At 36.9% G+C, this 57,671-nt stretch carries 49 protein-coding genes (1 of these 49 running past the window's edge); 23 read left to right on the forward strand and 26 right to left on the reverse strand.

The genetic code is table 11. The features are described 5' to 3' along the window. Nucleotides 1-65: 65 nt before the first annotated feature. The 3 genes from ORQ98_RS20645 (at nt 66) to ORQ98_RS20655 (ending at nt 3,191) form a co-directional block, all read left to right on the forward strand. On the forward strand, nt 66-218 hold the full coding sequence (locus ORQ98_RS20645; protein ID WP_274690715.1) for a hypothetical protein: 153 nt from the start codon (nt 66-68) through the stop codon (nt 216-218). 400 nt (nt 219-618) lie between these two features. Then, the gene (locus ORQ98_RS20650; protein ID WP_274690716.1) at nt 619-1,446 is read left to right on the forward strand and encodes a hypothetical protein; all 828 of its coding nucleotides are present in this window, start codon (nt 619-621) and stop codon (nt 1,444-1,446) included. Between the two features lie 239 nt (nt 1,447-1,685). Then, a complete protein-coding gene (locus ORQ98_RS20655) occupies nt 1,686-3,191 on the forward strand; it encodes a DUF4153 domain-containing protein (protein ID WP_274690717.1) in 1,506 nt (501 codons plus the stop codon). A 58-nt stretch (nt 3,192-3,249) separates the two neighbouring features. Here ORQ98_RS20655 and ltaE read toward each other — a convergent pair whose 3' ends face one another. After that, complete coding sequence (gene ltaE / locus ORQ98_RS20660; RefSeq protein ID WP_274690718.1) at nt 3,250-4,272, reverse strand: low-specificity L-threonine aldolase; 1,023 nt, start codon at nt 4,270-4,272, stop codon at nt 3,250-3,252. A 190-nt stretch (nt 4,273-4,462) separates the two neighbouring features. Here ltaE and ORQ98_RS20665 point away from each other — a divergent pair, with 190 nt between their 5' ends. Further along, complete coding sequence (locus ORQ98_RS20665) at nt 4,463-5,887, forward strand: aminotransferase-like domain-containing protein (protein WP_274690719.1); 1,425 nt, start codon at nt 4,463-4,465, stop codon at nt 5,885-5,887. Between the two features lie 4 nt (nt 5,888-5,891). Here the strand turns inward: ORQ98_RS20665 and ORQ98_RS20670 are convergent, their stop codons facing one another. Beyond that, nucleotides 5,892-7,172, reverse strand: a complete 1,281-nt coding sequence (locus tag ORQ98_RS20670; RefSeq protein WP_274690720.1) for an AAA family ATPase — start codon at nt 7,170-7,172, stop codon at nt 5,892-5,894. 2 nt (nt 7,173-7,174) lie between these two features. Continuing rightward, entirely contained in the window at nt 7,175-7,828 is a 654-nt protein-coding gene (locus tag ORQ98_RS20675; protein ID WP_274690721.1) for an RNA ligase family protein, read from the reverse strand. A gap of 378 nt (nt 7,829-8,206) precedes the next feature. On the opposite strand from ORQ98_RS20675, the gene ORQ98_RS20680 reads away from it, so the two are divergent. Beyond that, a complete protein-coding gene (locus ORQ98_RS20680) occupies nt 8,207-8,953 on the forward strand; it encodes a substrate-binding periplasmic protein (RefSeq protein WP_274690722.1) in 747 nt (248 codons plus the stop codon). Nucleotides 8,954-9,297: 344 nt separating this feature from the next. On the opposite strand, the gene ORQ98_RS20685 is transcribed toward ORQ98_RS20680, so the two are convergent. From ORQ98_RS20685 to ORQ98_RS20705, 5 genes are all read right to left on the reverse strand, one after another. Then, a complete protein-coding gene (locus tag ORQ98_RS20685) occupies nt 9,298-9,996 on the reverse strand; it encodes a 4'-phosphopantetheinyl transferase family protein (protein WP_274690723.1) in 699 nt (232 codons plus the stop codon). Nucleotides 9,997-10,169: 173 nt separating this feature from the next. After that, complete coding sequence (locus tag ORQ98_RS20690) at nt 10,170-10,898, reverse strand: pyridoxine 5'-phosphate synthase (protein WP_274690724.1); 729 nt, start codon at nt 10,896-10,898, stop codon at nt 10,170-10,172. Nucleotides 10,899-11,103: 205 nt separating this feature from the next. Beyond that, nucleotides 11,104-11,502 carry an acyl-CoA thioesterase gene (locus ORQ98_RS20695; RefSeq protein ID WP_274690725.1) on the reverse strand — a complete coding sequence of 133 codons (399 nt, stop codon included), beginning with the start codon at nt 11,500-11,502 and terminating at the stop codon, nt 11,104-11,106. A 116-nt stretch (nt 11,503-11,618) separates the two neighbouring features. Next, on the reverse strand, nt 11,619-12,434 hold the full coding sequence (locus ORQ98_RS20700; RefSeq protein ID WP_274690726.1) for a substrate-binding periplasmic protein: 816 nt from the start codon (nt 12,432-12,434) through the stop codon (nt 11,619-11,621). A 168-nt stretch (nt 12,435-12,602) separates the two neighbouring features. Next, nucleotides 12,603-13,085, reverse strand: coding sequence for a hypothetical protein (locus ORQ98_RS20705; RefSeq protein WP_274690727.1), 483 nt, complete (start codon nt 13,083-13,085; stop codon nt 12,603-12,605). Between the two features lie 184 nt (nt 13,086-13,269). Here ORQ98_RS20705 and ORQ98_RS20710 point away from each other — a divergent pair, with 184 nt between their 5' ends. Beyond that, complete coding sequence (locus ORQ98_RS20710) at nt 13,270-14,430, forward strand: efflux RND transporter periplasmic adaptor subunit (RefSeq protein WP_274690728.1); 1,161 nt, start codon at nt 13,270-13,272, stop codon at nt 14,428-14,430. 18 nt (nt 14,431-14,448) lie between these two features. Beyond that, complete coding sequence (locus ORQ98_RS20715; RefSeq protein ID WP_274690729.1) at nt 14,449-17,607, forward strand: efflux RND transporter permease subunit; 3,159 nt, start codon at nt 14,449-14,451, stop codon at nt 17,605-17,607. A 50-nt stretch (nt 17,608-17,657) separates the two neighbouring features. Here ORQ98_RS20715 and gltS read toward each other — a convergent pair whose 3' ends face one another. From gltS to ORQ98_RS20740, 5 genes are all read right to left on the reverse strand, one after another. Further along, nucleotides 17,658-18,881: a sodium/glutamate symporter gene (gltS, locus tag ORQ98_RS20720; protein WP_274690730.1), complete on the reverse strand. Its 1,224-nt coding sequence runs from the start codon at nt 18,879-18,881 to the stop codon at nt 17,658-17,660. A 595-nt stretch (nt 18,882-19,476) separates the two neighbouring features. Then, a complete protein-coding gene (locus ORQ98_RS20725) occupies nt 19,477-22,575 on the reverse strand; it encodes an efflux RND transporter permease subunit (protein ID WP_274690731.1) in 3,099 nt (1,032 codons plus the stop codon). Further along, entirely contained in the window at nt 22,572-23,939 is a 1,368-nt protein-coding gene (locus tag ORQ98_RS20730) for an efflux RND transporter periplasmic adaptor subunit (RefSeq protein ID WP_274690732.1), read from the reverse strand. Before ORQ98_RS20730 ends, ORQ98_RS20725 begins: the two co-directional genes overlap by 4 nt. A gap of 325 nt (nt 23,940-24,264) precedes the next feature. Beyond that, nucleotides 24,265-25,791: a multicopper oxidase domain-containing protein gene (locus tag ORQ98_RS20735; RefSeq protein ID WP_274690733.1), complete on the reverse strand. Its 1,527-nt coding sequence runs from the start codon at nt 25,789-25,791 to the stop codon at nt 24,265-24,267. 58 nt (nt 25,792-25,849) lie between these two features. Next, nucleotides 25,850-27,424, reverse strand: a complete 1,575-nt coding sequence (locus ORQ98_RS20740) for a multicopper oxidase family protein (RefSeq protein WP_274690734.1) — start codon at nt 27,422-27,424, stop codon at nt 25,850-25,852. 614 nt (nt 27,425-28,038) lie between these two features. Between ORQ98_RS20740 and ORQ98_RS20745 the strand changes: the two genes are divergently transcribed. The 4 genes from ORQ98_RS20745 (at nt 28,039) to ORQ98_RS20760 (ending at nt 31,090) form a co-directional block, all read left to right on the forward strand. Then, nucleotides 28,039-29,028 (forward strand): YHYH protein, encoded by a 990-nt coding sequence (locus ORQ98_RS20745; protein ID WP_274690735.1) that lies wholly within the window; start codon nt 28,039-28,041, stop codon nt 29,026-29,028. A 45-nt stretch (nt 29,029-29,073) separates the two neighbouring features. Continuing rightward, entirely contained in the window at nt 29,074-29,424 is a 351-nt protein-coding gene (locus tag ORQ98_RS20750; protein ID WP_274690736.1) for a hypothetical protein, read from the forward strand. Nucleotides 29,425-29,470: 46 nt separating this feature from the next. Next, nucleotides 29,471-30,049 carry a HupE/UreJ family protein gene (locus tag ORQ98_RS20755; RefSeq protein ID WP_274690737.1) on the forward strand — a complete coding sequence of 193 codons (579 nt, stop codon included), beginning with the start codon at nt 29,471-29,473 and terminating at the stop codon, nt 30,047-30,049. Nucleotides 30,050-30,121: 72 nt separating this feature from the next. After that, the gene (locus tag ORQ98_RS20760; RefSeq protein WP_274690738.1) at nt 30,122-31,090 is read left to right on the forward strand and encodes a YHYH protein; all 969 of its coding nucleotides are present in this window, start codon (nt 30,122-30,124) and stop codon (nt 31,088-31,090) included. Nucleotides 31,091-31,163: 73 nt separating this feature from the next. On the opposite strand, the gene ORQ98_RS20765 is transcribed toward ORQ98_RS20760, so the two are convergent. Together ORQ98_RS20765 and ORQ98_RS20770 are read right to left on the reverse strand one after the other, a co-directional pair. Next, nucleotides 31,164-31,733, reverse strand: a complete 570-nt coding sequence (locus ORQ98_RS20765) for an FG-GAP repeat domain-containing protein (RefSeq protein ID WP_274690739.1) — start codon at nt 31,731-31,733, stop codon at nt 31,164-31,166. Nucleotides 31,734-31,856: 123 nt separating this feature from the next. Next, nucleotides 31,857-33,143 (reverse strand): hypothetical protein, encoded by a 1,287-nt coding sequence (locus ORQ98_RS20770; protein ID WP_274690740.1) that lies wholly within the window; start codon nt 33,141-33,143, stop codon nt 31,857-31,859. Between the two features lie 541 nt (nt 33,144-33,684). On the opposite strand from ORQ98_RS20770, the gene ORQ98_RS20775 reads away from it, so the two are divergent. Both ORQ98_RS20775 and ORQ98_RS20780 read left to right on the forward strand, forming a co-directional pair. Continuing rightward, the gene (locus tag ORQ98_RS20775; RefSeq protein WP_274690741.1) at nt 33,685-34,113 is read left to right on the forward strand and encodes a hypothetical protein; all 429 of its coding nucleotides are present in this window, start codon (nt 33,685-33,687) and stop codon (nt 34,111-34,113) included. Between the two features lie 179 nt (nt 34,114-34,292). Next, nucleotides 34,293-35,030 carry a GGDEF domain-containing protein gene (locus ORQ98_RS20780; RefSeq protein ID WP_274690742.1) on the forward strand — a complete coding sequence of 246 codons (738 nt, stop codon included), beginning with the start codon at nt 34,293-34,295 and terminating at the stop codon, nt 35,028-35,030. 58 nt (nt 35,031-35,088) lie between these two features. Here the strand turns inward: ORQ98_RS20780 and ORQ98_RS20785 are convergent, their stop codons facing one another. Further along, a complete protein-coding gene (locus ORQ98_RS20785) occupies nt 35,089-35,319 on the reverse strand; it encodes a DUF2442 domain-containing protein (protein WP_274690743.1) in 231 nt (76 codons plus the stop codon). A gap of 166 nt (nt 35,320-35,485) precedes the next feature. Here ORQ98_RS20785 and ORQ98_RS20790 point away from each other — a divergent pair, with 166 nt between their 5' ends. Beyond that, nucleotides 35,486-36,103: a rhomboid family intramembrane serine protease gene (locus ORQ98_RS20790; protein ID WP_274690744.1), complete on the forward strand. Its 618-nt coding sequence runs from the start codon at nt 35,486-35,488 to the stop codon at nt 36,101-36,103. Here ORQ98_RS20790 and ORQ98_RS20795 read toward each other — a convergent pair. The 3 genes from ORQ98_RS20795 to ORQ98_RS20805 form a co-directional block, all read right to left on the reverse strand. After that, nucleotides 36,092-37,537, reverse strand: a complete 1,446-nt coding sequence (locus ORQ98_RS20795; protein WP_274690745.1) for an outer membrane protein assembly factor BamB family protein — start codon at nt 37,535-37,537, stop codon at nt 36,092-36,094. The two genes, ORQ98_RS20790 and ORQ98_RS20795, sit on opposite strands and share 12 nt — an antisense overlap. Beyond that, entirely contained in the window at nt 37,524-39,866 is a 2,343-nt protein-coding gene (locus ORQ98_RS20800; protein WP_274690746.1) for a PEP/pyruvate-binding domain-containing protein, read from the reverse strand. The genes ORQ98_RS20795 and ORQ98_RS20800 overlap by 14 nt, the downstream gene beginning before the upstream one ends. Nucleotides 39,867-40,056: 190 nt before the next feature. Further along, a complete protein-coding gene (locus ORQ98_RS20805) occupies nt 40,057-40,602 on the reverse strand; it encodes an Hsp20/alpha crystallin family protein (protein ID WP_274690747.1) in 546 nt (181 codons plus the stop codon). Between the two features lie 467 nt (nt 40,603-41,069). Here ORQ98_RS20805 and ORQ98_RS20810 point away from each other — a divergent pair, with 467 nt between their 5' ends. Both ORQ98_RS20810 and ORQ98_RS20815 read left to right on the forward strand, forming a co-directional pair. Next, entirely contained in the window at nt 41,070-41,840 is a 771-nt protein-coding gene (locus tag ORQ98_RS20810) for a hypothetical protein (RefSeq protein WP_274690748.1), read from the forward strand. After that, nucleotides 41,833-43,080: a UDP-N-acetylmuramoyl-tripeptide--D-alanyl-D-alanine ligase gene (locus ORQ98_RS20815; RefSeq protein WP_274690749.1), complete on the forward strand. Its 1,248-nt coding sequence runs from the start codon at nt 41,833-41,835 to the stop codon at nt 43,078-43,080. Before ORQ98_RS20810 ends, ORQ98_RS20815 begins: the two co-directional genes overlap by 8 nt. A 174-nt stretch (nt 43,081-43,254) precedes the next feature. Here the strand turns inward: ORQ98_RS20815 and ORQ98_RS20820 are convergent, their stop codons facing one another. Further along, complete coding sequence (locus ORQ98_RS20820; protein WP_274690750.1) at nt 43,255-45,048, reverse strand: DEAD/DEAH box helicase; 1,794 nt, start codon at nt 45,046-45,048, stop codon at nt 43,255-43,257. Nucleotides 45,049-45,084: 36 nt separating this feature from the next. Between ORQ98_RS20820 and ORQ98_RS20825 the strand changes: the two genes are divergently transcribed. The 4 genes from ORQ98_RS20825 to ORQ98_RS20840 all read left to right on the forward strand — a co-directional run bounded on the left by ORQ98_RS20825 (nt 45,085) and on the right by ORQ98_RS20840 (nt 48,717). Beyond that, entirely contained in the window at nt 45,085-46,014 is a 930-nt protein-coding gene (locus ORQ98_RS20825; RefSeq protein ID WP_274690751.1) for a transporter substrate-binding domain-containing protein, read from the forward strand. 116 nt (nt 46,015-46,130) lie between these two features. Then, entirely contained in the window at nt 46,131-46,427 is a 297-nt protein-coding gene (locus ORQ98_RS20830; protein ID WP_274690752.1) for a hypothetical protein, read from the forward strand. 272 nt (nt 46,428-46,699) lie between these two features. After that, nucleotides 46,700-47,272 (forward strand): MiaE family protein, encoded by a 573-nt coding sequence (locus tag ORQ98_RS20835; RefSeq protein ID WP_274690753.1) that lies wholly within the window; start codon nt 46,700-46,702, stop codon nt 47,270-47,272. Between the two features lie 23 nt (nt 47,273-47,295). Then, nucleotides 47,296-48,717: a hypothetical protein gene (locus ORQ98_RS20840; RefSeq protein ID WP_274690754.1), complete on the forward strand. Its 1,422-nt coding sequence runs from the start codon at nt 47,296-47,298 to the stop codon at nt 48,715-48,717. Here the strand turns inward: ORQ98_RS20840 and ORQ98_RS20845 are convergent. The 3 genes from ORQ98_RS20845 to ORQ98_RS20855 form a co-directional block, all read right to left on the reverse strand. After that, complete coding sequence (locus tag ORQ98_RS20845) at nt 48,685-50,835, reverse strand: ATP-binding protein (protein WP_274690755.1); 2,151 nt, start codon at nt 50,833-50,835, stop codon at nt 48,685-48,687. The two genes, ORQ98_RS20840 and ORQ98_RS20845, sit on opposite strands and share 33 nt — an antisense overlap. A 12-nt stretch (nt 50,836-50,847) precedes the next feature. Beyond that, nucleotides 50,848-51,540 (reverse strand): proteobacterial dedicated sortase system response regulator, encoded by a 693-nt coding sequence (gene pdsR, locus ORQ98_RS20850; protein ID WP_274690756.1) that lies wholly within the window; start codon nt 51,538-51,540, stop codon nt 50,848-50,850. Nucleotides 51,541-51,841: 301 nt separating this feature from the next. Further along, nucleotides 51,842-52,609 (reverse strand): substrate-binding periplasmic protein, encoded by a 768-nt coding sequence (locus ORQ98_RS20855; protein WP_274690757.1) that lies wholly within the window; start codon nt 52,607-52,609, stop codon nt 51,842-51,844. A gap of 599 nt (nt 52,610-53,208) precedes the next feature. Here ORQ98_RS20855 and ORQ98_RS20860 point away from each other — a divergent pair. Continuing rightward, a complete protein-coding gene (locus tag ORQ98_RS20860; RefSeq protein ID WP_274690758.1) occupies nt 53,209-54,897 on the forward strand; it encodes a S8 family peptidase in 1,689 nt (562 codons plus the stop codon). Between the two features lie 61 nt (nt 54,898-54,958). Here ORQ98_RS20860 and ORQ98_RS20865 read toward each other — a convergent pair whose 3' ends face one another. The 3 genes from ORQ98_RS20865 to ORQ98_RS20875 form a co-directional block, all read right to left on the reverse strand. Continuing rightward, nucleotides 54,959-55,375 (reverse strand): hypothetical protein, encoded by a 417-nt coding sequence (locus tag ORQ98_RS20865; RefSeq protein ID WP_274690759.1) that lies wholly within the window; start codon nt 55,373-55,375, stop codon nt 54,959-54,961. Between the two features lie 124 nt (nt 55,376-55,499). After that, nucleotides 55,500-55,730 (reverse strand): DUF2789 domain-containing protein, encoded by a 231-nt coding sequence (locus tag ORQ98_RS20870; RefSeq protein ID WP_274690760.1) that lies wholly within the window; start codon nt 55,728-55,730, stop codon nt 55,500-55,502. Nucleotides 55,731-55,891: 161 nt separating this feature from the next. Then, nucleotides 55,892-56,404 (reverse strand): hypothetical protein, encoded by a 513-nt coding sequence (locus ORQ98_RS20875; RefSeq protein ID WP_274690761.1) that lies wholly within the window; start codon nt 56,402-56,404, stop codon nt 55,892-55,894. 83 nt (nt 56,405-56,487) lie between these two features. On the opposite strand from ORQ98_RS20875, the gene ORQ98_RS20880 reads away from it, so the two are divergent. Then, nucleotides 56,488-57,159 carry a DUF2459 domain-containing protein gene (locus ORQ98_RS20880; protein WP_274690762.1) on the forward strand — a complete coding sequence of 224 codons (672 nt, stop codon included), beginning with the start codon at nt 56,488-56,490 and terminating at the stop codon, nt 57,157-57,159. Between the two features lie 423 nt (nt 57,160-57,582). Then, on the forward strand, nt 57,583-57,671 hold the beginning of the coding sequence (locus tag ORQ98_RS20885; protein WP_274690763.1) for a DUF3103 family protein. 988 nt of this gene lie beyond the right edge of the window; only the first 89 of its 1,077 coding nucleotides appear in the window; its start codon is at nt 57,583-57,585; the stop codon falls past the right edge of the window.

Below are 57,671 nucleotides of genomic sequence, written 5' to 3' on the forward strand. Positions count from 1 at the left end.
AAAAGCGATAAGAAAACAGCATCGCTGTGATGATATAGACAAGTTATTTATACAGCATCTTCAATATGCCACTTTATGATTTTCTAGCTATAACAGGCCCTGACCCCATCTTTGATTCCCATGAGCCATTTATTTTTTGGCACGTCGAGTGGATTGGACAAGTAACACCATCATTAAAATTAGAAAGTAAAACTACAACAGCTAACCAGGATGAGTAATTTTCAAAAACGCCAGTCAAGAATCGACCTTGTTAAATTTCGTCTCGATATTTTATTTATCAGCGCATTAGATATCAGTTAATTTAAAAAACATATTAACAAAAAATATATTTAGCTTATTACATTTTGTGTCCGACACAACCCTAGGCAATGTTCATGTAGTTTATTTAATATTTACCATATAGTGTGAACCAATTCTTATGTCTATCCCTTACCCAGAAAGATAATTGTCAAAGTCGACAAATACATTTATTTACCTGATTACTGAAATTAAATTTATACATAACATTAGTTAGTAATATTTCTAATTATATAAAAATAGAAATATCAAAAATAAAACCATATCAACATAAAAGACGATATATTTTTGACAGTCTGAATTTAAGATAATGGTGTAAGTATGCCTATTAATATGAACTTAGAATCCACAAATCAAACGTCACTCTCAACAAATGCAGCAGATGGGATTCGACCACCAACCGAGGGGACAAATCAAGTTGTCGATAAAGGCAGAGAATGGATTGGTCGTATGACCTGGCAGGCCGGCACTGCAGCAAATGAGACTGACTCTCATTTTGAATCCAAGTTAAATAATACATACGCTTTTCACTCACCGGAAGAAAGCAGTCGAATGAACTGTAAAGAGGCAACCATACTTATTGGTTTGAGTGCATATGCTGATAGCAGCCAAGTCAACGAATTCGAAAGAGAGCTAGATGAAGCAAAAAGTGACGAAATTAATTATAACAAGACCATGAATAAAATATTGTCCTTCCACAATGCTGAGGCAAAAGTTACACCCTCTTCTGGAGACGTTCTTTTTATGTTTGGGGATGCTCATGTAGCCTTGGCGACCGATGAAAATAATGCGCTAAGTCTTTGGCATGGGCCTAGTGACAATAACCATCTGCAGGAGGTTAGCTCAGATCAGTTATTTGACCTGACCAGAAGTGATGCTGTCCAATATGCTAATGCATTAAAGAGCTGGCTTTATAATTCAGAGACAACATTAAGTAGTGATCAATTTCATGAGTTGAGTAATGATCTTTATGACTTTATTGATGATGTTACTGATGAACGTATAGAGCTAACTGGGCCTATACATCATGAATATATTCAGAAGTTTGATGATAAATTACGTAGTTTTGGTGTTAATCCTTTAGATAAAGAGGTGTTTATAAGAGTTGCTAAGCAACCCTTTGAACCTTTGGCGGAAAAATCGGAATAAAAATATTCATATCGCCTCTGCCAGCACCTAAACCAATACCACAAACAGGGCCTAATGATGTTCTGCATTCAATGAGATCTGAAATGATGCATTAAAAATCTAACAGAATCTTGCTAACATTGCTCAACCAATGCCAGTGATTTCCGTCTAATTTGCACCAAATCTGCACATCTGCACCACTGGATTTGCATTTTGGCTTGCCATAATCAACAACACTATCTAATGCAGGGTTGTTGATTATGTTCAAGCAAAAGGTTCAACCAGTGGTGCTGGTGGCTAGCCTTGCTACAGCAGGGTTAGCGTTAATATTAGAAGGTACTCTTGGCTTCGCTCTATTCATCTGCACCTTATTGATCATTTTAGTTGTCACTCGTCGTTCATTTAATGACCATAACAACAAGCTGATCAAAACCCAATGGTGGCTCATTGGCACGGCTTGTTTGCTCACTTTATTGCCCGTTTTTAGGGCATCTCCGGTGCTAAATGCATTGAGCTATTTAGGCTTAGCTATTATTGCCCTGCTTGCTTTGGCCATCGCTTACTCGGAAAAAAATCCGGTTAAGATTGCAATTGCAACCCTATTAAGTTGTCCATTTAAAGTGCTAGGTTATCTGGTATCCACTTTACCAGGCTTTACCATTCAAGCTGCAGCGCCTTTTGTTGCAATTAATAGCACTAAGCGTCACTACCTTCGTTCAATTATATTTGGACTGTTATGGGCAACACCTTTGTTATTGTTATTTGGTGGTTTATTGATCGCCTCTGACCCCAGATTCCAACATTTTGCAGAAAGTATTTTTAGCTTTAACGCCGAACAAATCATGTTAACTGGTGTAGAGTTTGGCTGTTACTGGTTTATTACCCTGATTTTTTTCTATTTAACTCTAGCGCCAGGGGTGGGCCAAGCAAAGTCTAGCAATGAAATATTACAGCAAACGACTAAGGCATCTATTAGTGTTGATAGCATCCAAGTACTAACCGTGTTAGCAAGTATTAATCTGTTATTCTTTGCTTATATTGGTGTGCAATTAACCTACTTTTTTGGTGGTGATAAACTGGTACTTAATACTGACAACCTAAGCTACGCCACCTATGCCAAACAGGGGTTTTGGGAGCTAGTGTTTGTAGCCATGTTAGTTATTCCTGTTTTATTAGTTGTCGATGCATTACAAACTAATAAACCTTCTAACATCAAAAAATGGTGTTTACGACTTTCTATTTTAACAATTGTTGCTACAGCCATTATCGAATTATCTGCCTTACATCGAATGGCACTTTACTTGAAAAATTACAGCTTAACTGAGTTGAGATTTTATTCTACTGCCTTTTTATTCTTTATAATGAGTATCTTTATTTGCTACGCAGTTACTGTGCTCAGACAAAAGAGAGGGGCCTTTGTACTCTGGTCAAGCAGTACCGCTTTAAGCTTTATTCTCATCCTTAACATCATTAACCCCGATGCATTAATTGCTAAAGCCAACCTGGAAAACAAGTTTTCCAATATAAAACCAGATACCTCTTATTTATCAAGTTTAAGTGAAGATGCCTACCCAGTAATTGCAGATTATATCCAGGAAAATCCAACAAAAAACTGGTGTAATTTATTAGTGCAATTTAACTATCGTCTGCAAGGTTATAACAATGCCAGCTGGCAGCAGTGGAACTGGTCAATAGATCAAGCGCAACAAGTCGTTGCTTCTCTTACTGAAAAGCAAGATTGCAAAATAATGACTTATCTTCAATGAGAAAAGTATTTCAGTGCTGGCAATAGATCCCAGCACTGAAATTACACTTAATAGTAAATCACTTCTTATTATAGAAAAACCCCTTAATTAGTCCTATTGCCGTTTCAATATCATTTTGATTAACATCTTTATGAGTGACAAATCGAATAGTGTTGGAGGGGCTGATCAAAATGCCATTGCTTTCTAAGTGGCTTGCTAACTCTGCTGGGGTTGAGCTTTTTAACTCAGCAAAAACCATATTGGTTTGTACTTTCGCCATATCAACCGTCAGTTCCTCTATATTAGCCAACTTATGAGCGAGAATCAGCGCATTCTCATGGTCTTCTGCCAGTCTTTCTACTTGCTCATTTAATGCAACAATACCTGCTGCAGCTAAAATACCAGCCTGGCGCATTCCACCACCAAGCACTTTTTTCCAACGACGTGCTTTATTAATCAGCTCGTGAGTACCACATAATAAAGAACCCACGGGGGCTGCAAGCCCTTTTGATAAGCAAATAGAGACTGAGTCAAAGTGCTGGGTAATCTGTTTTACATCAATATTCTGTTTAACCACAGCATTAAATAACCGAGCGCCATCCAAATGACAGGCTAACCCGACAGATTTAGCATAGCTGGTCGCTTCTTCGATATAATCAAGCGATTGCACTCTACCAGAATGAGTATTTTCTAAACACAGTAATCGAGTTCTAGCAAAATGTGGATCAATAGGTTTTATGGCTGCCTTGATATCGTCTAATGGTAAGCAACCGTTTTCACCTTCTAATATCGGTTGTGGTTGAATACTCCCTAAAACAGCGGCCCCACCCCCTTCAAATTTATAGGTATGCGCTTGCTGCCCTACCAAGTACTCATCCCCCCGATCACAATGCGCCATTAATGCAATTAAATTAGTTTGAGTACCACTAGCTGCAAAAATAGCATCCTCATACCCCAGTTTTTCTGCCGCTATTACTTGCAACTCATTAACCGTTGGATCATCACCATAAACATCATCACCCACGACAGCATTAGCCATCACCTGACGCATTTTTTGTGTTGGGCGTGTTACTGTATCACTACGAAAATCTATAGCTTGCATAAATGACCCCTTAACCTTTTTAATCATAATTTCACACTTAATTAAGGTAAATCTTAGGGGAATGACAGATTCAATAACAGATACAGATTGATTAGCTTTCAACCATAACAGATAATTAAGGCTGAACTAGCAGCAGAACACTATGCTTATAATGGTTCACTAAATCCTTTAATATCAAGTAGTTAGCACTATGAAGCAGCCAATCTACCAACAACTTGCAGAACAGCTTGCTGAGCAAATCAAAACAGGTGTTTATCAGGCCGGACAAAAGCTACCCTCCGTAAGAGGCCTGGCTAAACAAATGAATATTAGCATCACCAGTGTAATGGCTGCTTACAACTGCCTAGAAGCCCAAGAAGTGATTGAGGCACGCTACAAATCGGGATTTTATGTAAAACCCCAAGTGCATTTTGCCGCCCCCCAAGCAGGAGATTGTACTACTTTACCAACACCTGAATCGGTTACCAGTTCCCAGCTTATTATCGACTTGGTGGCCAGTGCTGCCGATGGTAAATACCACCAGTTTAGTGTAGCTAACCCTGCAGCCGACTTACCTGCCAATGAACCATTAAGAAAAAGCTTTACTAAACTAATTCGTCAGCGTTACTCCGTTATGCAGCGTAATACCGATTTACAAGGTACGATTAAGTTGCGCCAACAACTTACTCGTATTTTGGCAGATGCTGGGATTATGACAACACCGGACAATATTATCATTACCACTGGATGCCAAAGCGCTATGATGCTGTGTTTAAGAGCATTAGCTAAGCCTGGGGATATTATTGCAATCAGCTCACCTGCCTACTATCGTATATTGCAATTACTGGAAGCGCTGGAACTGAAGGTGCTTGAAATTCCCAGCCACCCTAAAACAGGTATTGATTTAACGGTACTTGAAAATATGCTAAGCCAGTGGCCAGTAAAAGCGCTGATCACTTGTCCTAATTTTGCTAACCCTTTAGGCGACAGTATGCCTATCGATCATCAACAGCAATTAATGGAAATTGCTGTTAAGTATCATACGATGATTATTGAAGATGATGTTTTTGGTGAGCTAGGCTATCAAAAAGAGCGGCCTAAAGCATTAAAAGCGCTGGATAAAAGCGGTCAGGTGTTGTATTGCTCATCTGCCTCCAAATCAATTTCCCCCCAATTAAAAACCGGCTGGCTGGTGGTAGATGAGCATAAGCAAACGATTCTTTATCAACAATTATTAATGGGGCTGGCCCCACCAATGATAAACCAACTTTCCCTGGCAGATTACTTAATGTATGGCAATTATCACCAGCACTTAAGTCGGGCACGACAGCACTATCAACAACGTTATTATCAAGCTCTGAGTCTCCTACAGAAATACTTCCCTGCCAATATTCGCCTTTCCAGCCCCACAGGTGGTTTCGTGTTATGGGTCGAATTGCCCAAATCCTGCGATACCACTCAATTGTATTTCGCCGCCAAAGAAAAAGGAATTTTAATTGCTCCTGGAGAATTGTTTTCAGTTAATCCTGAAAAATATAAGCATTGCTTCAGGATTAACTTTTCTCAGCCATGGGAACAATCACGGATTGACGCAATTAAAACACTAGGCAGTATTATTAAACAACAGCATTCTTAGTTTTTTAGTAACTCAAACCAACAAAATCCAACTGATGCGTCTCTAATGGCAATGGAAACTCAAACCGCGCTTGTTGCTCTAAAATTACTTGATCTGGCAAACCATTAACCCGTTTTTGATTTTGCTTAATACATACATCCACAGGATTTACCATCATCACTAATTGCATAAGACCATCATAGTTGCTAATTATCGTGAATAGCTGCGATCTAAAGTCACGCCTGATATTAGTCGCGTCCCACACCACAGATTGCCTGTTCCTTAAACAGTCTTTTAATCGTTCTTTCGCAATTGTTACCACTTGTTTATTCTGGCGTTGATCTGCCTGATTGCCGGTTAGCTCTTGCCGAATATTATCTAAGCTAATAATGGGTAAATCAGCATGATGTCGCTCAATCCAGGTGGATTTACCACTACCACTCAACCCACAAGTCACTATAATTTGAGGAGTTATCTTGTTCCGATAGTGGTACGTTTTGCCCAGTGCATCCGCAGGGTCATGAATTATCCCCTGCTCCCGCAGATAAACAGCGTCCGACTTTATTAACGCCTGTGTGGTTTCTGGTAAACAATTAATATCTTGTTCAATGACTTTTAACCAGTCTTGATAAGGCGGTTGTTGCCAAAGGTTATACTGCTGGCACTGTATTTTAAACAATTCCAGCAACTCCAGCTGCCACTGCTTATCTTCACACTCTCTACCTTGCATATCAGCTAGTGCTAGAAAATAACTTAATTCCAAATTCACTTTTCTAGCCAACTGCAAATAGTCAGCAATTGGCTTATCTTTTATCACTAGCCACTTTGGTACCTGATGCTCTCCAACCAAATGGAGAACAGTCAGCCAAACCGCTTTTGGCAGTTCAAAAGGTAACAAGCGGAATAACAAATAATCACGCCCGATGGTCTCATGCTTAGGAGACACCCATCGAAAGTGACCTCGCACCTGGCGCCGAACAGTAGTGACTGGCTTAGCTATATCATGCAATAAAGCCCCTAAGATTAAGCTGGCTCGTCGCCAGCCAGTAATATGCGCAGCTTCGTTATCTAACAATCGGTAAAGTGCCATTAACACCATGTCAGTATGAGTAGCCACATCCCCTTCTGCATGCCACAGCGGTTCCTGTTGAGTATGTTGAAACTCTCTTAATAAAGGAAAGTGATCACCTAAGACTGACAGGCATTCAGCAAAACCTGGCGTTGCATTATTGGTTAGCCCTTCCAACCAATTTTTTACTTGATTTATTTTTCTACCCTTAGTCTCAGGTCTAATTTTGCTTTTCATCACTATGCCCTCTCACTACTATCCATTAACGTACTGGGCGCTAATTTATTGGGTATAATGGGTTTATGCATCCAATGTTCATCACTGGTAACATGGCCAGCCCGCACCCATTTGGCAACAGCCTGGCTAAACTCATCATAGTGAAATGATGCAGCCAACCTGACGACATAACCTTCTGATTGCAGGGTGTTAATTTTCAAATCCCTCACCAGTTTTTCATTCCATTCACCTAGATACAACACATGTGGTGTGGCTAGTCCCCACTGGTTAGCTTGCTCTAATGTTTGCTGCCAATTAAGACAACGATTATTGTCATCCCAAATCGAAAACAGATAAAAATAACTGATTAGGTTGTTGTAAATAATAGAATGCTGAGCATAGACATTTTCCCCACACAGCCGCCAACCTTCAGGAATAAGATTACGTATCTCACCATGTAAACGTTTTACCCAGTTGCGAGAAGGATGTTGCCGGCTATCCACTGAACGCGCATGAATATTATCTCGATACATGGTGGTATTTTCGCCATCTAATTTTTCAGTGATCACTACCTCTTTACCTGTAAAACTGTCACAGTGGTCCATAGCAATATCATCATCCGAATAGCCAGGTGACCAGGGCAAATGCAAAGTGCGGGGATATTTGTAATAGTTCATATACATACCTCACAAACCAACTACTACTATTGTGCCCTTCATATAAGTTTTGAAAGACACAATACAGCAAGCCTATTAAAACTTAAGCCGTTAGTAGTCGTTGATTAATTAAAAGAATAGAAACCAATCTGTCGATCTAACGACAGAAACTCCGTTTGGTGTGATAGTTTGAGGTATTACATGGTTCTTCTGAGTTCTACTCAGCCTTTATCTTGGTGTTCTAAATTGAAAGGCGGGATTTAACCATAGTTAATGGCTATTTACAAGTCAAAGGAGTTGACGTATTAGGGCCTGTTAACACTGCCTAACAACAAAGTAAAACTGAACTACACTAGAAAGAGTATTAATAGTTGTTGCTATCATGGTTATAAGTTAACTATGAAAAATCTCTTTTTAACCTTCTTTTTATGCTTGCTTTCTACTGCATCCAGTGCAATAGACAAAGACTTCGATTATTTGTTCGCTACTGACTCATGGCCACCTTACTTAGGCCCAGAGCTAAAGAATGGTGGCTTCTTCTCTGAGATAGTAAAAGAAGCCTTTCGATTAAAAGGTAAAAAGGTTTCTATTTTATACACTTCATGGAAACGAGCATTTGAACTTACTAAAAAAGGTAAATATGAAGCCTTACTTGGAGTTTATTACCTACCTGAAAGAGAAAAATTTTTTAAGTACTCATCAGTTATATCTCATAGTAGACAGTACTTATACAGCAAAAAATCCAGGAACATTACCTTTAACTCCCTTCGGGAGCTTAGCCCCTATAGGATAGGCGTTGTAAGAGGTTATCATTACTCAAAAGAGTTTAATGATGCAAATTATTTAGATCGACATGAAGAAGTTAATACCAAAAAAATTGTCAAACTGCTATTGATCGACAGGTTAGACCTTATTGCAGCTGAACAGCGAGTATTGAAATATCATATTGATACTGCTTTTCCTGAATTAAGAAACCAATATCAACAACATCCTCTACAACTACAAAATAAAAATTTACATTTAGTAATTTCTAAAAAATTACCAAACTTCATGCAAATTTATGAAGAGTTTGAAGCTGGATTTACATTGATGAAAGAGGAAGGAATTGATAAAGCCATTATGCATGAACACGGCTTTGACCTCTAATACATCAAGTCACCACTTATGATATACCTGCAGTCAAATATAATAGCTCATGCTGAGATACCACGGAGCTGCGCTATAATAGCAAGGATTTCCCAAAGCAAAACAACTTAGTGTGGTCAATCCCAACAATATTTTTCATAACACCCTCGTTGCAAATAATTACTTTAAAAATCAAGTGCAATAAGTTTACTATTGCACTCACTCTCAGCCTTCCGATGGTACCACTCAGTATTCTTTAATATATCAACTGTGGCGCTTATAAGTCAGGTGAAATTATAAACAAATTTATTTATCAAACGGATAATGATGACAATTTTATGACTATTACTCATAAACTTTATTCATTAGAGAGCACATTGGTAAACACTAACATACTTGCATTCTCCCTCACACGCAAATGCCATGTGATTATTGCCTAGCAACCCAACATAATGAACATAAAAGCTATTGCTTTCATATTCATAGGGAGAAGCGAGTTTAATACTTTTAAAATTAAGTGACATTCCTTTACCAATAGCTTTGGTTAACGCTTCTTTTTTTGTCCAGGTTTTATAAAAAATATCTTCTCTTAATCCCTGCTCTTTCCAAGTATCATACTCATCAGGGTGCATAAAATATTCGGCCACTCCCTGTCGGTCATTCATCGCTTTAGGCATTTCAATATCAATACCACAAGCAGCTTGATGACAAACCATTACAGCAACCGCACTATCGGTATGGGACAAATTAAATTGACAGTCAGGCTGATCAATAAGGAATGGTTTACCGTATTTATCACTGAAAAAGCTTAATGTATTTGGCTGACATTCAGAAAACTTAGCCAGAATTATTCTTTTAAAATAGTGAGACAGTTCGAATTTTAATCTTAATTGTTCAGTTACAAAACGTTGTCCACGCTGTTGTTCTTCTGCACTTAATATACTGACATCAAGATAGGGCTTTACATTATCGAATTCTGCATAAAAAACATTAACTTTGTTATTTGTTAATTGATCAGCCTTTAAAAGGCTAGAAAAATCTAAAATAGTGTGTTCAATATTCATGAAGAAAAAATACTTAAAAAATTTTATTCCAAATCAAACTCCTTCTCTACCGTGCAAAAGTTGGGAAATAGGGAGAGAAGGTTAGGATGTGGGGACTAAAAAACTAATACCACCCGCCTGTAAAAGTGAATAAACTGGCTTTGATAATGTTGAGCGAGAAAAAACCACTACAGTTATCGAACAATCTGCATGTATTGCTTAATAACATTAGTAAACCCTTGGTCAATAGATTCAACTATCAACGCATGGCCAATAGATACTTCTTTAATATTAGGAATGGTTAAAAAAGCAGCCAGGTTTTGTAGATCCAAATCATGACCTGCATTGACGTCTAACCCAATAGATGTCGCATACTCAGCAGCTTGCTTATACTGTTCTAATACTGATGTATAATTATTTGACTGAAATGCACTAGCATAGGCTTCTGTATACAGTTCTATCCGATCTGCTCCAACCTGCTTTGCAAGCTCAATTTGCTCGATAACCGGGTCCATAAACAAACTGACCCGAATCCCTGCTGCCTTAAGCTGCTCAACAATAGGCGCAACTTGTTTACTTTGAGTGATTAAATCCCAGCCATGATCAGACGTTAATTGATCAGGCTGATCTGGCACCAAAGTACACTGATCAGGTTTATTTTTCAGCACAACATCTAAAAAGTCTGAAACTGGGTTGCCTTCTATATTAAGCTCTTTACCTGAGAATTCCTCAACAACAGCCTTAAGAGAAGTCACATCTTGATAGGTAGCATGACGCTGATCTGGGCGAGGGTGAATCGTTACCCCCCCAGCATCTGCCAGAAGGCACTCCCGCGCATAATGCTCAACTTGCGGATAGTTACGCCCTCTTGAATTTCTTAACAGAGCAATCTTATTTAAATTAACACTTAACACTGTTGCCATTAGACTATCCCTCAAGGCCATGCACTTAGAAGCACTCGAATACTAACTTGAAGTTTTACCCTGATTTTATTGTAAAGCCCCACATAAAACGGCTATACCTGCACTTTACACCTTACCAGACAGCTACTTTAGTTAAAAATCAAGCTATTTCATTAGATGATTTTGAATGGCTAATACCATAAATAGAGTATAAGCTGTTTAACAATCAATCATCTGTAAACACATGTTCAAGCAGCTGAGATCGGATATTATCATCAATTAGCACTGAACGCTTAGTTTGGTAGTCATACTGCACTAAGGTCGTATTTCCTTGTGCGACTCGTTGCTGGCGTTGATATGCACGTTGAGCAACAACAAAAGAAGAATTGCCTACTTTATGTACTCCAGTATAAATTTCAACCTCCTCACCATATGTAATTTCGGCTAAAAATTGCACATCAAAGCCAGCTAGTATTAAACGCCACTTGGTTGGATCCAAATCAGGGGTAAAAAGCTTGAACAGCGGTTCCCTAGCCTTTTCGAACCACATAGGCACCACTGTATTATTAATATGCCCAAGCGCGTCCGTTTCATAAAAGCCTGGTGTAATTATTTGTTTAAACATAAAATGACAACCTTTGGTACATACAACCTTTCTATCTATTAAAGAACAACACTAATAGTGTTTTTATAATACAAGCAGGCTATCCTGATCAAGCACTTAAAGACTGTGCTCCCTAATCATGGTGTGTTGTGTTGCTTATAATAGTCCATTGCTTCATCAACCCATTGTTTTACCAATCTAGTATTTCTAACCTTTATTATTTCTTGGTTAATTTGGGGTAGTAATGATACATAAGGCGATTTTTTTGAAATAGTTATATAGAACTTCTCATTAACCACATTTTTTTTAAGCTTGACAATTTTTCCATGGTAACCATGCTTATGAATTTCTATTAAACCAGGATATAAACCATATAAAAAATAGTCCACTCTGCCATGCTCTAGTTTCCTAAAGTGATTTATATATTTATACTCACGATCAACAGTAAGATTTTCTTTTATATATTGGTCAAATTTTTCACCATAACTTTCCCCCAAATGCGTGGTACCATGCTTACCTATTAAATCACTCCATTTATCATACTTAAACTGTTTATCATGCCATACAAATAAAGCTACAGGGTCTTCCATAAACCACTCACTATATAATAAATAGCTTTGCCGTTCATCATTTAAGTAAGCAGCTGCAATAATATCTATATTTCCGTTCATAGCATTCTTATGCACCCTTTTCCAGGGCCCTACATGAATCGCGTCATGCGCCACCCCTATTTTTTTAAAGACATAATCCACTACTTTAAAAGCAACACCAACCATTTTGTCATCTTGTAACCACATGATAGGAGGGTAGGAAGGATGAGCAGAAACTTTAACAACATCATTGTCTGCAGCAAAAGTAAAATTGCAATAACAACCAACTATGCAACCAAAGATATAAACAGCACGATAAAGTATCAGACCTTTTAGTCGATTTTTTAAATAATTTTTACCCACTATAAAGCTAGATATCAACATTCAATGAAACGGAAAATCCAGTTAACAGATACCAAGTATTATAGTTAATATCTAAAAAAACAACGAAACGTATTTTTAAGATCAAATTATACTAACAAGTACAGAGGTCAAATCAATAGTCTTCGTATTATGTATAAAATATGTCAATTATGCTGCTTCAGCATGAAGAATTGATGTTGCTTGAAAGAAATGTTTTAGTAAGCGTGGCTTCTTAGAACCATTTTCATAATATGTCTGCCATAACTGTGCCAAATTAAGCTTAGTTGCCTGTTCCGGCAGCACTAGGCCTTCGAAACAATAGATACTCCAGGCTATTGCACTGGCGTAACGGATGTTTACGACTAGCTCCTGATGCGGTGCCTCAAGAAAAGATCGCTGTGATGCCATCCCTCTAATGGTGCTAGCCTGCTCGGGTAAAAAAGCTAAACATTGATCCCATACAGCCTGATGAATTGTTGGTGAAATTTGAAAGACCCCTAGCTGCCCTTCTGCAAACTTTTGCTTTCCTGCACGCAAGCCCTCGGTCTTAGCTGTGCCTAACAATAGCTGACAAGCCACGTTGGAAGTTTCACCTAGCTTTTCTAGGGCTTCACTGATAACAGCTGTCAGTAGATTATCGGTGAACCACATTTTCAACACCTCTACTGAATTAGACCATAAGTTTTTTACTTATCGTTCATATTTATTTATATCGACCAATCCGTTTGCTTGTTTATATTTAAATGCCGAAAACTCAAGTATTCAGTTATACTGTTTTCTAACATAACAACTTTACCTTATTATCATTTACTCTTATAGGTAATAGGAACGACCTATGCTGATAAAAAAGCTAAGTCAAGGATGGCTTGCGCTAAGTCTTTATTTACTTGCTGCTATTTTGTTACTGACTGCATGTTCTGATGAATCTCAGCCTAAAGCTACCCAAGCACCACCCTCTGTAAAAACAGTCATTATAGAGCCACAAGCAATTCATCCCAGCGCAGAGGTAGTGGGCCGCACCGAACCTACTGAAGATGTAAAAATTCGCTCTAGGGTATCTGGAAACTTGTTGGCTCGGCATTTTCAAGAAGGACAAGAAGTACAACAGGGTGATCTGTTATTTGAGATTGATTCAGGACCTTACGAGTCAGAAGTTAACCGCTTAAAAGCAGAAATGGCCAGCACCATAGCAGCAAAGGAAGTAGCAGAACTTAATTATCAACGAGGTAAACAGTTAGTCACTAAAGGTACTATCAGTCAATCACAAATGGATGAGCTAACCAGTAAAAATTTACAAGCTGAGGCAGCAGTTACTGCCAGTGAAGCGGCTCTTAAAACAGCAGAATTAAACCTTAGTTACACAAAAATAACAGCCCCTGTCAGTGGCCGCATTGGGCAGTCAGAAAAAAGTATTGGGGACTTAATTAGTCCGTCTCAAGATACATTAGCAAATGTAGTCACGTTAGACCCAATGTATGTTCACTTTCAAGCGAATGAAAAAGATGTACTTAACTTCAAACAAGAAGCAAGAAAATTACCACAAAATAACAAAGCACAATTAGTTACTGTACAACTTAGGCTGGCTAATAAGACGACTTATAATCAAACAGGTAAAATAGACTTTTTAGATAATCGCATTGATGAAGCAACTGGCACACTAAAAGTAAGAGCCATATTTCCTAACCCAGATAAACTGCTTATTCCCGGCCAGTTTGTAACTGTTATTTTGAAACGCACTATAGCCAAGCAGGCTGTTCTCGTTCCACAAGTTGCTGTACAAGAGGATCAAGCAGGTAAATTTGTCATTGTAATTAATGAGCAACAACAGGCTATTACACAACATATTACTATTGGAGCAAAGCTAGGAGATAGCTGGGAAGTAAAAGAAGGCTTAACAGCAGGTCAACAAATTGTAATTGATGGGCTACAAAAGATAAAAATAGGACAACCGGTTAAAGCGACACTCGCTGAAAGCACCACTACTCAATCCAGCTAATCAATAACGAGCCAAATTATGTTTAGCCAATTCTTTATCAGCCGCCCCAAGTTTGCATTTGTTATCTCTATCATTATCACTTTGGCAGGTTTGCTTTCCATTCCTCTACTACCTGTTGCTCAATATCCAGAAATAACGCCACCAGTAATTGAGGTATCTGCTTCATATCCAGGCTCTAGTGCTGATATTGTTAAAGAAACTATCGCAAACCCTATTGAAGCTGAAGTCAATGGGGTTGAAGATATGATTTATATGTCGTCTAAAAGTGCTAATGATGGCAGCTACAAATTAGCTGTCACCTTTGCTGTAGGCACCGACTCAGACCTGGCGCAAATCAATGTACAAAACCGAGTGGCATTAGCTAATCCTAAGTTACCAGAAGAAGCTATTAGACAAGGTATTTCAGTAAAGAAAAAGTCGAGTAATATGCTACTGGTAGTAAACCTCACCTCGCCTAATAAAAGTTATGATGCATTATTTCTATCTAATTATGCCAGCATCAATATTCGAGATACACTTGCCAGAACTCCTGGTGTCAGTGATGCACAAATTTTAGGTGGTACTGACTATGGTATGAGAATTTGGCTAAATCCCGACCGAATGGCAAGTTTAGGGATTACGACATTAGATATTGCCAGCGCTTTACAAGAACAAAACCTTCAGGTGCCCGCCGGACAACTGGGAGCTGCCCCCACCCCACCAGATCAGCAATTTCAATACACTTTGCAAACTAAAGGTCGACTGAATGAACCTGCTGATTTTGAAAAAGTAGTGCTTAAAGCAACTTCAGATGGCTCAATCGTTTATTTAAGAGATGTTGCCAAAGTAGAGCTTGGTGCAGCTAACTATAGTTGGTTTGGAGAACTGAATAATCAGCCCAGTGTCATTATGGCTGTTTATCAGTCTCCTGATGCTAATGCGTTAGCTATTGCAGAAGCAATTTATAAAAAAATGGAGGAACTAGAAAAACAATTTCCTGAAGATGTACAATATGAAATACTCTATGATTCAACTCGTTTTATTGATGAGTCAATTGCTGAAGTTGTTGAAACTCTTTTTATTGCCGTTGTTTTAGTAATTTTAGTTGTATTTATTTTTCTCCAAGACTGGCGTTCAACGCTTATACCTGCAATCGCCATTCCTGTATCATTAATTGGTACTTTTGCTATATTACTTGGATTAGGCTTTTCAGTTAACACTATTTCATTATTTGCAGTCATTTTAGCCATTGGAATAGTGGTAGATGACGCCATAGTCGTAATTGAAAATGTCCAGCGTTTAATGGCAGAAGGCCATGACCCTGTCAGTGCTACCCGCCAATCCATGACTGAAGTGTCTGGTCCTATTGTTGCCACAACTTTAGTATTATTAGCCGTGTTCGTACCTGTCGGATTAATGCCTGGTATTACCGGCAAACTATATCAGCAATTTGCTGTTACAATTTCTATTGCTGTAATAATTTCTTCAATTAATGCACTCACATTAAGCCCTGCATTATGTGCCAGCTTATTAAAAAAAGAACAGTCTACTCCTATATATCCATTACGTATATTTAATAAGTTCTTTGACTGGCTCACCCATCATTACTCTCATTGGGTAAGTTTATTGGTAAAACGACTAGGCTTGGTCAGTTGCTTATTTTTAGTAATGATCGGTCTTATCTGGTTATTTGCAAAGCAGTTGCCTTCTGGTTTTATACCAACCGAAGACACAGGTTATTTCATGGTTGATATACAACTACCCGATGGCGCTTCATTAAATCGGACTAGTAAAGTAACGAAAAAAGTGAGTAGTATAATTAAACAACAACCTGGAGTTGCTGATGTAATGACCGTAACAGGCAACAGTTTACTAAGTGGTGCTGTTTCTTCTAATGCAGCTTTAGGAATCGTTGTATTAAAACCCTGGCATAACAGAGATAAACCAGAATTATTTCAACAACAAATTGTACAGCAGGTACAAGCTAAACTAAACCAATTAACAGAAGCAACAGTAATGGCATTTAGCACCCCAGCCATACCTGGTTTAGGTACTACTGGTGGGTTTGAATTTGTGCTAACTGATCAAATGGGCAGAACAAGCGAAGAAATAGCGGGCGTTATGCGGGCCTTAATTCTACAAGCGAACCAGGCTGCAGATATTGGTGTTGCCTATAGTACTTATCGTGCTAATGTGCCGCAGATTTATCTGAATGTTGATCGACTCAAAGCAAAGAACCTAGGGATACCATTAAGTGATATATTTTCAACTCTGCAAACCCAGCTGGGATCTTATTATGTTAATGATTTTAATAAGTTTGGGCAAACCTATCGGGTAATGTTACAAGCAGAAGCAGACTACCGTGATGAAGAAAAAGACATCAACCGTTTTTACGTAAGAAGCAAAGAAGGTAAAATGGTGCCTTTAGGTACACTTATCAATACCAACACTCTAGTAGGACCAGATATTGCCACCCGATATAACCTGTTTAATTCAATCAGCATCAACGGACAACCTGCTAATGGCGCCAGCTCTGGTGATGCCATTACAGCCATGGAAACAGTAGCTAAAAAAGTATTACCTGCAGGGTATAGCTTTGAATGGACAGGCATGACATATCAAGAGTTAGCAGCAGGTAATCTAGCACCTATATTATTCAGCCTGGCATTGGTATTTGTTTATCTATTTCTTGTTGCACAATATGAAAGCTGGTCAATTCCCTGGGCCGTGATTCTTGCAGTACCTATCGCAATACTAGGTGCATTTGTTTATGTATGGCTAATGAGCTCTGATATTAATCTATATACTCAAATTGGCCTAGTGCTATTAATTGGCTTGGCCACCAAAAATGCTATTTTAATAATAGAATTTGCTAAAGTTCAACGAGAAGAGCACCATCTCAGTATTACCGCAGCTGCAATACAAGCTGCTAAATTACGGTTTAGAGCAGTATTAATGACCGCCTTCTCTTTTATCCTCGGCGTTTTACCCTTAGTCATAGCCACTGGAGCTGGTGCAGCCAGCCGCCGATCAATTGGCTATAGCGTATTTGGGGGAATGTTAGCAGCAGGCATTGTTGGAACCATACTAGTACCTGTGTTTTATGTCATTGTCCAGTCACTTCGTGAAAGACTTAATACAAAAAAAGACAACACAGTTAGCCAAACCACCAGTGATACTATAGTGAGTACAGATTAGTTTATAGCTTTTTAATAGGGCCTAAAAAGCCAGATTATCTAACTGTACATTTACTTTAAAAATGGCAAACTCATAAACCCTTGCAAAATCAATGCATTAACAACATCAATAAAAAAAGCACCAAGCAAGGGAATAACAAGAAAAGCTTTGGCTGAGTTACCATACTTTTCAGAAACAGCACGCATATTTGCCATACCTACAGGCGTCGCACCTAGCCCTAATCCAGCAAAGCCAGAGCTGATTACAGCAGCATCATAATCTCGTCCCATAATGCGAAAAACGATAATATAAGAAAATAGAGACATAACAATAACCTGAAACACTAATACTAGCATTAAAGGACGAAGCGCTTGGGATAATACAAGAAGTTGCATACTCATTAAGCTCATAGCCAAAAATAAAGTAAGACTTACATCACTCCACAAGCTAATTGCATTACTAAATTGACTGGTTTTTTTAATTTTCAACAAATCACCAATGTTAGTGATTAAAATTCCCACAAACAACCCAGGAAGATACAATGGCATAACAATATCATTATTTTTAAGCCAAAGATGTATAAATTCGCCACAACCAATACAAAGAACAATAAGAAAAGTGGCATTAATAATTGCATTCATAGAGGTTAGTTTACCAGAGTTATTATTTTTAACATCTAGCGATTTAGACTGTTCATTACTATTACTAGGTGACAACTTATTTTTATTTATTAGCTTTTCAGCTAAGGGCCCACCTACCAAGCCGCCTACAATTAGCCCTAAAGTGGCACATGCAATAGCAATCTCTTCAGTAGCAGGTAATTGATATTGCTCTGTAAAAAGTTTACCATAAGTAATTGCTGTACCATGACCACCAGCAAATGAAACACTACCGGTTAGCAATCCGTAAGCAAAATGTCCTTCAAATAAAGATGCAACAAATAACCCTACCAGGTTTTGAACAACTAAAAATACTGATGCTGCAATTAACAAAATAAATAAACATTTCCCTCCATTGACTAATAACTTTATATTTGCCGTTAAGCCAATCGTACTAAAGAATATCAACAACAATATATCTCTCATCCACAAGTTAAAAGTAATTTGGTAGCCATATAAAATGGCAACAAATGCTACTAATACACTACAAATCAATCCTCCAGTTACTGCTGCTGGTATATTATAAGATTTGAGCCATTTGGCTTTTTTTGTTAGGTAGATTCCAAGCCATAATACTATAATGCTAATTAGCAGCGTTCTTCTTGGGCTAACCTCGATAATTTCAAAGCCTTCCATGTTATTTTTTCCCAGCACTCTCACTCTAAATAAAATTTCATACAGCATAAACACTAAGATGAAATAGAATAGCTACAGCTACTAAAAAAAATATTACAATAGTAGAAACATACCTAATATTACTTTTTACAGCCAGCACAGAAAATTTTAATTTCAATATTATAAAGTTATTTATTACATATCATTGACATAGAACATTAATTTAGGTGTCATGCGTGGTTATGTGTATGGACCCACTCAAAAAGCTATTAATGAGAAAAAATTTATGAGCATCACAACCGTAGACTGATATAAACAAGCTCTGCATATGCTGCTTAGGTCACGATTCGATATCTTTGTAGGGGATCGTCTTGTAGTGGCTTACAATGCTAAGCTTATCCGTGTACGCGGTCAAATAGAAACTATCAAAGTAAATAAAAACGTTTTTTTAGTCACCAGTTGACCAGTCCATCTTGCTTTTTCAAAAAACGGGTAAAGACCCTGCTTATATTAATAAAGTAACTCAGGTCATTATTGATATTAAGCAGGATGGAACCTATAAGCGTATTATTAATAAATATTCCGAATAACTATGCTGTTTTCTCCACATTTATTATTAGTCAGCCACTTCAATTCTAGTTACCCCAAAATCTTCAAGGATTGAATACAAAGCAGGTAACACAATCAACACCAACACTGTTGAAGCAATAAGGCCAAAAGTGATGCTAGCAACCAGTGGTATTAAAATTTTAGCTTGAAAACTAGTTTCAAACAGTAATGGCAACATCCCCATCACTGTTGTTAATGAGGTGAGAAAAATTGCCCTGAATCGATCTCGTGTAGCCTGGCTTGCTGCATCATGAACAGTCATCCCTTCCCTCACTCGTAGTTTAACAAATTCCACTAATAAAATGGAGTTATTGATAACAATACCAGCTAAAGAAACAAACCCCATTATACTTGGCATAGTCAGATCGAGACCTAAAAAATAATGCCCCCAAATAACGCCTATTAATGAAAGTGGAATTGCCACCAGTACAATAATGGGTTCAATATAGTTTCTAAATTGCAAACTTAATAAAAAGAAAATACCTGCAATCCCTACTAAGAAAGCTTTGGCAAATGAATCTCCTGTTGTTTTATTGTTTTTGCTTTCCCCCTCAATCATCAGTTTAACTTCTGGATATTGTTTTGCTAATTTAGGGAAAAGCTTTCGCTGAGTATCCATAATCACTTCAGCAACATTAGCCACATCTGGCTCAATTTCACCATACACAGTTACAGTGCGTATGTTATTCAACCGATTGATTCTCGCATAAGAGCGGGTTTGCTCAATATTAGCGATAGCAGCTAAAGGTATTGCTTGCTTGGTTTGTGGGTGAATAATTGTCATATAATCAAAGTCAGTTAAAGTATTTTTTGACTCATCAGCAAGCATGACTTTTATTTCATAGGTTTCATTCTGGTACTGTATTTCATCTACCTTTATTCCTTGATAAGCTGCTCGTAACTGTTGTGATAAGTCTTGAGCATTAATCCCTATTCCTAGCACTCCTTCCTGTAAGTTAACTGAAAATTCTGGCTTACCTGGCCTTAAATCATCTGCAACATCAACAACACCAGGATATCCTCGTAACCAGTGTTGTAATGCATTAGATACTATCGATAACTCTTCCAGACTATCGCCTTGGAGACGGATTTTTATTGGTCGCCCTGCTGGGCCACGAGAAGGCTCTTTATACTGCAGTGATATAATATCAGGTATATTTCCTACTTTTTCTCGCCATGTACGGGCAAACGTGGTGATATTGGTATTTCGTATTTCAGCAGATAATAGATCGACACTGACTGTGGCTATATGTGTACCCGACTCATACGCTTCTGAGTTTTTATTAAAATCAACTCTCACATTACGTACCAATGATTCATTTTCGTTAGCACTTAACTCAATGCTTGTTGCTTTCAGTCCCTTGATTACCTGCTCTACAACATTTTCCGTTTTTGCAAGAGGTGTTCCCTGAGGTAATAAAATAAGTGCCTGAATCATGTCTCCATCAATGTCAGGAAATCCTTTAAACTTAACTACACCTGCTGGTATCAAACTAATGGTTAAAAATAAAATAGCAAAAGCTAAACCAACAAATGCATAACGAAACTTAACCGATAAATCTGCTAGCTGCCCAACTTTTTCTCGAAGCTTTTCAAATATATCAGCAAACTTCTGGCGCCACCCTAAAGTATCTTTTTGGTTATTTTGTTGTCTATCTAATGACTGTTTTAGATGATGGGGTAAAATTAAAAAAGCTTCAATCAAACTAACAGTAAGAACCGAAATCAATACTATAGGCAATACCTTGAGAACCTGTCCAATATCCCCCTTTAAAAACAGTAGCCCACCAAAAATAAGGATAGTAGTAACAAACGATGACAAGATACCCTTTGCAACCCGACCTACACCTGCAACTGCAGCATCTAATGGAGATAAACCTTTTTTATACTCCGTAGCAATACTTTCTGAGATAACAATAGCATCATCCATTAATATACCAATGGCAATTAACATGCCTACCATCGAAATCATATTAATAGACACACCAAATGCAGATATCACCATAAAGCTAGCCATGAATGAAACTGGTAGCCCCATGGCAACCCAAAAGGTATAACGAACACTAAAAAATAAAAATAATGCCAATATAACTAAGATAATACCTTGCCAGCTATTGGTAATGAGTAGCTGTAAGCGATCTTTAACAATAGAGGTAGAGTCTTCAGTAAGATACAACTGAACACCTTCTGGTAACTTAGCATTTTCTGTTTCAACAAACTGAGTAACTGCATCTAGTATTTTCAGGCTATCATCAGCCTTATTTTTACTTATCTTAATAATCGCAGCAGGCTTGCCATTAAAAATAATTTTATCTTCTTTATTTTCAAATGTATCCGTGACTTTAGCAATATCTCCCAGTCTAACTTCCCCACCCTGTTCACCTGAAATAATTACTAGTTCTTCTAGCTGATCTGGCGTTCTTCTTAGATCCACAAATTTTATTTGATGGCTACCATATTCCGTTTTCAGCTCACCCGTTGGTAAGTCAAGCGCTTGAGATTTGATGATATCTGCCAGGTTATTTACACTTAAGCCATACTTTTGCAAGTTATAATCTTCAACTTCTACTTTTAACAACCTGTCAGAGAAGCCTTGAATATCGACAATAGGAATATTAGGCTGTTGCAGTAACTTATTTTTATAATATTCAGCAAGATACTTAAGCTCTGTACTAGAGACCTCTGCACTAACAGCAATACTAATCACTTGACTCGTTAAATTTAACTCTTGAACAACTGGGTCTTCTGCATCCTCTGGAAAGCTGTCAATACCATCAACTGCTCGATTAATATCATCAATAAACTGGAGCATATCTCCCTGCTCCTGCATTTTTAAAGTCATTATCCCCGTGCTGTTTTTTGCCTCGCAGCTTTTTTCTTCCATATAATTGATGCCATCGGTTGCATCTTCCAACGGTTGGCATATGCCTTCTTCCACATCACTCGCACTGGCTCCAGGATATGCTACTGATACTTCAACTTGATACTTCTCAATTACTGGAAACGTTTCTTTTTTCATACTGGGTATCGCCACCATACCAAGCAATAAAAACACCCACATCAATACATTAGCTGCGGTAGGATGGCTAGCAAAATACCGTATCATTTAAAGTCTCCTTTACCACTTGCTAATAACTTAATGGTCTCTTGGAGCTTTTCATTATGTGCCAAATTCAGCTGCATTCCCGCCACTGCTGGAATCACATCACTTGTTACCAACCTATCACCTGGTTTCACCCCTTCGGCAATCGCCACTAGTTCACCTTGAAAAAATTCAATTTTTACCGGCTTTATTTGCAAAGTGTTATCTTTACTAGCAATATAAGCTTTCCCTTGGTGAATAGCTTGCCGGGGTATCACTATTCGCTGTTGCGCCGCTGACTGAAACTCAACCTCTGTATACATTCCTTTTAACAACGGTGGTCGCTCACCTGGAATCCCTTTTTCATAACTACTATCTATTGCCACAATAAAAGATACTGTACGACTGGTTTGATCTATCTCTTCACCAAGGCGTACTGCCTTTGCTTTCCAACTGGCTTTTTTTAAAGTACCAACCAGTCGTACTGTGACATCAAGATTAAGAGCTTGTAAAAGCTTTTGGGGAGACGGAGGCTCCCTGGTTAGAATTGAGCGATCTACACCAAGCACTAATGCCCTGGCGTGTTTCATGGGTAATTGGGCATGAATTTCAACACGACCAATATTACTAGCATCAAACAACTTTGCTCCAGCATTAACATATTCATCTAAGTCAATATGAACTTCCCCAATGCGCCCTTTAAATGGCATTGTAATTGTTGTACGCTCCAGGTTTTTTTGCTGTTCTTTCAATTGTGCGCTAGCCTGCATAATTTGAGCTTCAATCACAGCTCGGCGGCTGGGCAAAGTAGTTAAGGTGTTTTGTAAGCTTTGGAACTGCTCTTGTAATGCGAGGACCTTTTGCTCTTCCATGTCTACCGTTGACTGGGACACTGATTGCTGTTTATGCAGCTGCTTTTTACGCTCAAGTTCACTTTTACCTATTTCATAGTTACGCTTGGCAATTTCAAGCAGGATTTGGGTATTTTGCTTCTCAACTTCCAGCTCTTTTAAATTAGCTTGATAGACAGCCAGGTTTGCCTGTGCCTGGCTGATTGCTAGTTCATAGTCAGTAGTATCAATCTGAAGTACTTTTACCCCTTTATTGATACTACCTCCTTTCTTTAAATCAGGATGGACATATACAACTTTACCTGCTACTTGAGCATTAGCTGCTAACGTAGTTTCTGGTTGAACAGTACCATAGCCTATTGCTCTTGCTTTAAGCGGTACCTCCTGAACATCAATATACCAAACCTTACGAGTTACTTTTGCTTGCTCAGCACGGGCAATTTCAGTCTTTTGCTTAATAGCCAAAGCTGCCAAGATAAATCCAGCAATAGCAATAAGAGGCAAGCTAAACCTGCTCTCCAACCATTTAGTCAGCATTTACTTACTCCAATAAATTCATTCCATATCCAATGGAAAAAGCACCTGCAACGTAATATAGTTAATACTTCATGAAAACCCTAGGGGAACTTATCCACATACTGGTAACATGAGTTAAAATTTTCTTACAGATAGAATATGAAATGAAAAAAGCCCATTCACTAAATATAGATCGCAGCCGATCAGTGAATGGGCTAAGGGACTCAAGAAACGAAACTTCACTAAACCTCACAAGTAAGTGATTATGTTAGTTAAAATAATACAGTTTCAATCGAATTTACGTAAAATTTACATTCATTTAATCAGTAAAGTGTATATGTAAATATCAAGCTTTATCTGTCACAGAAAACTGGCCTATTTTACTGACACCGCTTTGTTCTAAAGAGTGACAATAATACAAATAGGGAACATGGTGCTTTAAGCTCATGGGATAAATTCGCGCCTGAAAACGATTAACACCTTGACGATAAGTGTAAAAATAAAACTTGATCAGTATTTTTATTTTTTTAATATGGGTTTTGCTGTCTAAACTCCCACCAAAAGTCAGTGTGTCTCGCCACCCACTATAGTCAGCTCCAGGCTCTTGTCCATTAATACTAATTATTAAAAATGACCCACCATATACATGAAAAGAGTAAACGCCTGACAATGATATTTCCCAAATTTCGTCTTCTTCTCGTATTGAATTGTCTTCAATTTTCTCAGCAGCGAATAGCGTATTATTTTTAAGTTGCTCACTATCTAGACTATTTGATTGTATAGTTATCTGCTTCTTAATTGGAAGTAAGTTAGCTAATGCATAATTAACTGCTAGTTTACTTGATCTTAGCTGATTTGGTAGCACAGTTTCAGTACATGCAATATCTTCAACTGTTATTTTAAGAGCAACCATTGAAAAACTAGTGTCTACTTTATCCATGGCCAGCATAGCAATATTACTTTGCTTTTCTTTCAAAAAAACCATAATTTCACAACGTTCTTCAGGAGCAAGTGTTACCGTTGTCATTGCTATAGGTTTATTTAATAGTCCTCCATCAGAAGCAATTTTATAAAATATCGTTTTCTCAGAAAATGAGAGCTCAAAGATACGGCTATTAGATGCATTTAATAATCTAAGTCGAACCCAACCAGGAGCAACTGATATATAAGGACTTACTGTTCCATTTACTACTAATGTATTTCCCTGAAACGACTTATTAGATGAACGATTGTAGACTAGTTGGCCATTAGCATTGAAACTTTTGTCTTGAAAAATAAGCGGTATATCATCAAGGCCATAAGTGGTTGGCAAATTTAAGGTATTGCTATTATCATCTTCGATAATAATCATACCCGCATATCCTGAGTAAAGTTGTTTTGATCCTACACCATAATTTAGAGGATGGTACCAACAAGTTGCCGCTTCTTGCTGAATATGCATGGTAACCTGCCAACTTTCTCCTGGCTCTATTAGTTGATGTGGACTGCCATCAACATGGCTGGGAATATGTAGACCATGCCAGTGGTTCATGGTAGCTTCATTAGTTTGGTTCTTGACAGTGATACCAGCAACATCACCTCGTTTAAACTTAATCGTAGGGCCTAAATAACTAACTACTTGCTCACTAGTTGACAGCCCAATTGCTTTTGAAGCTTGATTAGAAAAAAAATGATGAAAAGTATTCTTAATTAATATATCTGGAAACTGATAAAAATCAGTCAATGGTTCATATAGTAATGGTGGAATAAATAGTAAGTTATCATTACTCGTAATTTCATATTGATCATCTCTATTTTTTTGTCGACTACACGCGTAGAAAGCACTTAATAACCCTATACTTGAAGCAACAGTGAAAAACTGCCGTCGATCCATTTCACTTCCTCATACAGTGCTTGTTTTTATTTTTCTTACAAAAGCAAGCACGATTATTTCATTTATCATGATAAACTGTAAACTGCCCCATCATTCCCTTATCCTCATGCTCTAAAAAATGACAATGGTACATATAAGGCATATGATTAGCTAATATCTTAGCAGCCTCTTTACCCTTAACAGGATTCTTAGGATTACGGTATGTTGGGTAACTAAATTTTATCAAAATTTTTGCAGAGAATACCTGGCCAGGGTCTGGTGGTGTACCTGGTGATAAATCCGGTGGAGTATGATGTACTACATCTTTCCAACTGCGATATTCCATACCAGGAGGCTTACCATTAATCGATAAAATTAAAAATGAGCAGCCATGAACATGAAACGGGTGAGGACCACTAGTAGAAGTAATTTCCCAAACCTCATAAGTATCGATGGGAATTGCATGGTTAATGACTCGCATATCAAATAGCTTATCATTAATGTAATGCTCAGACATATCTGCACTTGCACTCAAATTAAACTTCCTGGTTACCGCTGGAGCATTAGCTGCAGCTGTTTCCCAATCAATGAGTTCACTCCTTAACTGTTCCGGTAAAGTTGTAGGTGGGCCAGGTATAGTACTTGTTACCAGACACAAAAGTTCAAACTCTTCTTCATATTGTAAATCAATGATTGTCTTAGCATAAAAGTTACTGATTATACCTGGCTCATCAGTAAAATTAACCATAATTTCAAATCGTTCTCCAGGAGCTATTAGTAAACTCTCTTTTTTAACTGGCTGATTTAAAAACCCTCCATCTGAAGCGATAATCCAAAATGGACGCTCATCTAAAAAGAAAATTTCAAAATCTCTACCGTTTGAGGCATTAAGAATTCGGAGCCTTACCCATCCAGGAGGTACGATACTATACGCATTCATTGTACCATTGACTAAATACTTATCACCGAGGAACACTGGCTTCCCTCTTGTGTCATATATTTGCTGACCAGTATCATCAATTATTTTATCCTGAAAGATAATAGGAATATCATTAACTCCATAAATATCTGGCAAGCCAAGTGATTTTGCATGCTCATCTTCAATAATAAACATACCAGCGTGCCCCATGTATACTTGTTCAGCTGTTTTTTCACAAGTATGTGAATGATACCAGCTTGTCGACGCCTCTTGATTTATATGCATCGTTGTGTTCAATTTTTCACCTGCATTAATGACTTGATGAGGCCCTCCATCAATATAACCCGGTATATGCAGGCCATGCCAGTGATTGGTCACTTCCTCTTGACGGAGGTTATACATTTCAAAATCAACAACATCACCTCTTTTTACCTTTATAGTTGGGCCTAAATAGGAGCTCTGACTGTATAATGTAGAAATACCTACAGCACTTGAAGGTTTACCAGAATAAAACTCATATAGTGTATCCTGTACATACATAGGAGGAACTTTATAACGTCTAGCATATGGGTTTTCAAGCAATGGAGGAATATTCAGTCGATTATAATCACTTATCGCTTTTAATTGGTTTGCTTTGAGAGACTCAGCTGGGCTAAATAGATTTACAGCAGCAACTCCTGCTGATGCAGCAGTCAATCCAAAACTTAGTCCTTTGACAAAAGTACGGCGTCTCATTTTTGTTGTCCTTAATAGTTTTTATATACATTATTTTTACTCTAAAGATTGTTTTTAGAGATATCCAATAAGCTAACTTTCTCAATACTTATATAAGGAAAATACACTAATAGCAGGAATACAATAGCCCAGTTTAAAAACTAATATTTCTATAATTGTGAGACGTAAGGTAATGACCTACTATTCCGTTATTATCTAATTGCCTTAATACAAGCTCTATGCCTTATAAAAGCAGCTTACTGATAAAACAAATAAATTTGAGTATTATTTTACACCTTATATTTATATTACTAGATATCAAACTACCACCAACTTAAAATTAATAGCAAATTAACCAGCCACCATCAACAGGCTTTACATTCACTCAATATTACCAATATATTACAAGCATTTTACAGATAATAAACGGCTATTATAGTCAACTTTTTAGCACTATTTTGCTTTTATTCGTGAGCCCAACCAACAAGCTAGTGTAAATCTTACGTAAAGATATTTGACTGATTTACACCCTCTTGTTATCAACTACACAATAAAACAGAAGATTTATATAGTATATTATCATGCAAAAAATCAAGCATACTTTAAATATATAAAGTGGATAGAAGGAAATTCGCATGAACAACTTTTACAAGCTTCTAAGCATAGTTTTTATATCTAGCGGATTAACTGGCATTAGCAATGCTAAGCCTATAGCAAACACTTATACACCTCAATCAGTAGTTCTCAATCCCGCTTATTTCAATACAGAGCACTTCTTAAAAAATATCTCTTTAGTTAAGTGTACACTTGAAAATAATCAGGAAGCATTGTGCTTTGAACTTGCTGTGAAAAGTAACCCTATAAAAGATGGCCCTTATTGTCCCAAAACACTCAATGATATAGGGGGCATTTATATTTATGATGGTAAAACTAACCCTGGTCTAAGAGTATTGAAAAGAGATCTTTTTGAAGATATGGAAAAAGATGGTTATGACATTGTTGATGACCAAGGCAATATCCGATTTGCATTAGCAATACCTGGGCAACCCCCAAGTAATCCTGAGTATGCTTACTGTATTGAAGCAGAGCATGACTACAACTTAAAATTAACTTATTATATCCCAGCATACCCAAGCTATGCTGCAGAGCCAACCCCAATGAGTAGTGCATCAAATATAGTTGGACTCTCATTGATTGGGCTACCCATTAATGGCTTACCCCCTTCGGTTGTAACAGGTCCTGATGGCCAGCGTGGTGGAAGTATTCCAGCATTAGATCCATGTGGTGGACACATAAACGAAGGTTTCTATCACTCACATATATTTCCAGAAACAATCAATAACATATTTATAAAAAATCATATTTATGATGCTCAATGTCAAGGAGTTTATCAAAAGTTTGACTCTGAATTAATTGGTTACGCGATGGATGGTTTTCCTATTTATGGTAGTTTTGAGTTTACCGGCATGCCTCCTACTGACCTTGATGAGTGTAACGGACATGTCAGCCCTACTTTACACTATCCTTGGGGGGAGTATCATTATCATGCAGATATCGACTCTCCAGTAAACATACCAACCTGCCTAAAAGGTAATCTTGCTAAAGATCAATTGGTTATTGAATAATTTATACAACAGCAAAAACTATTGAAAACTAAAAGGAATTTAATAATGTCAAAAAAAACAACTTACATAACACTACTGTTTGCTTTATTATCAGCACACTCTTTAATAACAAATGCTTCCGGGAAAATTACAGGTATAAGTTTTTCCGGACCTGATGACGATATTCATTCTAATCTTGTTCAGATACAAATTGAAGGTGGCTATAACTCACCAAATTGTGATACTACTCGTGCTGCCATACGCAATACAGAAGATAGACAGCATCTAATTAAATTCGCTTTAACAGCTTTTAAAAATGAAACGCCTGTTGATATTGTACTAATGGAAGAAGATAAGTACTTTAGAGAACGATGCACTATTAAACGGATATCTACCGTAAGACCACAAGCAAAGTAATAAAAGTTTTTCAACAAACTCATTTTATATTTATAGTAACTTTCGTATGAAAAGAATCATTATAGTATTATTAAGTAGTTTAATTTTTCTTCCTAATATAGGTTATAGTCACGAAATAGGCTTTGGTGGTGGTTTTGGTTCTGGCTTAACGCACCCAGTTCTTGGCTTTGATCATTTGTTAGCTATGTTGAGTGTAGGTATTTTAAGCGCTCAAATAGGAGGAACAGCTATTTGGGTAATTCCTTTAGCTTTTGTTAGCTTTATGCTCACTGGAGGAGTACTTGGTATAAAAGAGGTACCATTAATCTCTGTAGAGTTAGGCATAGCGTTTTCAGTACTTATTTTAGGTATTGTCCTTGCAGCTGACAAAAAAATTCCTTTTATAATAACAATGCTTTTTGTTGGCTTTTTTGCTATCTTTCATGGTCATGCCCATGGTACTGAAATGCCATTTTTAGCTGAACCCCAATTATATGCTTTAGGTTTTATAATAGGTACTGCTGGCATTCATATTATTGGAGTATTGATTGGCCTTAGTGCCACAAAAATAAAACATGGGCTCCAATTACTTCGCTATATTGGAGCATCTATCGCAGGAATTGGCTTTCATCTTGTTATTTCTTAAACCTTATTACTTCTTAAGCACAAAGTGAGTATAACTTTGCCTTTTCAGAGTACAAGTATAAAACCTATCTTCATGGGTTCTATCTTCTTAGGTTTATTGTTAGCTAACTCCTACTCTGCAAGTGCTGACAACTCATCACCTGCTATAAACAAGCACTTGCTTAGCTCAACTATAATCAACACTCCTTACATCAAGCAGGTCATCGTTATCCCATGTGTTCTAGAAAACGACAAACCCACTTTTTGTTACCAACTCTCATTTAACAGTAATCCCATTGCAGATGGGCCTTACTGCCCCAAAACACTAGATGATACAGGAGGGTTATATAACTACGATGGCATAACAAACCCTGGCTTTCAGGTGCTTAAAAGAACATTTTTTGAATCTATGGAAAATGATGGATATGATATTGTAGATGACCAAGGCAATATCAGAATAAGTCCTCCTAAAAATACTGGTAGTCAATTCAACTATTGTTTCGAAGCACAGCGAGATGATAGTTTAATCATTACTTATACTTTTCCCATCTTTCCCATTGATTTAGCAGTGCCATCACCTAATAACACCGTGTTTGATATGGTCGGATTTACCTTAAACGGCATCCCTATTGAAGGCCCTGCACCTTCGGTCGTAAATGGAGCACCATTGCCAGATGGAGGTACTGGAGTAGCAGGTAATGTTCCAGCCATCGATCCATGTGGTGGACATGTGGACCCCTCCGGTTATTACCACTTTCATATGCAGCCTGAAACAATAAACCATGTATTAAAGAATAATAATATTTATGATGTCTTTTGCTCCAATGTTACCCAAGATTCATATGCACTTCTTGGCTATGCAATGGATGGGTATCCTCTTTATGCAGATAAAGACTTACCTGGTATGACACAAACTAAATATGATCAATGCAATGGACATTTTGGCCCTACTCTTGAATATCCTTTTGGTATTTATCACTATCATGCTTCTAATAAGTCAATTCCAAATACGCCACCTTGTTTAAAAGGTGCAACAGCAAAAAACTCTTTTTCTATTGAATAAAGTAAGGATAACTCAACAGATGTTTACATTTCTATTGAGTTATCCTATTTAAGCTCATCAACTATCCAGATAATTACTCACCTTCAATACCAACTGGTCTTTTAGAGAAAGTACCATCAGCCATACCTAAGTAAACTAATGTCTTAGGTGGATGTTTGGGTTTAGGCTTGGGATGAGGGTCTGCAGTTACATCATGGTCATCAGGTCTTGGCCGAGGCTTCTTCATAGGAGGCACAACTGTCACTATTTTATCAGCTCTTCCATCATTGGTTACATCAGCAAAGTTGAGGATTTTAGGTGCTTTCTTAGGCAGGTGCTTGTCACCGTGAAATACTCCTTTTTTACTAAATGTCCCATCGCCATAACCTAAAAAAGTGACTGAAACAGAGTGCCTAGGAGACCCCCAAGCAACTTTATCAAGGCTACCATCACCATTCACATCGACAAATGCTTGTTGAGGTAAAGGTGGTGGTCTTTTTGGCTTTCTCTTTTTATCTTTAGGACCATTAGACTGGTCAGAATCGTTGTATAAAGCCTGATCACCCACATACTGGTTATTAAGATTACTATTATCGGCAAATACAACACCAGCTATACATGATGATAAGATTATCGCAAACGACTTTGTTAAAGTATCTTTCATAATGTCATCCTTTACAAAAAATATCCATATAATATTTAAAGTTGTTTTATTACTACCCAAAAACTTCATTTATAGCTATATTAGCTATAAAATTTATTTCTGAAAAAGAATGTTTTGATTTACTTAAAATGGTGGCTCAAATGTGTCATCATCAGCCAAACAATTTTTATTCCCGCTCAACTGTACTGAATGACCAGTAATTTCTTCTATAGCTTTGATATTATTAGGCCTGTACAATAAGTCTAAAATTTCTTGATAATCTGTACCTAATATAGAAAAATTTTTTGCTAATTTGACATAGTAATGCAATCGAAGCCATTGAATCAAAATAAAGTCTCTGAAAAGCTTTTCTGATTTTATTTTATTATAATAACTGAAGTGAGACTCTTTAGCTTGTCTCAAATAGAGTTGTAAATGATACATATAAGCCGCTGCACTATCCATAGCATTACTTGCACCATATCCTTCTACATATTCACCCACAACAGCTACACCAACTAACCCTGTCAGCCCTGCATTAAGTTCACTTAACACACCTTGCATTAAGTAACTGCCCTGGGTTCGATCGCGCAAATATAGATCATCCCATGGTTTCGTCACATTTGATTCTAATAAAGGAATAATTTCTCTACGTGGAAAACCACCATGAATAGGCACTTTCGGTTGCCAAAATCGGTTAACATATGCAGTTAATTTTTGTTCCCACTCTGTTCGGCTAGAATCAAGATCATACATATGAGTTTCTTCATGAATAGCAACCATTAAAGATTCAGCCATTTTATTAAAGCTTGTTTTATTTACAAACTGAGAAAAATAAGGGTCGTTGGCTTGGGCTTTCACTAATTTAGCCCCGCTTTGCCAACGCCTTTCGTAAACGGATATAATAGTTTGCAACCAATTGTATCGATTAAATTTCTTTTTTAAATCAGTAATATCAACACCACCATTAATAACCTCTTCATAGCAATATCCAGAGGTTCTAATTATAGGTATTTTTTTATTTGTATACTTACTTTGCATATTTATAAAATGAGCATTATGGTTAGCACTTTCAATTTTTAAATAGTACAAACCTTTATCAGATATTGTGACTAAACAAATACTTTTATCATTACTAATTGCATATGAAGTACACTTTAGCTCATAGTCATCTTTCTCTTTGCTCATAACTACATTAAAATTTTTGCTTTGCCCCACAAATGATAGGCTAGTCATGTTATAAGGTACTATCAGTCTATATATCTTATTTACTTTTACTCTTTTGAAGTCATTTAATAAATAAGCACTCTCTGAAAGAGTAATGGTATTATCTTTTTTTATATCTATCAATGATGATATTGCCTGACTACTAGACAAGACAAAGACAGCAAGCAGCACCACTTGCTGCGCTCTATTATATATTATTTTCATTGCAAATTATTCCTTTAAATCGAGTTCATTTCCTTATTCGGCCAATATGGATTATAGAAAACAAACAACACAAAGCGGAATCAGCAATAGCACATTTTTACTGTAAGCACTAATAATCTTAATTCAATTTTTTTACATAGAGGCATCTTCGAGAATTGAAATATAGTTATTTACCAATTATCAGAAAAGAAAATTTACACTAATTTACAATTAAGACCACAAATAAAACAACGCAATATTCGTACTCAACCATAGTCATTAAATAATATATATTTTATGAAGACCTATACTTATAGATTCACGATATCCAGCCATAGTATGTATACAATAAAAAATACCTTTACTTAAGTTAGAGAATTTTAGACATGTTTATTGCCTATACAATGTTTGTATATCCAATGTGAATAGGTTTCAGGACAAGCCAGTAGGTGAAAAGTTTTAATATCAGATTTATAGAAAGGATATCTACTGAAAAACTATCATTTTTAATGTTTAATGCTAGATTAATAAAGTAGTCTACCAAGCATTTCAGAGCAGTAAAATGAAAGTACTATTAATCATTATTGGTATTCTTATATTAATAACTATTGCTTTAGCATCCTTCGGCTACTACTGGTGGAGCCGACACGGAGAACAATTTATAGCAGATACTCAAAAAGTTATGAATGAGGCTGGAGAATTTGCGAAAGAAGCTGATTCATTTGCCTGCCTTGACAAGGTTAATGAAATGATGGCTCATTGCGAGTCTATACAATGTACTTTACATAACCGATTTTTTTTAAGTGAATGCCTAGCTATAGCAAAATATGATGTAAACTTTTGCCAAAATATTCCACCTGCAAGTGATTTCATAAAAGCAGCTGATTGGAAGCAGCAGCATTGTATAAAGCTTAATAAAAATGATACCTATTGTGAAGGTGTCATAGATGAAGCAATTATATTTTGTGACTCTAAAAGAGATTTACTATAACAAGCCTCAGTTTTATTTCATTTCCAACTTTATCCTTTCATTCTATAAAATATTCTTTCTTATCCAACATAAATTTTAAACAATTGTTATACTTTTTATAAAGAGTAAAAACAGCAAACCTTCAAAGCCTATTACGAAGAGTATACTAAGAGATTATTTGGTAAAGATATATTCATCTCATGTTCAATCAACTGAGTAAGCCATTTATTAGAGCATTTCAAGGGGCAGTATTAGCTACGGGGGCCCCATTAGGTTGGCTATTAATTCGCTATCTTCAAGATATTGAAATCTGGACTGAGCTTGTAGAATATACAGGTGTTTACTTATATATGCTAGTGGGTACTACAGTTGCCTTTGCGTGTTTTGGTTGGTATGTTGGCCATAACGAAAGCTTATCTGATGAACTAGCGATTAGAGACCATTTAACTGGCCTTTATAATGTGCGTTATTTCCAGAATCGTCTAGTTGAAGAAGTAAACTCCTCTAAACGACACCAAATCCCCCTATCCTTGATTATCTACGATATTGACCATTTTAAACAGATAAATGACCATTATGGTCATCCAGCAGGTGATAAAGTTTTAATTGCTATTTCTGAAATAGCACAAAAGAACCTGAGAAGTAGTGAAGTAATAGCACGGGTGGGTGGCGAAGAATTTGCTGTTCTACTACCTTTTTGCACTGAAGAACATGCAATACAAACTGCAGAACGCATTAGAGAAGCCGTAAGCAAGGTAATAGTTACAACAGATAACCAAACCCAAATCAGCCGAACCATCTCTTTGGGGGTAGCGTCATTACAACAAGGTGAAAATTGCGACTCATTATATCGTCGTGCAGACACAGCTCTATATGAAGCAAAAAATTCAGGAAGAGACAAAGTTGCTGTGAGCTCTGATAGTAAAATTTCGAATTAGAGCCATCTTGGTATGGTTTTACTTGCCACAATACTTCATCAGATATCAGCAACTCAGGCTAACGCTTAGGAAGCTTAGGTTTATTATGTCGTAAGTGTGCTAGGTGTTGCCATACCCACCAGCGCATAGCTTCCCATTTTGCTCTGTCATGTATACTTTCATTAGGTAAATGTGGAAACCAGTCTAAAGGAGCATATATATGCGTTCCATCATTTAAGTAGATATCGATATGATCAAAGTTCATTGTAACATGCTGAATCTTAACAAGATTTTTTTGGTGGCCAGCCATGTCACACCCTCTTACAGCAAACTAATATAGTGGAAACATGGATACAATAAGTATAGTGTTTACCAACCCTTTGTTGCCACTATACTTCATTTTATAGAGCTATAAACTTTGTAAATAGCTTATAATAAAAGGCCACCTCTAATAGCTTAAACGATAAGGAAATCACGTGTATAAAGCAGTCTTCTCTTCAATAACCTTCATTATCACAGTAATAATACTTACATTTAATTTATTTTTTTGGAGTATCCTTGAAAAAAGTACCTTATTTGGTACTACCACCCAATCACAATGGCTGAAGCTATTAACATTTAACCCTATGGAGTGGGCCGAAGCTTTTGGCTTACCTTTTTTATTATCAATTTTTTTTCACTCATCAGCAGAACATTTGATATCAAACTTAATTATGCTACTTATTGTTTCTTCAATATGTGAAAAAAAACTAGGGAAAACAAATACATTATTGATATTTTTCTTAACACATTTATCCTCACTGGCAATGATAGCAATATTTTATGAGTTTAATTTTTCAGAAAAACCTATAATCTTATCAGGATCATCAGCTGCAATTTTTGGAATGCTTGGTTTTTACCTTCTTAAAGAAAGAAAGTGGGTCATTTGTATAATTCTTTTCTGCTTTTTACTACTAAATCAAACCAATATAATTAGCTTATTTCCTTATAAGTATACTCTAATTGACCCACACCTAATAGGCTATTCTATAGGTATCATTAGTTCAATTTTGTTCTCAAAAACTATTTTAAGGTATATTGCTCTACTCAAGTAAAAGCTTTCGCACATTACCTTCTATATCAACTGTTACCCAGTTTGACCCAACTGAAATGGCGCTGGCATAAGTTTTTTCCCACTGACCTTCTTCTACTGAAGGCAAGTAGTGATGGAGTAGTTTTCCTGTTGAAGGATTTAAAAACATTACCCCCTTATTAGCTGTCGTATAAGCTAAAATATTTGTCTCATAATCGTATGAGACTGAGGTCATATGTTTACCAGTTAGTTCAGAGTCAAAACACCATTTTTTAGTTCTTTTTGAAGTATCTATACGGCATACTTGCCCAGATAGGTCACTAAATATTATGTCTTCATTTAATACAAATGGTATTCCAATCACAGGGGATTTGTTTAATATACTGAACTGTGGTTCACCTGTTACTTTATCATAACAATTCACACCACCTAATTTTGTTTCAAAATAAATTTCTCCCATAATAAAGCAAGCATATTCAGATGTTATTGCGGGTTCCATCCAACTGGATGCAGGTATTTCGTGCTTCCAGATCTCTTTTCCTGTCATAAATTCATAAGCAATCGCATAAGAACGGTGTTTTTGACTATCTCCTTTTTCTCTGCCTGTACCTACATAAACAATACCGTCATCAACTCTGACGGCTGCATCCATATGACCGGGAGTTTGATGCCACACTTGCTTCATTGTGTGAGGATCAATTGCATGTATTCCATCACTTCCTGCAACGGCAAATAACAATGCTTGTCCTTGATACTTTCCAATAACAGGTTGCCCTTCTGTATGACCTTTTGTTGAATAAGGTGCTTCATGTTTACCCGTGGTTAAATTAATCTTATAAATACGCGCATGGTGCGTGTCATGAGTACCCTCACCTGCAAATAAGTATCCATTAAACACTATTGGAGAAGGCGTTACTATAGTACCAATAAAAAACTTCCTTAATGTTTGGCCATTTTCAGTTGATAACTCATGAATATAGCCATCATCAGCTCCAAAAAATAGAGAATTGCCACTTAAAGCTCCTGTTCTAAAGGCTCCCATAGGCAACTTAATTTTCCATTGCTGTTTTATTGAGTTAAAAGATTTAGGAAGTAAATTTGACTCCTGAGATTTATTGGACCGACTTAGTAATTCAGAATAATTCACTTCTCCTAATTGAATCGGCTGGTGTTGCTTATTAATAACCCATTCAAACGATGGTAAATTATGGACATATTGATAACCTTTGTACCCCCCATAGATCAATATATTAACAACCAGTGCTACAAATAACACTTTTGGCTTTAATAAAATTTCAAGTAACTGTTTTGGCCCTTCAGTTTTTAGTTTTATTCCAAACAAGCCAGCAATAAATGCAGCAACAACGCTTATTGCAACACTTAATATTGTAAAAGGAATAAGTACTGTAGGAACAATAAGAGGTATATACTCTACACTATCATTAATGTAATTCATAACTAATATGTCCGTTGTTTCCGTCTAAACAAATTTTTTGCCCATCCCTAAGCTTATTAATACAATCTCGAATACCACTTATCGCAGGAATTCCCATTTCTCTTGCAACAATAGCGGAATGAGATAAAATCCCTCCTTTTTCAACAATAATTCCTACTGATTTAGTAAATAAAGGCGTCCACCCAGGGTCTGTTGACTCAGCAACTATTATCGTATCTTCAGGCAGTGAATCCATGTCACATTGACTAATATCACTCACTACTTTAACAGTGCCATAAACCAAGCCAGGAGAAATGGGTTCACCATCCAAGCAATCAGCCTCTTCTGAATGATTACCCGAAATAAGCTCATCCAGCTTATTTAAACTAACAATCATCGGTAGTGAATAACGTTTAAAAACAAGTGATTGCTGTTTTCTATCTTTTATTTTTCCTATAATTTCATCTGATATGTTCACTGGCGAAATAATCTCATCATTTATAATTTCATCGACTCCTAGCAAATAAATATCATCAAATAGCTTACTTCTTTTACCAATTTCTTGAGCAATATATCTTATATGGGCAAAAGGCTTCAAAATCTCCATTTTCCATGATTCTCTCAGCTCAAGCATAGACTTCAACAACTGCCATTCTTGTAAAATTATCGATTTTTTAAATGTTTTCAAGTTATTTATTTCGTCTTCTACTTTATCTGTAGCATAATTGATTTCTTCACTAGTTGATCCAATTTTTTTAAGGTTAACAAAAGCTTTTTGACCTAACTCAATCCACCTAGGGTTGGATAGGTCCAGCTCACCTGCTCCTCGATGACCATACCTAGCCATAAAAAATGGTTGTTTATTAACATCTTCACACGCTCTTTTAAAATATCTATTCATTTCATAACTAACTGTTTTTAAACCAATAGCCATCCATCGTTTTAACGTTTTTTTTGCCTGCTGTTCCCCCAGCAAATTACTCAAAATAGCCTCAAGTGAATGCAGCGTCGCTTCTGTTAAAATAATTAAAATAAATGGCCATAATAGACTATTTTTTGTAAAAACATGACACTCTTTAGCAAACCTCTTTAGTAACTCTACGTTTTCCCAGCTTTGATACATAGTAGGATCAAATGGCCTATCCATTTTATGCTTAAATTTTGCTAACTCTCTTAAACACTGATCCTGCCAATACTTACGTCTACTACTTAAATTCCAGCCAACCTTGACCATATTATAAATTGCAAGAGGAGTTCTTATTAAAGATTGTGCAGTTAACTCCTTAATACTAAATTTTAAATGCGGTCTAGGTTTTAAGTCTATTGAATATGGAATAGGTCCAAAGTATAAAGGAAACATCTTGTTTAGATTTATATAAGCCCTACCAAAGACTCTATCTAGAATAGATTCATGAGGAGAAAAGTCATTATCAACAAAGCTTAAATAACCTAATTTTTTTAATGCATCTCCAAATGCATTATGTGGTGAAAATGCTTTCTGCCAAAGAGTGTATGTTATATAACTTTGTATACCTGTCCATTCAGCAAATGTTTGTCCATCCCAGGTTGTATTTTGATCATATTGATGATGAAGTCTTTCTAGCTCTTGCTCAACAATTCTTAAATGTGTTGAGTAAGTATATGCCGCAGTAATTGGTCTAGCTTGTAATAGCTTTAATTGATCTTCCTCATCAATAGCCCATTCCATATCCACTTCAACACCTAGTAGACTTTTAACTATTTCACCCATTTTCTGAATATCGTCTGTGAATGCTTTTTTCCACATCGAGTGATTTTCTTGTAGAACTCCTCCATAAATTCTGTATGGTGTTTGCTTCCCTGATACCAAAGCTTCCCCGTACCCCTCTATGAATTCAATCAAATCACCAGTTTTTTTTCCTCTAGGGTCTGAGGAGAAATAAACACCAGAAAATTTTGGTTTAACCATTATTTGTACAAGCACATTCATACTTCCACTGCTTGTCTTTCCCAGAAAGTGTTCTCGATATACCTTAGAAGAAATTTTATTTATTGAATCAAAACACTTAGTGACTGTTATTTGTAAAGTTTGATTGTCTCTGACATTCAAGTAGCTATTATTTTGCCCAGCAAAACTTACTTGGCTATCATCTTCATCACTCGCAGAACTTCTTACAGCAAGTGGCTTATAGCCTATACTATTCCACCAATCAAAAATTTCATCCCATTCAGCTTGCTTAGTAGGTAAAGCAGTTAATATAATGCCCTCTGGCACAGGTAACTTACCTTGATATAAACATGCTAGATTATAAGCTTTGCCGCCAACTTCTTTATTATTTTGGTTAATATCGTTAAAGTATAGCAATGTCAAAATCACTCCTTGATTATTTTTTAATAATAACTAATGATCAACCACTTATGGCTATAGCCACAAACACTCTTAAATGGAATATTTTTGCTTATTCAATTAGTATTAAAACTTCAACTTTATTTATGGGCCTGTAGTAAATAATCAATATAATTATTTAGGCCCATCTCATACGAAAAACCGGCAATTTACTTTAGCCAGTTTTTTTAATTTCTATTTTCTTTGTCTTACTTTCTGGAAGCTCTTTTCTAGGAAGTTTTATACTTAAAACACCATTTTTGAATGATGCCCTAATTTCATCAGCATTAGCATCCTCAGGTATCGCAAGCATACGTTGAAACTTTCCATAACTGCGTTCAACTCGATAGTGATGCTCCTCCTTTTCTTCTTTTTTATGTTTCTTTTCACCACTAATGATTAGTGTATTATCTCTCATTTCCAGTTTAATGTCTTTTTCATCAACACCAGGAACTTCTACACTAATTACGTATTCTTTATCTTTTGCACTAATGTCAACGCTAGGCTTAAACAAACTGTTTGGCATTCTTGACCACTCTTCTGAAAAACTTGGTAAGCCTACGCCCTTAAACATACTGTCAAACAGTCGATCAACTTCTTTATGAAATTGGACGAGTGGATTGGTCATCGGATCATAAGACCTATTTGTAGTTAAATTTTTAGCTTCATGCTCTTCTTCATCTTTAAGCCAATTCCAGGGGATTAAGTCCTTTACGTTCATAAACATAGTTTCCTTTATTAAATAGTTGAATTGATTTAAATCAATATATACTATTTTGTAATGCATCATTTATATTTCAGCAATATAAATGCAACTTATTGTTTACATCCACAATATTCAAGCACATGTATTTATAGCACAACAAATGCTTACATACTCACAAGGTTAAAAAATAACATCAAAATTAAAAATAGATTAGTTTTTATAAACACCTATTATTATAAATAATTAGTTAATTACAATTTTTTTATATTTATAACCAAGTTTATAACATCCATAATATAAACAGCATATCATGCAGTTTTGTGTAGTCACACTGCCTACTACTTAGCATCACTCTCATTATTGGTTTACATCATTTGTTTCGAGATAATCTCCTACAAACCAATACATTATAAAATTTTACGGCTTTTTGTTATTGACATAGCAAAAAATTAACTTAACCATTTCTAAAAGTGATAAATATTATGGGGTTTATTCATAGCGTGAACATAAGGAAAGCCGTTACTTACTATAAACACTACAGACCACAAGAGGTAACTACCTCTCTAATAGAAAAGTATGCAACAACACTTTATCAAATTTTTTCGTTAACTCATACTAACGTTAACTTTGATAACTTTAAACGTAAAATCTTACCGCGGTCAGGAACCGACTCATTAGCATTGTTTTATAATGATAAAGACCGAATTATCGGGTTCACAGTTGTAAGTATTAACTTAGAAAAAATAGATAAACTTAAGTTCATTGCTTTAGGAACAAGTATTTACTTTGACTTACAGTACAAACCAACTTATATATTAGTAAAGTACTTCTTTTATTCCTTTATAAAGTTAAAATTAAAATATCCATTTACAAAAGTCGTATGTATTTCATCCACGACATCTCCCGCTTCCTATTTATTTCACGCCCAAAGGGTATATGAATTTTATCCAAACTATAAATTTACCCCATCATTAGTTATAAAAAAAATTACATATAGGGTTGCAATGTCAAAAGGTTGCCAATTAGCCACTATAGACAATCCTTGGCAATTCAAAGTAAAACCTACAATCCCCAATATTGGTCGGTTTAAGCGTATCCCTGACAACAGCTCTCCTCATTATGAATATTATAAATCCATCAATCCTAATTTTTACTCTGGTAAGGGCATAAGAGTTTATGTCCCTTTGACTACATTCAATTTTTTAGCTTCTTCTTTTATAAATATAAAACTGCTTTTAACAAAAAATGTCTAATCAAAAAAATATTATCGAAATTATACAAAAAATAAAGCCTCATTTAAACTCTGTACTAACAAGCGCGACTACTGTTAGAGAGTGTTTATATAAAAATCTATATCTCTTATCAAATATTTTTGGAGTACCTGAAAACAAAGTTGAACTTACGCTAAAACAGTATGCATCCGTTTATGCGTCTACTATTGGAGCACAGGTGATTGCTATTACTGGTAGTTGTGGTAAAACAACGACTAAAGATATGGTTTTACATGTATGTAAAGATACTTTTAATACTGTTGCTACCCCTAAAAACTATAACAATGCAATTGGTATTGCTTTCACATCTTTACAGTTACACGAAAACACCGAACTAGCTATTATTGAAATGGGTACTAATAGCCCCGGAGATATAAAAGAGTCAGTTAATGTGATTAAACCACACTGGTCTGTTATCACTAATATTCAAAACAGTCATTTAGAGGGGTTACATGACTTAGATGGTGTATTAAATGAAAAAAGCAACATTATTATTGACAAACCAAATCATATCGCTTTTATAAACTCTGATGACTCTTTACTCAACAAAAACATTAATGTTGATCATGCCCAACTAATTACCTTTGGTGTTAATAGCAGCAACTTTAAGCCAAGTGTTTTATTATGGAATAACGAGCAACTACCCACATTTGTTATAAATGATACCTGCTTTAATCTACAGTTACCTGGTACTCATAACTTATATAATGCTATTGCATGTATTGCAATTTGCTCAAAGTTAGATATTCCACTGCCTATAATTTCACAGAGGTTAAGTCAATTTAAACCACCACATTTGCGTTCAGAAATTATTGATACCCCCTACGGCAAATGGATAGTAGATTGTTATAATGCCAACCCTTTTTCTGTTAAGCAGGCTTTATTATGTTTCAGTAAAATACAAACCAAAGGTAAAAAAATTGTAATCCTTTCTGATATGCTTGAGTTAGGTGAAAAAAGTGTATTTTTTCATATTCAAATTTTAAAGCAGCTATCTTATTTAAATATACAAACAGTCATTACAATTGGCAAAAACTTCGCTCAAGCTCATTCAGAACTAAAAAATATCGATTATCATTTATTAAGATTCAATTCAATTGATAATATAGCTAACTATATTTCTAATTATGCCACTAAAGAGGATCGTGTATTAGTTAAGGGCTCAAGAAAATTTCACCTTGAACAATTAACTGAATTACTTTCAAGTAGTGAAATTATATAAACACCCTCAGAAGTAATTATTTTTAGAGGAGCTTTAAATTCTAAGCCCTTGGGTTTCAGTAAGCTATAGAAAAAATTGTATGCTCTGGTGAAAGATTCGATCTATTAGCTCAGTTATTTCATTAGCTTTTACAGGAAAAAGTATGAGAAATAACCGAGCTCAAAAATCCTGTTGTTATTTTTTCACAGGCTTTGTTTTTTTACCGCTTTTAGCTTGCCTGCTGCTATTACTATTACTTTTACGTCGTTTGCTACCTTTAAACGAGTCCTTCTTTTTATGCCGTTTAGGCTTACGTTCAGTGACAGGAAGCTCTTTACCTGCTGTACCTATATTCAGCTTTTGGCTACAAACATAAACACCTTTTAATAGCTGTAGCACATCTTTAGGCATGCCTGCAGGTAAGTCAACTGTACTGAATTCATCGTATATGCATATTTCACCAATATACTGGCTTTCTATATCTGCCTCGTTGGCAATAGCACCAACCAAGTTACCTGGCTTCAAACCATGATCACGCCCTACATCGACCCGGTAACGTTGCATTTCAATATCTGGATGGGCTTTTAGTGGCTCTGCCTGATGGCTGTACTGCCTGCGCTTTCTGCCTTTTTCTTCCGGCTCTTCACTTTTAAATTTTTCAGGCTTTAAATTCAGCAATAGAGGCTGTTCACCTTGTACCATTTTAGCTAAAGCCGCTGCAATATTAATCGCATCAATTTCGTGTTCTGCCTGGTATTCAGATACTAACTTATAGAATAACTCCAGCTCATTACCTGCCAATGTGTTTGTAATCCGTTGCTTGAAGCGCTCAATTCGCTGATCATTGATATCCTTAGGTGATGGCAAAGCCATTGCTGCTATTGTTTGTTTAGTGGCTTTTTCAATTGCCCGTAACATACGCATTTCACGAGGGGCAACAAATAAGATAGCCTGTCCTTCTCGTCCAGCACGTCCAGTACGACCAATTCGGTGAATATAAGCTTCAGTATCATATGGGATGTCGTAGTTCACCACATGACTAATTCGCTCAACATCCAAGCCACGTGCAGCTACATCCGTTGCAATGACAATATCTAGCTGCTGTTTTTTTAATCGATTAACGGTCATTTCCCGCTGTTTCTGCGGCATATCACCATTTAATGCCGCACAAGAATACCCCCGAGCTTCTAACTTTTCTGCCAATTCAATGGTCGCTGTTTTGGTACGAACAAAGATAATCATGGCATCGAAGTTTTCCACTTCTAAAATACGCGTTAAAGCATCTAACTTGTTAACCCCTCGCACAGACCAATAGCGTTGACTGATGGTTTCTGCAGTAGCCGTTTGCATGGCAATTTTGACTTCTTTAGGGTCTTTTAAATGCTGTCTTGCTACTTTTCTGATGACTGTTGGCATAGTGGCAGAAAACAACGCAACCTGTCGTGTGGCTGGCGTTTGTTCCATAATCCACTCTACATCGTCAATAAAGCCCATCCGCAGCATTTCATCCGCTTCGTCTAACACTAAAGCTTGCAGGTTATCCAGCTGCAGACTGCCACGACGAATATTGTCCATTACCCGGCCAGGGGTACCCACTACAACATGCACCCCTCTTTTTAACTGCCGTAACTGAACTGAGTAACTTTGCCCACCGTAGATAGGCAGCACATGAAAACCTTTCATATACTTGGCATAGCTTTGAAAGGCTTCCGCTACCTGGATTGCTAGCTCTCGTGTAGGGGTTAATACTAATACCTGTGGCTTGGTTTCTTTCAGGTTAAGCCTGGCCAGTAACGGCAAAGCAAAAGCAGCTGTTTTACCACTACCCGTTTGAGCCTGGCCAAGAATGTCACTACCTTCCAGCAAGTGCGGAATACATTCAGCCTGGATGGGGGAAGGTGTTTCATACCCCACTTCATCCAGCGCTTTCAGTAATGAATCAGTCAGCGCCAAGTCCGCAAATGTTGGCTGCGAAGGTGTTGAAGACATTAAGTTGTTTCCTCAGTAACAGGGCAGGCTACAGTAATGGAGGCCAAACCAGTAGAAAATAAAATTTGTCATTGGGCAGTTTACCATATTTCCAGAAATAGCCTTACTGTTTTGTTTGTAATGAAGTTATTTCATGCACATTCCTTAGCTACACTTTCAAGCATGAAGCTGCAAAAAATTTCATTCATGCTCTTAATGATACTATTCAGTTGCCATATTGATGCCAGCAAGCTATGCAAAAAACCTTTAACTGTTAGCTTTGATACTCACACCGAGCCCTGGTCTTATCTTGATCAAAATGCCCAGTTAACTGGGCTAGATGTTGAGCTAATTAAGACCATCTTCACCCTTATGGGGTGTCAATTAATTATTCGCTTGGACATACCATGGAAAAGGCAAGTACATTGGTTAGAGCAAGGACTACTCGATATAGCCGCACAAGCCTCTAAAACCAGTAAACGGGAAATGTTTGCTTATTTTTCAGAACCCTATCGACACGAATATATTGCTATCTATATTCGTAAAGAAGACCTTCATAAATTTAACTTTATGACTCTTACAGAATTACCTCACCTGAAGTTTCGTCTTGGTATTCGTCGAGGTAATTATTATGGTGACAAATTTAGTCAACTCCTAAAAACAGCTTTATTCAAGAAGTATATAAATATAGCGGAAACGGAACAGGATAATTTTTTTAAATTAATCGCCAATCGAATTGACGGTTTTATTGGCTACCCACCAGGCACAGAAATTGACTTAAAAAAAGTCGGCTTAAGTAAGCAAATTATCAGACACCCCATGCCAATGATCAACACAGGCAGTATCCATGTCATGTTTAGTAAAAAAACCACTCTCCCTGCATTAATTACCCAGTTTAACCATGGTTTGCAAACGATCAAGACGAGTGGTGAATTCAGCAAGATTATACAAAAATACAACGGAGATTTAATACACGCAGAGCATTAATCACAGAGACATACTGAAATAAAAGATATTACTCAATTTAGAAAAATATTAATAACCATCTTCGCTAAAATAGTCTATAAAACTATCTATAATCTTTAGACGTAGGTTGTAATATAATGAAACGCACTCTTTTTGCTTGCTTGTGTATCTCTTTATACGCATTTTCAGCCACTAACTATGCTGCTGAAACGGTAAAAACTGCCCCCTCAACTCAGGATACAGTTAAAAGTTACCTGATGCAGAAAACCAAAAAAGCCGTGACTCTTCACCTGGTTTCAGGCAAAACACTTTCTGGCACAGTAGGCACAATAGGCCAGCACTTGGTGCAACTGAAAAGCCTGACAGGTAAGGAGTTTTATGATGCCCTAGTGCCTTTCGATAAAATTGAGGCTGTAGAGGTAAGAAACCGCTAACAAGTTAATCAGGTTTTCACTTTCTGGCACCTTTCTCATGAAGGTGCTATCTCATTACCCCCGAGGCTGTCGCAAAAAGTCAGGAGCGCAGCAAAGACAAGGCAAAAATTGACGAAAAAGCGGAGTTTATACCTAATAAATGAGCATTTTAAGTCGATTTTTAATGCAGTGTTTGCAAGCGCAGTAGTTTTGCACGAGCCTCTCACCTGGTAGATTGCGATTAAATTGGCTAATATCCCCACCTTTGTGATGTTTTAGGATACCTACAAACTATGTACAAGCTGCAGTTTGCAACGCCTGCTGCGTGGATTGAAGCAGTGATGGCTGATTTTGATGCCTTTTTATTAGACCATGCGACCGCTGAGAAAAAAGCCTCAGGCATGGCAATGTCTATGGTTTCTCACTACCCAGATAAACCTGAGCTGATAAAAGCCATGATTGATTTAGCTATTGAGGAGCTAAGCCATTTTCGCGAAGTATCCCAATTGATCTACCAACAAGGCTTGCAACTTGTACCTGATGTTAAAGATCCTTATGTAAACGAGTTTCGCAAGGCTATTCGACAAGGCAAAGAAGCTTATTTGTTAGACCGATTATTAATCGCCAGTATCGTGGAAGCTCGTGGCCATGAACGGTTTGGGCTGGTCGCCGAGGCTTTACCAGAAGGGCAGCTAAAAAAGTTTTACACCGCTATTACTCGCTCAGAAGGCCGTCATTTTGAGCTGTTTTTAGAGCTTGCTTATCGCTATGTTGATAAAGCCTCAGTCGATGAGCGCCTTGAAGAGTTGTTAGCATTTGAGGCAAATATTGTCGCTAATTTGCCCATAAGAGCAGCCCTACACTAACTTAAGGGCACCTCTAATAAACGATGGCCAAACGATCACCTATTACCCAATATTTAACGGTTTATGCTGAGCCAGAAGCAGCAGTGGCGGCTAATATACCTGTGGTATTTCACCAAGCATTAGTTATCCCCGCTTATAATGAAGACTACCGCTTTTTACAACAGCTAGCCCCTGCTTTTACAGCAGCCTCTCATCCCTGCTTACTGATTTTGGTTGTGAACCAGCCTGAACAAGCCAGTGATGATAAAATAGCAAAAAATAACCAGTTAATTAACCACATCAATCAAAGCCTACAACAGCAATGGCAACAACAACACTTAACTCTTTATCAATGGCTTAAGCACCATTACATTTTAGTCGTCAATCGCAATCAGCCTGGCTCTGTTATTCCATCACAACAAGGGGTTGGTTTAGCCAGAAAAATAGGGGCTGATATTGCTTGCCAGTTATATCATCAGCAAAAACTGTTAAACCATTGGTTATTTTCATCTGATGCTGATGTCGTTTTACCTGTTGATTATTTTAATGCTTGTAGCCACTTAACAAATATCACTGCAGCTGCCGTATTTAATTTTAGTCATGAAGTACCTGCCCCAGTTGACTGTGATAATGGCAAGCAACTCAGTCACTATAAGCCCAATCATTATAAAAAACAGCAAGTTGCCCAACAGCTATACGACATTAAGTTAAGATATTATGTTGCCGGGCTAAACTGGGCCAACTCTCCTTTTGCTTATCATACTATTGGCAGCCTACTTACTATTAATATCTCCTACTACTGTCAGGTAAGAGGGTTTCCCAAGCGTGCTGGCGGAGAAGATTTTTACTGTTTAAATAAATTAGCGAAACTAGGCTCCATCACACAGCTCTCTCAATCAATCAGGGTGAATGCCAGGCTTTCAGATCGAGTTCCATTTGGTACTGGACCTGCTTTAAATACTATTTGTCAATTACCGGAGCCCCTAACTGAATATTGCTACTATCAACCTGGCTGCTTTTATTGGCTCAAATTAACACTTAATTGGTTAAATAAAAACCTAATAACTCTGCTAAGCTCACAAACCGACTGGCAACATGCCTTTGCTGAATATCTGCTATCACAACAACTTGCACCAACAGACTGTCAGTCAGTGCTTAAAGTACTAGAGTGGCTGGGAATAAATAAGCTAATTCAACATGTATTAAAGCAGCCCCCTACTCCTCAACAATGGCAAGCAACGATTACTGATTGGTTTGATGGCTTTCGCACCCTAAAATTCATCCATTTATGCAGAGATAATTTTTTACCCTCTCTGCCTCTCCAACAATTAGTCGACACCCCTATCTTTAATGAACTATCACAATGGGGAACTGAACCTTTGCCGGACTTACAAGCTAATTTAATTGAAGGATTGAACTTGATTCTAGATAAACTACGTAATAGTGAGGCTGTTAACTTTAGGTAAGGTGATTGTGAAAATAACACCAGATAAGTCATCCAGATTATCAGCAGTAACCTCGCCTTCATAGAAGTCAACAATCAACTTAACAATATATAAACCAAACCCTAAGTGTTGTTTATTGTTGGCTTCTTTTCGCACGGAAACCAGCGAATCAAACAGCTGATGGCGCATAGTTTCAGGCAATAATGGCCCTTCGTTGCTTACTGCAAGCAAATAGTCATTTTCTAACACAGCCAGCTCAATGGCAATTTGCTGGCCATCAGTGGTAAAATCAGCAGCATTGCTAACCAGCTTATCCAACATCTGACTGATTAATTCAGGTTCACCCCATAACTGGCAACTGTTATCAGTAATTTCCAATTTGAATTCTTTGTTAGGGTATACACTTTGATAAGCTTGCCCCATACCCTCAACCACTGATTTTAAGCTAAATAATTCCGGCTCAGCGCTGGCAATACTCTGTTCAACCCGGTTAGCCTCACTCATGGCTTCAATCAAGTAACGTAACCGATCTACCCCTTCTATCGCTCGGGACTGATAAGTTTTTACTGTATCAGGCAAAGGCTCTAAGGCCATATTATCTAATGACGATTTAATAACAGCCAGTGGTGTACGTAACTCGTGGGCTAATTTACTGGATAAGCCTTTTAAGTAGTGGGTATACTCCATCAGTCGGCTATGTAACACCGAAAAGCTTCTATTTAAATCACCTATTTCATCCTGAGCCCCAGACACTGGGAAATAACTAATTAATTGACCTTCTTTGCTCAATACCTGCTCAGCCAAACCACTAAGCCGCTTGATCCGAAACGACAACCAACTGGCATAACCAAATAATGCAAAAACACAAACAGTCACAACTAATAAGGTTATCTGTAATAGCTCCCGCCAAGCAGAGTTAGTTAACGATAAAATTTCATCACTACTATTAATAAGTACAACAGCCCCTACCACCCCCACTTCATTTTTAACTGGGTAGGCCACTGCCACCTTGGTTTTGTCACTAGACGAGCGATACCACTGAGCATTGGCCTCACCTTTTAATACGGCTTGTACCTGTTCATTATAAAACCTGTTTTCCACTTCAGAAAAAGTGGCTAACTGTCGTTTATCGCCTAACAGTAAACGGTATAACCAGCGCCAAAAGCCATAACTAAAACTTTCTTCAAATTCGTCTGGTTCAGCATCTTGAAACCGATAGGTACGGGCAAGCAACCAACCTTGTCTATCCACAACTAATAGCTCATCCACATTATTAGCATAAGACGCAATTTGAGCAGCTAACTGTCGCTTAGACCTGATTAAATAGCCTTCTGGTGGTGGCAATAACTGTAAATGTTGATTTAGTTCTGCCATGGTTAACAACTGTGGTGAATGTCCAACTTTATACATAACCACCTGATCAGTAGCAGGCTGGTAGTCCAGATAGCTAACTGCCACTCTATGTCCGACGATGGATAATGGCATTTGTAGCTCAATAGCAACGCCTTTGGCAGACTCTTGCCAGTATCCATAAATATCATCTCTCATTACCCATTTTAACTTACCAAACTGATGGGTAATTTCCTTAGCTCTTAATAAACCCGGTGCACTGGTATCCAGCAAATAAGCAGAACGCGTCCCCCATGGATGTTGTAACTCGATTAACACCGAATCCGCCGCAATAACCCGCTGTTCTTGATAAGGGCGATAGTGTAGCTGGCTGTCTTTGATATTAAGATGAAAATAGAGTGAGCCAGCAGATTGCTGTTGTTGAGACTGATAAATACCAATACTAGCTGATAACTGTACTTGACCAACTGTTGACTTGGCTGGCCACCAGTTCATTTGCTGCTGCTCTTGTACCCAGTCGTCAGCATAACCATCAACTATCATTGGTCTTGCCAATTGATGAGCATATAATTGCCTGTCAGCCGGAGGAGCCTGATTAATATAAGCCGTCGTAGGATAAAACTGTTCAACTTCATCAAGCGACTGTGCCAATACCTGAGCACTCGCTAACAAGGTATTTTCTTGACCTTTACGCAAAGCAGACTCTAGCTCTTTTACATACTGACAACCCGCCCAAGGCAACGCAAGCATGAATAGACTAATAAATAACAACTGTAATGGCAGGCGCATAAAGGGGTAAGATTAATGTGGTTGCCAACGATAGCCAAACCCATAAATGGTTTCAATTGCAGTGAATGCAGGGTCAAGCTTTAGGAATTTTTTTCTGATTCGCTTAATATGTGAAGTAATGGTACTGTCATCTAATACCACATTCGCAGCATCCATCAATTGTTGTCTGTTTTTAACATGCCCAGGGTGTTTAGCCAGCGCATGCACTAGCCAAAACTCGGTTAACGTTAATGGCACAGGTGCATCGTTCCAAACAGCCGTCATACGGTCCAGGTCTAATACTAATGGTCCTTCTACTATTTGTAGTGAATTTTGCTGTGACTGCTTTAATGAATCAATACGACGAAATAGTGCAACTATTCTGGCAACCATATGCTCCAGGCTAATATCTTTGGTTAAATAATCATCAGCCCCTAGCCGTAAGCCTGATATCGCATCAAACTCACTATCCCTTGCTGTGAGAAAAATAATGGGTAAGTGTGGAGCCATCGAGCGTAGCTCACGACATAACTCGAAACCACCTTCGACTTCGTCTTCTAACCCAACATCAATAATCGCCAACTCAGGCAACTGTTCACGAAATGCTTTCATCGCTGTCGGACGGTTACTATACAGCGACACATCATAGCCATAACGGGTTAACACTGCCCGATAGTTTTCTCTAATAGCCGCCTCATCTTCAACTACAGCAATTCGTCGCTTCATTAGCTATACTCGCGTAAACAACATGTATCTTACAAATCATATACCTTAACAGTAGGTATAGCAGTCGATTATTCCTTGCTTATTACCTATAGGCAAGCCATTTGTCTTTTTCCTCTCCAGTTTGGTCAAGTGCGTTCCTGGGTTAAATACAACTCAAAATTATCAGCTAAAATCTAATAAACAGATTAGTATAAAACAGTGTCAATTAACTCAACCAACACAACCTTCAAACAAAACCAAAAATATTGTAGCATCTTGATTTAAGGAATATTCATAAATCAAGACCTTTTATTTTACAAGACTACTTACTATAATAGCCCTCTAGCAGCAAGTCATAGTATCTTTCATAAGTGCCCTCTTTTTTTAAAGCTAGCAAACCTTTATTAAATATACCCAATAATTCTTGAGCATCAGCCCTTTTTTTAGAAAAAAGCAAATGATTGGTATTAGAGAAATAAGCACGAGGATAGAAAGTAATTGTTTCAACTTGATCCTTAGGAAACTCTTTTAGCAATAAGCTATAACCCGGTACAGTTGCAGATATAAATAAGTCAATTCTTTTTTTTAGCAACATTTTAAAATTAATTTCGTCAGAGCTATTGGCAATAATATTCAAACTACCATTCTCATATGCTTCCCAAAACTCAGGTGTATAGGTATAACCTCGGGTTGCTCCAATTCTATATTCCTTTAAATCTTCAAGTGAGTGCCAATTTTTAAGATCAGTTGTCTTCAAGTGAAAGAAAACAACTTCTTCAGTATAGAGTGATTCACTATGATAAAATAAGCGCTCCCGCTCACTGGAATAATACCACAGCATAGTGGCATGATATTTGTCCGTTTGTGCTTCTTTAAAAGTTCTTGCCCAGGGGTAGTAAAAGTAACTCACTTGATATCCAGCGCGTTCAAATATTTCTGAAGTCATATGCTGAGCAAAACCACCATGCTTCATACTTTTTGAAATCCAAGGCGGGTATTCACCTGTAACAATATTAAGCACTTTTTCATCTTCATTTTCTGATAGTGAAAAAGTGCTTATAAAAAGCAATAGAATGACCAACCATCTCATTTTGCACCAACTATTATCTTTTACTCTTGAACTTTAGCGGGCTAACGCTATAAAACCTTTTCATTCAGCTATATTTACAAAGTTATTAAAAGCTTAGCAGCTCTTTAGCAAGATTAGTGTTCCATACTCAAAATAAGACAAAAGTTCTAAAAGCCAATAAATGACCAAGAAGTCTATTTCATTTAGTTGTGTTAAGTTAAATAATGTAGTAGCTTTTTATTCACATGGGCAGCTATCTTGTATGATTGCCTAACAACACAAACAATAAAACAATTTAAAATAACTAATGTACAGCCGTCACTATGCTAAAAATTAAATAACAACCAAGCAATAACCAAATAATAAACAGGCTAATATATAAAGGCAGGATAAATAGCACACCTTTGCATTATATAGAAGTTACTAATATTCAAACATATATTAAACGCTTGCCTAATATATTAATGTTTATTTTTTATATTAAATACTGCAGGCATTTATTAAGAAGAACACTCACACATTCTTAACAAATAACAGAACAAGAAATCACTTAAAAATCTGTTTATTACTTTTATGAGCTCCTGTTCTAGCTAAAACATCCACACAAGGAAAAAATAATAATGAAAACCAAGCAAATAGCAGCATCAACCTTATCTACTTTATTGCTAAGCAGCATTAGCTTTTCTAGCTTCGCCCAGTCAGCCATAGAGCCTCTTCCTCCTTTAACTAATGCCAAGGGAGATATTATTGAGCAAAGCGAAGTAGCAAAAAAAGCAAAACGGTTCAAGCGCAGTATTCGATTAGATAATACTGCAGAAATTAAAGATTGGTTTAATAAAAGCCCAGTACTTGATGGTATTGAAGGCTCTGGTGTCGATAGAGTATATAAAGAGTTAACACCCCATAATAATTACAAACCTGTTGTGGTAGCAGTTATTGACTCCGGTGTAGATGTACACCATGAAGATTTACAAGGGAAAATCTGGCATAACCCTGGAGAAATAGCAGACAATGGCATTGATGATGACAACAATGGCTATGTTGACGATATTTATGGCTGGAACTTTATCGGAGGTAGAGATGGCAGCCATGTGAACTTTGATACTCTTGAAGTCACTCGTGAGTACAAAAAGTATTTAGATTTAAAATCTGCAGGCAAAGAACTAAACGAAGAGCAAAAAAAATATTTTGAAAAAGTAAGCAAAGATTATCATGATGAGTACGAGAGCGCCAAAAAATCTCTTGAAAAATCAAAAGAGTATCAAGAAAAAACCAGCCAGTTTAAACAGCTGTTAACAGAAACTCTTGGTATTGAAGACTTTTCAAAAGCATCGCTTGAAAATATAACTAGCAGCGACGATAGCATTATTGAGGCTAAAACCTACTTACTTTCTGTGCTAGATAGGTTTGGCAACTATGAGAAAATTAATGACTACGTTGAATATTATTCAAATAAAGTAAATTATTACTTTAATACCGATTTTGACCCACGTTCTGAAATTGTAAAAGACGATCCAAACAATCCTTGGGAATCCAACTATGGCAACAACGATGTAATAGGACCAGATTCTGACCATGGTACACATGTTGCGGGTATCATTGCAGCAGACCGAAACAATGATCTAGGCATTAAAGGTGTTGCGTCTAACGTAAAAATCATGGCTTTACGTGTTGTTCCAAATGGTGACGAACGCGATAAAGATGTTGCAAATGCCGTACGTTATGCTGTTGATAATGGTGCAGATATTATTAACATGAGCTTTGGTAAAAGCTACTCCCCTCGCAAAGAAGTGGTAGACTCTGCCTTTTTATATGCCGCCAGTAAGGGAGTTTTACTCGTTCACGCAGCAGGTAACGACAGCCAGAACAACGATGAAAGCGATAACTTCCCCAATCGCTTTATGAAGTTCTACTCAGGCTACCGTAATCCAAACTGGCTTGATGTAGGTGCCTCATCTTACAAAAAAGGTGAAAACATGGTAGCCAGCTTCAGTAACTTCGGTAAACGTACTGTCGACTTATTCGCACCTGGCCACAAAATACTCTCTACTACTCCTAATAATCAATATGCCGCTTACAGTGGAACCAGTATGGCAGCCCCAGTCGTGTCAGGCGTTGCTGCATTAGCTTTATCACAATACCCTTGGATGAATGGCTATTATTTAAAGCAACTACTGATGTATACCACTAGAGATTACCCAGGCTTAGACGTTAAGTCACCAGAAGATTCTGAGCTGGTTAAGTTTTCCAGCTTATCGAAAAGTGGTGGAATTGTTGACGCTTATACATTATTGAATGTATTGAAGTAACTCGCGAAGTGACTCAGAACCAAGTTCCTTCTCCCCCTTAGGGGAGAAGGAACAATGAAGTTTAAGATCTTATTTTTTCCTTAGCTTTACGATACAAATTCATATTATCTTTGGTTTTTACTACTGGCTTGCCGATATTGACAAAGTTATCTTCCTTATCAAAAACACACATAAAGCTAATTTCCTCTCCCCCTTCTGCTGTAGCAGAAAGGTCAACAGAGAAAAAAGAGTCCCTTTTTACTTGACCATCCACGATATAACGCGAGTATTTACGTGTAGTGGCTTTTGCCCACTCAGGCTCAATTGAAATTTCGCCCTTCACTTCAGATAATAAATCTTTGCACTTACTGATCGCCTCTTGCTTTAGCTCATTTGGCACACAAATCCCTATCTTTTGACAAGCTTTCAAAGCCCTATCTTCTTCGGCAAATAAGTGAGTAGAGAGCAACAGACTAATAACAATAATACTGAGTTTCACTGGAAACATCCTTGTATTTACCTAAAATGTCAATTGGTTGAACAACAACCAGCTTCACAACTAAAGGAACACCTAAGAGCACCTCTAATAATTGTTTAACTTCTACCTATAGTTGCGTATACATTTAGTGGCGTAGCCGAGCATCCAGCTCATCTACTACCTCTGCCCAATCCGCATCTTCAGCTACAGCAGCTCTTAAAAACTCAGCTTGAGACTCATTCCAAAAATCAGCTTCACTCAGCTGAGCACCTGGCTTCAAAGAATGAACAGCTAAAAACTTATCAATCTCTTCACTGCTTGCAGACAAGCCAAGCTGCTGAAACAAAGTACAGAGATTGTGCTGCGAGGTATCCATAACTACTCTCATCAAAGTGACTATCTTTTGTACAAAGTATAGTTGACAGAGTAGCTATCTACCAAAGAGCCACAGCTTTGTTTTGTTATACCTTTCTTCATAGATACTGTAGTCATGTATTTCAACCTTAAAGTCATTTATGAAGAATATATATGTAAGCACTAATGATGTTTATTCATAATCTTAGCGCCAGCTATTTTAAACAAGGTAAAAATAATAACGGCAATCACTATAAGGCTTTCTATTGAAGCAAAAAAGCCGACAAAAAAATGAAGTCTTTGTAACACTAAAACCACAATACAAGTGAGTAGCATCATTAACATCAGGCCTGACAACCGACCAAAGCCAGGCAAGTGCTCAAAGTCAGTTTTTCTAGCAATTTGCACAAAGACTAATACCATTGAAACAACTGGCAAAAAATAGACTAATGCATTTACTTCAAGCAAATTACCTCGAATAATAAATAAGGTATAAAAAATTAATGAAAATGAAATAATCCCAGGAATAGAAGCTAGATAAACTAATACAGATAAAAAATAGTCGACCCAATTAAGTTGAGCCGTTCGCTTATACATCAATAACAAAATATAGCTAACTACTGGTAAGCTAATAAAGTAACTGACGATCACCAACTGATACTCAGCAATTAGTGATAAAAGCTCGTTAATACTCATTAAATAAATACTCTTTTGTCGTTTACTTTAGGGCACTCCTAATATTAGCCAAAGAGAATGACAACCCAATAGAGTATTAAAGTATGCACCTACAATTAAAACGGTTTGTTACAGTAATCTTTATCCTATTACTCCTAACAAATTGTAATTCTCACCACTCTTGGGGTTATCTAGCAGATTTACCACACAATGAAAGAAGCATTTTTCTTGTAAGCCATGGCTGGCATACAGGACTAGTCATCGCCACAAAAAACTTGACCAAAGAGTTAATATTTCTTCAAGACTATTTTAATAATGGCCTTTACTTTGAAATTGGCTGGGGAGATAAAGATTTTTACCAGGCAAATCAGGTTACTAGTGCTATGACATTAAAAGCAGCTTTTTGGCCAACTAATAGTGTGCTTCATGTAGTTGGTTTAGCTACTGATCCTACCCAGTACTTTTCTAACAGCGAGGTTATTGAAATTAAAATATCAGCTGTTGCCCATCAACAACTTAATTTAGCTATTGCTGACTCGTTTCAAAAAGATGCTACAGGAGCAATTGTTCCTATTCAGGAAGGCCTTTATGGAGATAGTCATTTTTTTAATGGCACTGGATACTTTTACCTCACCAACAACTGTAATAACTGGACTGCCAAACAACTCATCACTGCAGGAGTCCCTATAAGTACAATGACCTTTACAGCAACCGGTTTAATTAAACAAGTAAAAGAAGCAAATAAGTATTATCAATGCTGCATACAGTTACAATAACGTCTATTTTTATTTATAAAGTCAAAAGCTGACTAGCAATTTACAAAACAAATCTGTCAAACAATAATTTAGCTTATATTTTAAATTACACTTTTTTTACTTTTGTGATTTACATATAAGCTTTTATTAAAAACAAACAAAACCACAGTTCCAATTATAGTACTATAGAAGGGTTTACTTACAGGCAACACATTATTTTTAATTAATTACGATTTTAGATTGTACTGAAAACAACGTGTATGCACCAATTGTAAATTTCACTTTCAAACAGTTGTATAAGCAAAAAAATAATGCTAGCCTCACTACACCAATAAGGAGAAATACTTACAACCTTGTATATAAGGTCATATATAAGGGATAACTCAAAAAACAAAACTCTCTTATATTTCAAATAAAATAACAATAACTGGGAACTTAACTAATATGAAAATAAATAAAGCTGTCGTACTATTAACTGCTTTAGCTCCTGCCATAGCCTCTGCAATCACTCCAGGTGAAACTAGACGAGAAAT

Origin of the sequence: Spartinivicinus poritis, from assembly GCF_028858535.1 — a bacterium.
Taxonomy (GTDB): Bacteria; Pseudomonadota; Gammaproteobacteria; order Pseudomonadales; family Zooshikellaceae; genus Spartinivicinus; species Spartinivicinus poritis.

What these genes read in the sequence shown, in the direction of transcription:
- ORQ98_RS20765 (WP_274690739.1), bottom strand. Translation starts at nt 31,733, where the DNA reads ATGAAAGATACTTTAACAAAGTCGTTTGCGATAATCTTATCATCATGT.
- ORQ98_RS20740 (WP_274690734.1), bottom strand. Translation starts at nt 27,424, where the DNA reads ATGAGACGCCGTACTTTTGTCAAAGGACTAAGTTTTGGATTGACTGCT.
- ORQ98_RS20655 (WP_274690717.1), top strand. Translation starts at nt 1,686, where the DNA reads ATGTTCAAGCAAAAGGTTCAACCAGTGGTGCTGGTGGCTAGCCTTGCT.
- ORQ98_RS20855 (WP_274690757.1), bottom strand. Translation starts at nt 52,609, where the DNA reads ATGAGATGGTTGGTCATTCTATTGCTTTTTATAAGCACTTTTTCACTA.
- ORQ98_RS20830 (WP_274690752.1), top strand. Translation starts at nt 46,131, where the DNA reads ATGAAACGCACTCTTTTTGCTTGCTTGTGTATCTCTTTATACGCATTT.
- ORQ98_RS20755 (WP_274690737.1), top strand. Translation starts at nt 29,471, where the DNA reads ATGAAAAGAATCATTATAGTATTATTAAGTAGTTTAATTTTTCTTCCT.
- gltS (WP_274690730.1), bottom strand. Translation starts at nt 18,881, where the DNA reads ATGGAAGGCTTTGAAATTATCGAGGTTAGCCCAAGAAGAACGCTGCTA.
- ORQ98_RS20645 (WP_274690715.1), top strand. Translation starts at nt 66, where the DNA reads ATGCCACTTTATGATTTTCTAGCTATAACAGGCCCTGACCCCATCTTT.
- ORQ98_RS20870 (WP_274690760.1), bottom strand. Translation starts at nt 55,730, where the DNA reads ATGGATACCTCGCAGCACAATCTCTGTACTTTGTTTCAGCAGCTTGGC.
- ORQ98_RS20665 (WP_274690719.1), top strand. Translation starts at nt 4,463, where the DNA reads ATGAAGCAGCCAATCTACCAACAACTTGCAGAACAGCTTGCTGAGCAA.
- ORQ98_RS20695 (WP_274690725.1), bottom strand. Translation starts at nt 11,502, where the DNA reads ATGTTTAAACAAATAATTACACCAGGCTTTTATGAAACGGACGCGCTT.
- ORQ98_RS20725 (WP_274690731.1), bottom strand. Translation starts at nt 22,575, where the DNA reads ATGATACGGTATTTTGCTAGCCATCCTACCGCAGCTAATGTATTGATG.
- ORQ98_RS20820 (WP_274690750.1), bottom strand. Translation starts at nt 45,048, where the DNA reads ATGTCTTCAACACCTTCGCAGCCAACATTTGCGGACTTGGCGCTGACT.
- ORQ98_RS20795 (WP_274690745.1), bottom strand. Translation starts at nt 37,537, where the DNA reads ATGAATTACATTAATGATAGTGTAGAGTATATACCTCTTATTGTTCCT.
- ORQ98_RS20815 (WP_274690749.1), top strand. Translation starts at nt 41,833, where the DNA reads ATGTCTAATCAAAAAAATATTATCGAAATTATACAAAAAATAAAGCCT.
- ORQ98_RS20770 (WP_274690740.1), bottom strand. Translation starts at nt 33,143, where the DNA reads ATGAAAATAATATATAATAGAGCGCAGCAAGTGGTGCTGCTTGCTGTC.
- ORQ98_RS20650 (WP_274690716.1), top strand. Translation starts at nt 619, where the DNA reads ATGCCTATTAATATGAACTTAGAATCCACAAATCAAACGTCACTCTCA.
- ORQ98_RS20705 (WP_274690727.1), bottom strand. Translation starts at nt 13,085, where the DNA reads ATGTGGTTCACCGATAATCTACTGACAGCTGTTATCAGTGAAGCCCTA.
- ORQ98_RS20805 (WP_274690747.1), bottom strand. Translation starts at nt 40,602, where the DNA reads ATGAACGTAAAGGACTTAATCCCCTGGAATTGGCTTAAAGATGAAGAA.
- ORQ98_RS20760 (WP_274690738.1), top strand. Translation starts at nt 30,122, where the DNA reads ATGGGTTCTATCTTCTTAGGTTTATTGTTAGCTAACTCCTACTCTGCA.
- pdsR (WP_274690756.1), bottom strand. Translation starts at nt 51,540, where the DNA reads ATGAAGCGACGAATTGCTGTAGTTGAAGATGAGGCGGCTATTAGAGAA.
- ORQ98_RS20735 (WP_274690733.1), bottom strand. Translation starts at nt 25,791, where the DNA reads ATGGATCGACGGCAGTTTTTCACTGTTGCTTCAAGTATAGGGTTATTA.
- ORQ98_RS20690 (WP_274690724.1), bottom strand. Translation starts at nt 10,898, where the DNA reads ATGGCAACAGTGTTAAGTGTTAATTTAAATAAGATTGCTCTGTTAAGA.
- ORQ98_RS20675 (WP_274690721.1), bottom strand. Translation starts at nt 7,828, where the DNA reads ATGAACTATTACAAATATCCCCGCACTTTGCATTTGCCCTGGTCACCT.
- ORQ98_RS20710 (WP_274690728.1), top strand. Translation starts at nt 13,270, where the DNA reads ATGCTGATAAAAAAGCTAAGTCAAGGATGGCTTGCGCTAAGTCTTTAT.
- ORQ98_RS20875 (WP_274690761.1), bottom strand. Translation starts at nt 56,404, where the DNA reads ATGAGTATTAACGAGCTTTTATCACTAATTGCTGAGTATCAGTTGGTG.
- ORQ98_RS20715 (WP_274690729.1), top strand. Translation starts at nt 14,449, where the DNA reads ATGTTTAGCCAATTCTTTATCAGCCGCCCCAAGTTTGCATTTGTTATC.
- ORQ98_RS20845 (WP_274690755.1), bottom strand. Translation starts at nt 50,835, where the DNA reads ATGCGCCTGCCATTACAGTTGTTATTTATTAGTCTATTCATGCTTGCG.
- ORQ98_RS20670 (WP_274690720.1), bottom strand. Translation starts at nt 7,172, where the DNA reads ATGAAAAGCAAAATTAGACCTGAGACTAAGGGTAGAAAAATAAATCAA.
- ORQ98_RS20750 (WP_274690736.1), top strand. Translation starts at nt 29,074, where the DNA reads ATGTCAAAAAAAACAACTTACATAACACTACTGTTTGCTTTATTATCA.
- ltaE (WP_274690718.1), bottom strand. Translation starts at nt 4,272, where the DNA reads ATGCAAGCTATAGATTTTCGTAGTGATACAGTAACACGCCCAACACAA.
- ORQ98_RS20780 (WP_274690742.1), top strand. Translation starts at nt 34,293, where the DNA reads ATGTTCAATCAACTGAGTAAGCCATTTATTAGAGCATTTCAAGGGGCA.
- ORQ98_RS20680 (WP_274690722.1), top strand. Translation starts at nt 8,207, where the DNA reads ATGAAAAATCTCTTTTTAACCTTCTTTTTATGCTTGCTTTCTACTGCA.
- ORQ98_RS20785 (WP_274690743.1), bottom strand. Translation starts at nt 35,319, where the DNA reads ATGGCTGGCCACCAAAAAAATCTTGTTAAGATTCAGCATGTTACAATG.
- ORQ98_RS20685 (WP_274690723.1), bottom strand. Translation starts at nt 9,996, where the DNA reads ATGAATATTGAACACACTATTTTAGATTTTTCTAGCCTTTTAAAGGCT.
- ORQ98_RS20880 (WP_274690762.1), top strand. Translation starts at nt 56,488, where the DNA reads ATGCACCTACAATTAAAACGGTTTGTTACAGTAATCTTTATCCTATTA.
- ORQ98_RS20745 (WP_274690735.1), top strand. Translation starts at nt 28,039, where the DNA reads ATGAACAACTTTTACAAGCTTCTAAGCATAGTTTTTATATCTAGCGGA.
- ORQ98_RS20775 (WP_274690741.1), top strand. Translation starts at nt 33,685, where the DNA reads ATGAAAGTACTATTAATCATTATTGGTATTCTTATATTAATAACTATT.
- ORQ98_RS20730 (WP_274690732.1), bottom strand. Translation starts at nt 23,939, where the DNA reads ATGCTGACTAAATGGTTGGAGAGCAGGTTTAGCTTGCCTCTTATTGCT.
- ORQ98_RS20810 (WP_274690748.1), top strand. Translation starts at nt 41,070, where the DNA reads ATGGGGTTTATTCATAGCGTGAACATAAGGAAAGCCGTTACTTACTAT.
- ORQ98_RS20840 (WP_274690754.1), top strand. Translation starts at nt 47,296, where the DNA reads ATGGCCAAACGATCACCTATTACCCAATATTTAACGGTTTATGCTGAG.
- ORQ98_RS20860 (WP_274690758.1), top strand. Translation starts at nt 53,209, where the DNA reads ATGAAAACCAAGCAAATAGCAGCATCAACCTTATCTACTTTATTGCTA.
- ORQ98_RS20825 (WP_274690751.1), top strand. Translation starts at nt 45,085, where the DNA reads ATGGAGGCCAAACCAGTAGAAAATAAAATTTGTCATTGGGCAGTTTAC.
- ORQ98_RS20835 (WP_274690753.1), top strand. Translation starts at nt 46,700, where the DNA reads ATGTACAAGCTGCAGTTTGCAACGCCTGCTGCGTGGATTGAAGCAGTG.